Origin of the sequence: Streptomyces sp. NPDC090741 (genome assembly GCF_044769045.1) — a bacterium.
Classification (GTDB): domain Bacteria; phylum Actinomycetota; class Actinomycetes; order Streptomycetales; family Streptomycetaceae; genus Streptomyces.
Window position 1 is genome coordinate 112,371 of record NZ_JBIVXF010000013.1, and the last position, 56,235, is coordinate 168,605.

A 56,235-nucleotide genomic window follows, 5' to 3' on the forward strand; every position below is an offset into this window, starting at 1 on the left:
GCCCACCCCTCGCGCTGCGCGGTCATCGAGGACACCGCGACGGGCGTCGCCTCCGCCGAGGCCGCCGGCTGCCGGGTCGTGGCCGTGCCCTCCGTCGGCGTGATCGCGCCCGCGCCCGGCCGCACGATCGTCCGGTCGCTGGAGGACGTGGACCTTCCGTTCCTGCGCTCCCTCATCACTCCGATGAACTGATCGCATACGCTCAGTGCCGAACGGAATGGCGGTGTGACCGAGGTCCCACGGAAGGATCTTCCGTTCCATGGCCTGGAGGCTGAAATTCCATCCTTTCCGTGGCAGTTGTAGTGGGTGACCTTTGTCACCCGCCAAGCCCCCGACGGACCTGTCCGGGGGCTTGGAAACCTGCCCTTGTGTCCGGATTGATCAGCTCCTGACCGAATCTGCGATGACCAGCACATGGACAGGCAGTCCGCACCCATCACCGTGCGATTACGCCCCAAGTCCTGCCAGTTCAAGCCATCCCCTCCCAGACCACTAATGTCGACGCGGGCACTACGCCGCACCTCTGCTGTCCCGGACACACACCCATGTGCCGGAACCGCGTGGACCGATCGTCACAACACCGGCCCGATCGTTCCGCCCTGAACGGGCGACCGCCGCGAAGTGCCCTTTACGCCGCTTTGAGCAAGTGCCGGTCAAGGGAGTACTTCCAGCATGAACCGCAAGACCCTGGTGCTGACGGCCGCGGCCGGACTGCTCACCCCCACGCTCGCCGCCTGCGGCAGCACGAGTGGAGGCGCAGCGGGATCCGGAGTGATCGTCGTCGGAACCACCGACCGGTTCGAGGCGGCCGATTACGCTCCCGCACCGTTCGACCCGGCCTACGCGTACGACGCCGGCGCCTGGAACGTCCTGCGGCAGACCGTCCAGACGCTGATGCACACCCCCCGCGGCGGCGGCCAGCCCGTCCCCGAAGCGGCCTCCGACTGCCGCTTCACCGACACGGGCAACGAGAGCTACCGCTGCACCCTGCGCTCCGGCCTCAAGTTCGCGAGCGGCGAGCCCCTCACGGCCAAGGACGTCAAGTTCTCCATCGACCGCGTCCTCGCCATCAAGGACGAGAACGGCCCCTCCTCGCTGCTCTCCACCCTCGACACCGTCGAGGTGAAGTCCGCCGACGCCGTCGTCTTCCACCTGAAGACCCCGGACGCGACCTTCCCGTACAAGCTCTCCACCCCCGCCGCCGGCATCGTCAGCGAGAAGAACTACGACGCCAAGAAGCTCCGCGGGGGCTTCGCCGTCGACGGCTCCGGCCCGTACACGATGAAGGCCGAGGTCAAGGACAACCACCTCGTCCGGGCCGTCTTCAGCAAGAACCCGAACTACAAGGGCGACTTGAAGCTGCAGAACGACAAGGTCGAACTGCGCACCTTCGACGACTCCGCGGCCATGGGCAAGGCCCTCACCGCCGGATCCGTCCACATGGTCTCCCGCACCCTGTCGCCCGCCCAGATCGCCGAGTTCGCCGCCAAGCCGCCCAAGGGCGTCAAGCTGGTCCCGCTGCCCGGCCTGGAGATCCGCTACATCGGCTTCAACACCGACGCCCCGGCCGTCAAGGACAAGGCCGTACGCCAGGCCCTCGCCGCCGCCGTCGACCGCAACGCGATCATCGACAAGGTCTACGGCAAGTCCGCGCAGCCTCTGTACTCGCTGGTCCCCAGCTCCGTGCCCGGCCACGTCAACTCGTTCTTCAACAAGTACGGCGAGGCCAACACCGCGAAGGCCGCCGACCTGCTGAAGGCCGCCGGGGTCAAGACCCCGGTCAAGCTGACGCTGAACTACACCAAGGACCACTACGGCGACGGCACGGCCACCGAGTTCGAGACCCTCAAGAACCAGCTGAACTCCACCCAGCTGTTCGACGTCACCGTCCAGGGCTCCGACTGGTCCGACTTCCGGCCCGCGCAGAAGAAGGGCGACTACGCGGCCTACGGGCTCGGCTGGTTCCCCGACTACCCCGACGCCGACAACTTCCTCGCCCCGTTCCTGGAGCAGGACAACTTCCTGGGCACGCCGTACGCCAACGCAGCGGTGCGCACCAAGCTCATCCCCGAATCCCGGCGCGCCGTCGACCGCAACGTCGCCGTCCCCGCGATCACGGAGATGCAGGACATCGTCGCCGAGGACGTGCCCGTCCTGCCGCTGTGGCAGGGCAAGCAGTACGTCGCCGCACGCGACGGGATCACCGGAGTGGAGTGGTCGGTCAACGCCATCTCCGACCTCCAGCTGTGGGAACTCGGCCGGGGCGTCAGCGGCTGAGACCGGCAGTACGGCAGTACCGGCAGTACCGGCGGCGGGTGTCGCAGGCCGGCGCAACGAAACAGTTCGACTGACTGTGAAGGACGTTCGCGTGATGAAACGTAACCAATGGCTTGCGGCCCCGCTCGGCGCGGCCACCGCCGCCGCACTGCTCAGCGGTTGCGGTTCGACCGGCAGCCCCACCGCCGACGGCGGCGGCAAGGGCGTGGTCATGGGCATATCCGACCGGGTACGGTCCACCGACCCCGCCTCCGGCTACGACGCCGGATCCTGGCTGCTCTTCAACAACGTCTTCCAGTCCCTGCTGGCCTTCCCCAAGGGCGGCGGCACCACGCCGGAGCCCGACGCCGCGCAGAGCTGCAACTTCGAGGGCGGCGACAGCAAGCTCTACAAGTGCACCCTGCGCGCCGGCCTGAAGTTCAGCAACGGCCACCCGCTCACCTCCAAGGACGTCAAGTACTCCTTCGAGCGCACGCTGAAGATCAACGACGACAACGGCCCGGCCGTGATGCTCTCGTCGATCGCCGGCATCGACACCCCCGACGACAAGACCGTCGTCTTCCGCCTGAAGACCTCCGACGCGACCTTCCCCAGCAAGATCGCCTCGGGCGCGGGCTCCGTCGTCGACCACAGCGAGTACCCGGCGGACAAGCTGCGGACCGACAACAAGGCCGTCGGCTCCGGCGTCTACAAGCTCGACTCGTTCAACGACAAGAGCGCCGGCTTCTCCGTCAACGAGAACTACAGCGGCAAGGCCAAGGCGAAGAACACCGGCGTGACGCTCAAGTTCTTCAACGGGGACCAGGCCGGCCTGAAGAAGGTCCTGGAGGGCGGCGACGTCGACTTCGCCTTCCGCGGCCTCGCCGCCAAGGACATCGCCGCCCTGTCCTCCACCAAGACCGGGGACCACAACGTCGAGGTCGTCCAGGGCACCGGTGCCGAAGTCGAGCACCTCGTCTTCAACATGAACGACCCGGTCGCCGGCAAGCTCCCGATCCGCAAGGCCATCGCCTACCTCGTGGACCGCGAAGCGATCGTCAAGGAGGTCTACGACGGCACGACGACCTCCCTCTACTCGATCGTCCCGGCCGGCATCGCCTCCCACAACACCGCCTTCTTCGACCGCTACGGCGGCAGCCCGCAGCCGAAGAAGGCCGAGGCAGTCCTGCGCGCCGCCGGCATCAAGGACAAGGTGAAGATCACCCTGTACTCGACGACGACGCGCAACGGCCCCTCCACCGACCAGCAGTTCCAGCTCATCGCCAAGCAGCTCAACGAGAGCGGACTCTTCGAGGCCGACGTCAAGTCCGTCGAGTTCACGCAGTACGAGAAGGACATCCAGGACGGCAAGTACGGCGTGTACGTCAAGGGCTGGGTCCCCGACTACCCCGACGCCGACAGCTTCACCCAGCCGTTCTTCGGCCCGGACAACGTCGTGCACAACAACTACGACAACAAGGAGATCAGCGGGACGATCATCCCGTCGACCTCGGCCAAGTCCGACCGCACCGCGGCCAACACCGACTACAACCGCCTCCAGGACATCGTCGCCGACGAGATCCCGCTGCTCCCGCTCTGGCAGAGCAAGCAGTACGCCGTCACCCGCCAGAACGTGACCGGCCTGCAGTGGTCGCTGGACGCCTCCACCGTCTTCCGCTTCTGGGAGATCAGCAAGGGCTGACCCGACCCGGTACGGCGAAGGGGCCGGCAGCCGCACGATGCGGCTGCCGGCCCCTTCGGCCTGCTCAGGGCGTGCCCCGCGCGCTACTGCCCCGCGCGCCAATGCCCCGCGCGCTACTGCCCCGCGCCCGGCCGCACCAGACCGCTCTCGTACGCGTACACCGCCGCCTGGACCCGGTCGCGCAGTCCCAGCTTCGTCAGCACGTGCCCCACGTGCGTCTTCACCGTCGTCTCACTGACGAACAGGTCCGCCGCGATCTCCGCGTTCGACAGGCCGCGCGCCACCAGCTTCAGCACCTCGACCTCCCGCTCGGTCAGCGTGCCCAGCGTGTCCGGCACGCTCTCCTCGCCCGACGGCAGGTGCCCCGCGTACTTGTCCAGCAGCCGGCGCGTGATGCTCGGCGCCAGCATCGCCTCGCCGCCCGCCACCACCCGGATCGCCTGCACCAGCTCAACGGCCGGCGCGTCCTTCAACAGGAACCCGCTCGCCCCCGCCCGCAACGCCTCCACCACGTACTCGTCCAGATCGAACGTGGTCAGCACGAGCACCTTCGCCGGCCCGTCCCGGCCCGGACCCGTGATCTGCCGGGTCGCCTCCACCCCGTCCATCCGCGGCATCCGGATGTCCATCAGCACCACGTCGGGCTGCAGCGCCCGTACCTGGTCCAGCGCCTGCAGACCGTCCCCGGCCTCGCCGACGACCGCCAGGTCCTGTTCGGCCTCCAGGATCATCCGGAAACCGGTGCGCAGCAGCGGCTGGTCGTCGACCAGCAGGACACGGATCGCCACGGGGGGTACCTCGTATTCGTACGGCGGCATCGACGGACGCCGCCCATTCTGCCCTGATCCGCCGCTCAGGATTCCTCCGGGCGGCCCGCCCCGGGCCCGGCCCCCGCTCCCGGCTCGGCCCCGGGCCTCGGGATGACCACCAGCGGATACACCGGGGGAGTCCCGCCGAACTCCGGACACACCGCCCGGTGATCGCACCAGCCGCACAGCTTCGTCGGCCGCGGCCGCCACTCACCCGTCTCCGTCGCCTCCTTGATCGCCTCCCACAGCGCCAGCAGCTTGCGCTCCACCCGCTCCAGATCCGCGACCACCGGGTCGTACGTCAGCACGTCCCCACTGCCCAGGTACACCAGCTGCAGCCGCCGCGGCACGACCTGCTTGAGCCGCCACACCACCAGCGCGTAGAACTTCATCTGGAACAGCGCGCCCTCGGCGTACTCCGGCCGCGGCGCCTTGCCCGTCTTGTAGTCGACGATCCGCACCTCGCCCGACGGCGCCACGTCCACCCGGTCGATGATCCCGCGCAGCCGCAGCCCCGACTCCAGCTCCGTCTCCACGAAGAACTCCCGCTCCACCGGCTCCAGCCGCGTGGGGTCCTCCAACGTGAACCACCGCTCCACCAGCGCCTCGGCCTCCGTCAGCCAGCGCGCCAGCCCCGCCCCCTCATCACCCTCCGGGAACAGCTCCACCAGCTCCGGCTTCGACTCCAGCAGCCGGTCCCACTGCCCCGGGATCAGCGCCTTGGCCCGCGGCGCCGTCCGCTCCACCGCAGGGTGGTCGAAGAGCCGCTCCAGCACCGCGTGCACCAGCGTGCCCCGCGTCGCCGCCGCACTCGGCTTCTCCGGCAGCTTGTCGATCACCCGGAACCGGTACAGCAGCGGGCACTGCATGAAATCGCTCGCCCGCGAAGGGGAGAGCGAAGAAGGCGCCACAGCGCGCGGCGCTGCGTCGGCATCGGCTGCGCCAGGAACCGGACCGGGGCTCGTCGTCATGGACAAAACCCTACGACCCGCCACCGACAGCGCGCGCATACCATCGACGACGGGCCCCTCGCACTGCATGATCGGAGCATCACACCGCGCCACAGGACACCCCGCCCCGCATCCGACGTGCACCTGCACCACACTGAGAGCACCGCCGGCCGCAACCCGCCGGACAGCACCGAACGAAGGACAGCCGTGCCAGACACCGACGAAACCGGCGAGCGCGCAGACAAGCGCTCCGGACCGGGCGGCGGCATCCTCATGGGCCGCCCCTTCGGCGTGCCCGTCTACGTCTCGCCCAGCTGGTTCCTCGTCGCCGCCCTCATCACCTGGGTCTTCGGCGACCAGCTCGACCGCGTCCTGCCCGACCTCGGCCCCGCCCGCTACCTCGTCTCCCTCTTCTTCGCCGTCGCCTTCTACGCCTCGGTCCTCGTCCACGAACTCGCCCACACCGTCGCCGCACTGCGCTTCAAACTGCCCGTGCGCCGGATCCAGCTCCAGTTCTTCGGCGGCGTCTCCGAGATCGAGAAGGAGTCCGAGACCCCCGGCCGCGAATTCGTCCTCGCCTTCGTCGGCCCCCTCCTCTCGCTCCTCCTCGCCGGCGCCTTCTACCTCGGCATGGAACTCGTCGACCCGGCCAGCGTCCCCGGCGTGCTCCTCGCCGGCCTGATGATCTCCAACCTGCTCGTCGCCGCGTTCAACCTGCTCCCCGGCCTCCCGCTCGACGGCGGCCGCATGCTGCGCGCCGTCATCTGGGGCATCACCGGCAAACCCATGACCGGCACCGTCGCCGCCGCCTGGGTCGGCCGCGGCCTCGCCGTCGCCGTCCTCATCGGACTCCCGGTGCTCACCCACACCGGCATCCTCGGCACCGGCACGGGTGCCATCGAGTCGACCGGCATGAACACCGTCATGGACGCCCTGCTCGCCGCGATCCTCGCCGCCATCATCTGGACCGGCGCCGGCAACAGCCTGCGCATGGCCCGCCTGCGCGAACACCTCCCCGAACTGCGCGCCCGCACCCTCACCCGGCGCGCCGTCCCCGTCGAGAACGCCACCCCGCTCTCCGAGGCCCTGCGCCGCGCCAACGCCCACGGCGCCCGCGCCATCGTCGTCGTCGACGGCCACGGCGACCCCCTCTCCATCGTCCGCGAGAGCGCCATCGCCTCCGTCCCCGAACACCGCCGCCCCTGGGTCGCCGTCAGCACCCTCGCCCAGGAGCTCACCGACGGAATGAAGGTCTCCGCCGAACTCTCCGGCGAGGAACTCCTCGACCACCTCCGCGCCACCCCCGCCACCGAATACCTCGTACTCGAACCCGGCGGCGAGATCTACGGCGTCCTGTCCACCCTGGACGTCGAGAAGGCCTTCGTGAAGGCCATGGCGCGGCCCCAGTCCTGAAGCCAATACACTGGTCACATGTCCGAACCGACCGGTGCCGCCCGCCGACGCGGGCCCTTCGAGGTCGGGGACCAGGTTCAGCTCACCGACCCCAAGGGCCGCCACTACACGTTCACGCTCGAAGCCGGGAAGAATTTCCACACCCACAAGGGTTCCTTCCCGCACGACGAGCTGATCGGCTCCCCCGAAGGAAGCGTCGTCCGTACCACGGGCAACGTCGCCTACCTCGCGCTGCGTCCCCTGCTCCCCGACTATGTCCTGTCCATGCCCCGCGGCGCCGCCGTGGTCTACCCCAAGGACGCCGGCCAGATCCTGGCCTTCGCCGACATCTTCCCCGGCGCCCGCGTCGTGGAAGCGGGGGTGGGATCCGGCTCCCTGAGCAGCTTCCTGCTGCGCGCCATCGGCGACCAGGGCATGCTCCACAGCTACGAGCGCCGCGCGGACTTCGCCGAGATCGCCACCGCGAACGTCGAGCGCTACTTCGGCGGCTCGCACCCCGCGTGGCAGCTGACCGTCGGCGACCTCCAGGACAACCTGTCCGACACCGACGTCGACCGCGTCATCCTCGACATGCTCGCCCCCTGGGAGTGCCTGGAGGCCGTCTCCAAGGCGCTGGTCCCCGGCGGCATCCTGTGCTGCTACGTGGCCACCACCACCCAGCTCTCCAAGACGGTCGAGTCCATCCGCGAGATCGGCTGCTTCGCCGAGCCGCAGCCCTGGGAATCGATGATCCGCAACTGGCACGTCGAGGGCCTGGCCGTCCGCCCGGACCACCGGATGATCGGACACACCGGCTTCCTCGTCACCGCCCGCCGCCTCGCCGACGGGGTCGAGCCCCCGATGCGCCGCCGCCGTCCCGCCAAGGGCGCCTACGGCGAGGACTACGACGGCCCCGGCAGCGACCGCTCCGCCTAGACGGCGGCGAGGCCGCCCGGCCGACCCAACACCAAGGCGCTGTGGCGCAGTTCCCCGGACGAACCGGGAACTGCGCCACAGCGCCTTTTCGTTGTCCCACCAGGTGCCCCCCATACCGGCCCCAGCCGACACGGACCCGGCCGTTCCGCCCCGGTGTGAGGTGTGGCACGATGCTGGCTCCCCGTCACCCTTCGCACAGGAGACACCCCGCGTGCCGCACCGCCCCGCCGAGCTGACGCCGACACCGGAATTCCTGGGCCACGGCAGCGCCAGGCCCCTCCACTGGCTCGCCACGGCCACCGCCATGGCCGCCGTCATAGCCGCCGCGGGACTCCTCCAGCCGGACGCGGCCGCCACCGGCCACGCAGCTGCCTCCACGGCCCCCGCGAGCGGCCCGCAGGCCGCCGCCCCCGACCCGGCCGCGGTCACGTACCCGCTGGACTGCAAGGGCCTCCCGACGGCCGTCACGGCCACCGCCCAGGGCGACCTCGACGGAGACGGGCGCCCCGAGACCGTGGCCGCCGTACGCTGCGACGCCGGATCCGGCACCCCGCCCCACGCGATCTACGTACTCGCCCAGGACAAGACCCCCGGCGCGACGCCGAGGGTCGTGGCCACCTTGCTGGAGGCCGGTAAGAGGCAGACCGCCACCGAGCTCACCGTCCGCGACGGAGTCGTCACCGCCAGCCTCATCGGGTACTCCTCGCCCCAGGTGCCCCGCTACAGCCCCGACGTGAAACAGCTCGCCAAGTGGCGCTGGAGCGGCGGAAAATTCCGCCAGGAGCTGACGAACTCAGACGCCAGGAGTGTTTGAACCGTCACTGCGCGTCCGGACCGAATACCTCGACCCTGTCCGAAACGCGCCTTACGTGGATGCAGTCACCCGGGCACTCCTTCGCCGAGTCCACCACGTCCTGCAGCAGCGTCAGAGGAACCGGAGTCGTCGCCCCCGCCTCCACCAGAAGCTCGTCCCCAGGGCTCTTCACGTACGCCAGACCATCGATGTCCAGCTCGAACACCTCCGGCGCGTACTGCACACAGATCCCGTCACCGGTGCACAGGTCCTGGTCGATCCAGACCTCGAGCGGCTCGCCGGCCTGCCCGGCACCCCCCGTGGAAGCCTCCTGCTGCACGGTCATATCTCCTGCCGTTCCCTGCGCTCAGTGATCCGTTTCCGCCACGAGCCGCGGCAAGTCGCGCGAGCCCTGACGGGTGTTGAACACTTCGACCTTACAACCGGCCGCTTTCCGATGTTGATGGGTGGGTATTTCCTTGGCGTGAGGGAGTACGCAAGGGTGAAGATCGGACACACCTCTACCGTCTTTGTGATCTAGGGGTTTCAATCACCACCAGCCCAGGTAGGGTCAGGAAGCGTCCAGCTCCCCTTGGAGGAGGTGAGGACCGTGGCAGCCCACGACGACGACATCAACCGCGGCATCCGGCCGGGGCGAGGGTCTGAGGACCCCGCCGGCCAGGTTGCCTATCTCGAGCAGGAAATCGCCGTCCTGCGACGTAAGCTCGCCGACTCTCCGCGACACACGAGGATTCTCGAAGAGCGGATCGTCGAGCTCCAGACAAACCTGGCCGGCGTCTCCGCGCAAAACGAGCGACTGGCAAATACGCTCCGTGAGGCCCGCGACCAGATCATCGCCCTCAAGGAGGAAGTCGACCGGCTCGCACAGCCGCCGGCCGGTTTCGGAGTCTTCCTTCAGGCGAACGAAGACGGCACCGTCGACATCTTCACCGGCGGCCGAAAGCTCCGCGTGAACGTCAGCCCCAGCGTCGAACCGGAAGACCTCCGGCGCGGCCAGGAGGTCATGCTCAACGAGGCCCTCAACGTGGTCGAGGCCATGGAGTTCGAACGGGCCGGGGACATCGTCACCCTCAAGGAGATCCTCGAGGACGGCGAGCGCGCCCTGGTGGTCGGGCACACCGACGAGGAAAGGGTGGTGAGGCTCGCCGAGCCGCTCCTGGACATCACCATCCGCCCCGGCGACGCCCTCCTGCTCGAACCCCGCTCCGGCTACGTCTACGAGGTCGTCCCCAAGAGCGAGGTCGAGGACCTGGTCCTCGAAGAGGTCCCGGACATCGACTACGACAAGATCGGCGGCCTGGGCGACCAGATCGAGCTGATCCGCGACGCGGTCGAGCTCCCGTACCTCTACCCCGACCTCTTCAAGGAACACGAACTGCGGCCCCCGAAGGGCATCCTGCTCTACGGCCCTCCCGGCTGCGGCAAGACGCTCATCGCCAAGGCAGTGGCCAACTCCCTTGCCAAGAAGGTCGCCGAGGTGACCGGACAGGCCCAGGGCAAGTCCTACTTCCTGAACATCAAGGGCCCCGAACTCCTCAACAAGTACGTCGGCGAGACCGAGCGGCACATCCGCCTCGTCTTCCAGCGTGCCCGCGAGAAGGCCAGCGAGGGCACCCCCGTCATCGTCTTCTTCGACGAGATGGAATCCCTCTTCCGCACCCGCGGATCCGGAGTCAGCTCGGACGTCGAGAACACCATCGTCCCCCAGCTGCTCGCCGAGATCGACGGTGTGGAGGGCCTGGAGAACGTCATCGTGATCGGCGCCTCCAACCGCGAGGACATGATCGACCCGGCCATCCTGCGCCCCGGCCGGCTCGACGTGAAGATCAAGATCGAGCGCCCCGACGCCGAAGCCGCGAAGGACATCTTCGCCAAGTACCTCAAGGCCTCGCTGCCGCTCCACAGCGACGACCTCACCGAGCACTCCGGCTCGCCCGAGGTCGCCGTCCACAGCATGATCCAGACCGTCGTCGAGCAGATGTACGCCGAAACCGAGGAGAACCGCTTCCTCGAGGTCACGTACGCCAACGGCGACAAGGAAGTCCTGTACTTCAAGGACTTCAACTCCGGAGCCATGATCCAGAACATCGTGGACCGGGCCAAGAAGATGGCCATCAAGGCCTTCCTCGAACACAACCAGAAGGGCCTGCGCGTCTCCCACCTCCTCCAGGCTTGCGTGGACGAGTTCAAGGAGAACGAGGACCTGCCCAACACCACCAACCCGGACGACTGGGCCCGGATCTCCGGAAAGAAGGGCGAGCGGATCGTATTCATCCGCACCCTCGTCACCGGAAAGCAGGGCGCGGACACCGGACGCTCCATCGACACCGTGGCAAACACCGGTCAGTACCTCTGACCGAACAGGGCGGCTGCGGATGCCCCACCCGGGCACCCGCAGCCGACTGCTTTACCGACTGTCCTTTTCAGCCGGTGACGGGGTGAAGTCAATGACTGAAATGATCTCCCCACCAGCGCGGAGTGGTTCTAGGCTCTTCCGTACCGCCTCATCCGCAGTGCGGGGACGGGCACCGCACACGCACCGGAGCACCAGCGGTACTTGAGCGTCGCTCCCGAACGGGAGCGCCGCCGGGCAAGGAGGGCCGCATGACCGTACGGCGAGTAATGGGAATCGAGACGGAGTACGGGATCTCCGTCCCGGGGCACCCGAACGCCAATGCCATGCTCACCTCGTCCCAGATCGTCAACGCCTACGCGGCGGCGATGCACCGGGCGCGCCGCGCCCGCTGGGACTTCGAGGAGGAGAACCCGCTGCGGGACGCCCGCGGCTTCGACCTCGCCCGCGAGGCCGCCGACAACAGCCAGCTCACCGACGAGGACATCGGCCTCGCCAACGTCATCCTCACCAACGGCGCACGGCTCTACGTCGATCACGCGCACCCCGAGTACAGCTCCCCGGAGATCACCAACCCGCTCGACGCCGTCCTCTGGGACAAGGCCGGCGAGCGGATCATGGCCGAGGCCGCCGTACGGGCCGCCCAGCTCCCCGGCGCCCAGCCCATCCACCTCTACAAGAACAACACCGACAACAAGGGCGCCTCCTACGGCACGCACGAGAACTACCTGATGAAGCGGGAGACCCCCTTCTCGGAGATCGTGCGCCACCTGACGCCCTTCTTCGTCTCCCGCCAGGTCGTGACCGGCGCGGGGCGCGTGGGGATCGGCCAGGACGGCCGCGAGCACGGCTTCCAGATCAGCCAGCGCGCGGACTACTTCGAGGTCGAGGTCGGCCTGGAGACGACGCTCAAGCGGCCCATCATCAACACGCGCGACGAGCCGCACTCGGACGCCGAGAAGTACCGCCGGCTGCACGTGATCATCGGCGACGCCAACCTCTCCGAGATCTCCACGTACCTCAAGCTCGGCACCACAGCCCTCGTCCTCTCGATGATCGAGGACTCGTTCATCAACGTCGACCTGGCCGTGGACCAGCCCGTGCGGACCCTGCACCAGGTCTCCCACGACCCCGATCTGCGACACCTGATCACGCTGCGCAGCGGCCGCACGCTGACCGCCGTACAACTCCAGATGGAGTACTTCGAGCTGGCCAGGAAGTACGTGGACGAGCGTTTCGGCTCCGACGCGGACGAGCAGACCAAGGATGTGCTGGCCCGCTGGGAGGACGTGCTGGGCCGGCTGGAGAGCGACCCGATGAGCCTGTCGGGGGAGCTGGACTGGATCGCGAAGCGCGAGATCCTGGAGGGCTACCAGAGGCGGGACGGGCTCGGCTGGGACGCCGCCCGGCTCCACCTGGTGGACCTCCAGTACGCGGACGTACGGCCCGAGAAGGGCCTGTACAACCGGCTGGTGGCCCGCGGCAAGATGAAGCGGCTGGTGGAGGAGCCGGCGGTGGAGCGCGCGCAGGGCAAGCCTCCGGAGGACACCCGGGCGTACTTCCGGGGCCGGTGCCTGGAGCAGTACGCGGACGACGTGGCCGCGGCCTCGTGGGACTCGGTGATCTTCGACCTGCCGGGCCGCGACTCGCTCCAGCGGGTCCCGACGCTGGAACCCCTGCGGGGTACCCGCAAGCACGTGAAGGAGCTCCTGGACCGCTGCCGCACGGCGGAGGACCTGGTGCGGGTACTCAGCGGGAACTGAGGGCTGAAAAGTCCCCGGTCCGGGAATCATGAAGTCAGCCGCACGTTATGAAAGTGCGGGGACGAATGCCGGGCCCTCCTTGTAGGGTCCGACGTAGGGTCTGATCTTGAGAGATCCCGATCCCGGGGTCTCTCGACATGAGCGCGCGAACCGAGCGGGGTGAGGTAGACATGGCGACCAAGGACACCGGCGGCGGACAGCAGAAGGCGACTCGCTCGACCGAGGAGGTCGAGGAGGCGGCGGTCGAGGAATCGACCGACCTCAAGGAACGCCAGGAAAAGCTCTCCGACGACGTCGACTCCGTACTCGACGAAATCGATGATGTGCTCGAGGAGAACGCCGAGGATTTCGTGCGCTCCTTCGTGCAAAAAGGTGGCCAGTAAGCCCATTTAGCCTTCGAATCAAAGGCGGCGGGTTGGGTTGAGCGGGAGCGAGTGAAGCGGTGTGCCCGGTGCGGTGAATGGAAGCCACATCGGGAATTCGCTCCCAAGCGAACCAATCTGGACGGATTGCAGAGACACTGCCGGGAATGCGGCGCTGAGTCTCACCGGAAGCGCGAGGCGGCCATGGGCCGACAGCCCAGGCCGTCTGCCTCGGAGGGCCACAAGTACTGCCTTGGGTGCGGTGAGGACCGCACCCCGAGTGGCATCGCAACAGCTCGGCTCCCGACGGTCTCGCTACACGCTGCAAGGCGTGTTGTGCCATCGGGAACCGGGCGGGGCACCTGAAACGAGCCTATGGAATCACCGAGGCTGAGCGTGACGAGATGATCGCCATGCAGGGCGGCGTCTGCTGTATCTGCCTAACCGATCCGGCCGTGCATGTGGATCACTGCCACGAGACGGGTAGGGTCCGAGGCGTACTTTGTCTCAACTGCAACATGGGCCTCGGCCTGTTGAAGGAGAGCCCCGACCATATCCGTCGGGCCATCCAATACCTGGAGGGAACGCGTGGAAGCCAACACTCGTAGCACGGGGCGGCTGCCGGCAGCCTTCCTGACGCCGGGGTCCTCGTCCTTCATGGACTTCCTCGGGGCGCATTCGCCCGAGATGCTGCCGGGGAACCGGAAGCTGCCCGAGGGGGTCGTCGAGGCGCCGCACGGGACGACCATCGTGGCCGCCACCTTCCCCGGTGGGGTCGTGCTCGCCGGTGACCGGCGGGCGACCATGGGGAACATGATCGCGCAGCGGGACATCGAGAAGGTGTTCCCGGCCGACGAGTACTCCGCGGTGGGCATCGCCGGTACGGCCGGCCTGGCCGTGGAGATGGTCAAGCTGTTCCAGCTGGAGCTGGAGCACTTCGAGAAGGTGGAGGGGACGACCCTCTCCCTGGAGGGCAAGGCCAACCGGCTCTCCACCATGATCCGGAGCAATCTGGGCATGGCGATGCAGGGGCTGGCCGTCGTGCCTCTGTTCGCCGGGTACGACGAGGCCAAGGAGAAGGGCCGGATCTTCTCCTACGACGTGACCGGCGGCCGCTCCGAGGAGCACGGCTACGCCGCCACCGGGTCCGGTTCCATCTTCGCTCGCGGCTCCATGAAGAAGCTGTACCGCCCCGACCTGACGGAGGGGCAGGCCACCACCCTCGTCGTGCAGGCGCTGTACGACGCAGCCGACGACGATTCGGCGACCGGTGGCCCGGACCTGTACCGCCACATCTATCCGATCGTCACCGTCATCACGGACGAGGGATTCCGCAGGCTGACCGACGACGAGTCGCAGGAGCTCGCCCGTGCGGTCACCAACCGTCGGCTGGAGCAGCCCGACGGCCCGCGCGCCGCCCTGCTCTGACCATCCGTCGCCCCGTAGGAGCCCAGAAGAAAGGGACGGACAGCCGGTGTCGACTCCGTTCTATGTGTCACCCCAGCAGGCCATGGCCGACCGGGCGGAATACGCCCGGAAGGGCATCGCCCGCGGTCGCAGCCTTGTCGTGCTGCAGTACGCCGACGGCATCGTGTTCGTCGGCGAGAACCCGTCCCGCGCGCTGCACAAGTTCAGCGAGATCTACGACCGGATCGGCTTCGCGGCCGCCGGCAAGTACAACGAGTACGAGAACCTGCGGATCGGCGGCGTGCGCTACGCCGATCTGCGCGGATACACCTACGACCGTGACGATGTGACGGCCCGTGGGCTGGCGAACGTCTACGCGCAGACGCTCGGCACGATCTTCTCCAGTGCCGGTGAGAAGCCGTACGAGGTGGAGCTGGTCGTGGCCGAGGTCGGTGCGACGGCCGCGGGTGACCAGATCTACCGGCTGCCGCACGACGGTTCGATCGTGGACGAGCACGGCTCGGTCGCGGTGGGCGGGAACGCGGAGCAGATCAGTACGTTCCTGGATCAGCGTCACCGGGACGGGATGACCCTGTCCGAGGCGCTGAAGCTGGCGGTGCAGGCGCTCTCCAGCCAGGCGAACGGTGCGGACAAGACGATTCCGGCCGAGCGGCTGGAGGTCGCGGTGCTGGACCGGACGCGGGCCCAGCAGCGGAAGTTCAAGCGGATCCGGGGCCGGCAGCTGTCGCGGCTGCTGGAGGCGGATGTCACGGCGGCCGTGCAGGCCGATGCCGTGTCGAACGACGAGGCTCCCGAGGACGATTCCGAGGAGTAGATCGACGCGCGAGTGGCGCCCCCGGCCTTTTGGCCGGGGGCGTCTTCGTGTTTCAGGCGGGGGCGGGGCCCGTGGAGGCGCGGACGATCAGGTCGACCGGGATGTCGGGGGCGGTCCAGGGGGTGCCGTCCAGGACGGCGAGGAGGGCGGTCATGCCCTGTTCGCCGACGCGTTCGGCGGGGAGGTGGACGGTGGTGAGCTCGGGTTCGACGGCGGTGGCGAGGGCGAGGTCGTCGAAGCCGGTGACGGAGAGGTCCTCGGGGATGCGCAGGCCGAGGCGCCGGGCGGCCTTGCAGGTGCCGGCGGCGAGGATGTCGTCGTCGCAGACGACGGCGGTGGGCCGGCCCTCGGGGGCCGCGAGGGCCGCCTCCATGGCCGTACGGGCGTCGGTGACGGTGAGGGGGGCCCGTACGGTGCGCAGCTCGGCGTGGGGCGGCAGCTGGGTGGCCAGGGCTTCGGCGCGGACGTGGAAGGTCCAGGAGTCGACGGCGGAGGCGAGGTGGAGGATGCGGCGGTGGCCGAGTGCGAGGAGGTGTTCGGTGATCTGGCGCATGCCGTCGGCCATGGCGAGGTTGACGTGGGCGGCGGCGCGTCGGGCGGTGGGGTCGCTGTCGAGCATGACGAGGGGGAGTTCGGCGTCGCCGATGGCGTCGAGGGCGTGGGCGGCCATGGAGGAGGCGATGACTCCGTCGAGGGCGGCGCGGGCGGAGGCGAAGGGGTCGCGGGCGGGGCCGGTGCCGTCGGGGGAGGGGTAGAGGACGACGCCGAAGCCGTGTTCGGCGGCGATGCGGGCGGCGCCGGTGTAGACGCGGGCGAAGAACTCGTTGGTGAGGGCGGGGACGACGAGGAGGGCGGTGCGGGTGGAGCCGAGGCGGAGGTTGCGGGCGGCGAGGTTGGGGCGGTAGCCGAGGGTGGTGGCGGCTTCGCGGACGAGGCCGGCGGTGCGTTCGGAGACGCGGCCGCGCCATTTGTCGCCGAGGACGAGGGAGACGGTGGCTTGTGAGACTCCGGCGGCGGTGGCCACGTCGCGGCTGGTGGGTCTCGTCACACTCTGCTCCTGGTCGCGGTCGTTCGGGTGGACCCCTGTGGTGTGGCCATGGTACGTATGACGGGTCACGTTATACGTATTACCCCGGCTGGAGCCGGGCAGAAGGGGGCCGTCATGGCCGCGGGATACGCGGAGCTGCTCAGGACCCGGCACGCCGCGAGGCTGCTGGTGGGCACGCTCGTAGGCCGGCTGCCGAACGGCACCGGGCCGATCGCGATCGTGCTGTTCACCCGGGCCGAGGGCGGCAGCTACAGCCTGGCGGGCGCGCTGGCGGCCGTGTACGGGCTGGCCAACGCGGTGGGCCAGCCGCTGCTGGGGCGGGCCGTCGACCTGTTCGGGCAGCCGCGGGTGCAGCTGCCGGCCGCGGTGGTGTCCGCGCTGGGCATGGTGTGGCTGGCGGTGGCGGGTACCGGGGCGCCGGTGGCCGCTTACGGCGCCGTGGTGGTCGCGGGGCTCTTCACGCCGCCGCTGGAGGGCGGGCTGCGGGCGCTGTGGCCGGGTGTGCTCGGCGGCAAGGAGGAGCGGGTGCACGCCGCGTACGCGATGGACGCGGTGGCCCAAGAGGTCATGTTCACGGTCGGTCCGCTGCTGGTGACGCTGTGCGTGGCGCTGTGGGACCCGGCGGTCGCGCTGCTGGTGATCAATGCGATCGGTGTGCTCGGCGCGCTGTCCGTCGTGGTGTCGGAGCCTTCGCGTACGTGGCGTTCGGCGCCGCGCGAGGCGCACTGGCTGGGCGCGCTGCGCTCGCCGGGGCTGCTGGCGCTGCTGGGTTCGTTCTTCTTCGTGGGCACGGCGCTGGGTTCGATCACGGTGGCGGGCGTGGCGTACGCCGACGACCACGGGAACCGGGCGGTGTACGGCTGGCTGATGGCGGCGCTGGGTCTGGGCGCGCTGGTCGGCGGGGTGGCGTACGGCGCCCGGCAGTGGGCGGGCGCGCCGGAGCGGCGGCTGCGGCTGCTGGTGGCGTTGCTGGCGGTCTGCTACCTGCCGCTGATGCTGGTCCCGGGCCCGTTGCCGATGGCGGCGCTGGCGGGGCTGGCGGGTGTGTTCCTGGCGCCCGCGCTGGCTTGTGCGTTCATCGTCGTGGACCGGCACGCTCCGGCGGGGACGGTGACGGAGGCGTTCTCGTGGCTGGTGACGTTCTTCGGGGTGGGTGCGGCGATCGGTACGGCCGCGGCCGGCCCGGCGGTGGAACTGGGCGGTACGGCGAGCGGGTTCGGCGTGGCGAGCGTCGCCGGTGCGGCGGCGCTGCTGGTGCTGACGGCCACTCAGCGGATCCTGGCCGCTCCCGGCCGGACCCGGACGGTGGCGGGTTCGCCGTCGGGGTCCGCCGAGGGCGCCGACGGAGCCGCAGGCGGGGGTCCGTCGGGCGGTCCGGCGGAGCGGCTCGCAGGGAACTGATCGAAACGGCGTTCACGAACCCGGTTTCAGAACAGTGCGGAAGGCGTAATGTTCAGTCATGGACCGCCGCATTTTCGGGCTGGAGAACGAGTACGGCGTCACGTGCACGTTCAGGGGACAGCGCCGACTGTCTCCTGACGAAGTGGCGCGCTACCTCTTCCGCCGTGTTGTGTCATGGGGCCGCAGCAGCAATGTCTTCCTGCGGAACGGCGCCCGCCTGTACCTCGACGTGGGTTCGCATCCGGAATATGCAACTCCCGAATGCGACAACGTGACGGAACTCGTCACGCACGACAAGGCGGGCGAGCGCATTCTCGAAGGTCTGCTCGTCGATGCCGAACGCCGCCTGCACGAGGAGGGAATCGCGGGCGACGTCTATCTCTTCAAGAACAACACCGACTCGGCGGGCAACTCGTACGGCTGCCACGAGAACTATCTGGTGGCCCGGCACGGGGAATTCTCCCGCCTGGCGGACATCCTCATTCCGTTCCTCGTCACGCGCCAGCTGATCTGCGGCGCGGGCAAGGTGCTGCAGACCCCCCGGGGCGCGGTCTACTGCGTGAGCCAGCGGGCCGAGCACATCTGGGAGGGCGTCAGCTCCGCGACGACCCGGTCCCGGCCGATCATCAACACCCGGGACGAGCCGCACGCGGACGCCGAGCGCTACCGCCGCCTGCACGTGATCGTCGGGGACTCGAACATGTCCGAGACGACCATGCTGCTCAAGGTCGGGGCCACCGACCTGGTGCTGCGCATGATCGAGGCGGGCACGGTGATGCGGGACCTGACCCTGGAGAACCCGATCCGGGCGATCCGCGAGGTCAGCCACGACATCACGGGCCAGCGCAAGGTGCGCCTGGCGAGCGGTCGCGAGGCCTCGGCGCTGGAGATCCAGCGCGAGTACTACGACAAGGCCGTGGACTTCGCCGAGCGCCGGGGGATCCGTACCGGCACGGTGGACCAGGTGCTGGAGCTGTGGGGCCGCACCCTCGACGCGATCGACGCGGAGGACCTGGACCGGATCGGGACCGAGATCGACTGGGTCATGAAGTACCAGCTGATCGAGCGGTACCGGGCCAAGCACGGCATGACCATGTCGAACCCGCGCGTGGCCCAGATAGACCTCGCGTACCACGACATCCACCGCCGGCGCGGGCTGTACTACCTGCTGGAGCGCAAGGGGCAGGCGGCGCGGATCTGCAACGACCTCAAGATCTTCGAGGGCAAGTCGGTGCCCCCGCAGACCACGCGGGCGCGGCTGCGCGGGGATTTCATCCGCCGGGCGCAGGAGCAGCGGCGGGACTTCACGGTCGACTGGGTGCATCTCAAGCTGAACGACCAGGCGCAGCGGACCGTGCTGTGCAAGGACCCGTTCCGGTCGGTGGACGACCGGGTGGAGAAGCTGATCGCCGGGATGTGAGATCGCGCTGATCTCGCGCAGGGCCCCGTACGGATCTCGTACGGGGCCCTGCGCACGCCTTAGAGTGGCGTCGACCGCACCGCCGTCTGAGATCTGAGGAACACGTGCGCCGACTTGCCGGCCTGCTTGTCGTACCCCTTCTGCTGCTGTCGACAGCAGCCTGTGGCGACAGCGGCTCCGACTCCGCCGAGATGAAGAACGGGGCGCCCGCGATCACGAAGGGTGCCAAGTTCGGTGAGACCCCTACCCTGTCGAAGGGCAAGGGCGACCCGCCGAAGGAGCTGAAGGTGGTGACCGTCAGCGAGGGCAACGGCCCGGCGCTGAAGAAGGGCGATGTCGCCCAGGTCAACTACTACGGCCAGGTGTGGGACGGCAAGGAGCCGTTCGACCAGAGCTTCGGCAAGGGCAAGCCGTTCGAGGTGACCGTCGGTGCCGGAATGGTCATCAAGGGCTGGGACCAGGGTCTTGAGGGCAAGAAGGTCGGCAGCCGTCTGGAGCTGGTGATCCCGCCGGACCTGGGTTACGGCGACAAGGGTTCCGGCGACAAGATCAAGCCGAACGCCACGCTGGTCTTCGTCGTGGACATCGTCAAGGGCACCTCCGTCCCGGCCTCGGCCACGGGCAAGGAGGTCGCGCAGGACAACAAGGACCTGCCGAAGATCGGTACGAACACGGACGGCAAGGAAGTCTCCGTGACCGTTCCGAAGGACACCGCGCCGCCGGCGAAGCTGGTCTCGAACTACGTGCTGGAGGGCGACGGCGCGGCCGTCAAGGACACCGACAGCGTCGTGGTCAAGTTCAACGGCAAGACGTGGAAGGACGACAAGACCTTCGAAAGCACGTACGCCACGGACCAGACGGTGACCTGGCCGATGGACCAGCTCTCGGTCAAGGGTCTCAAGGAAGGTCTGACCGGCAAGAAGGTCGGCAGCCGCATCCTGCTGGTCATCCCGCCGGACCAGGGCTTCGGCGACAAGGAGACGGGCACCATCCCGGCCAACTCGACGCTGGTCTTCAGCCTCGACATCCTCGCCGTGATGTAAGACTGTCCGAGTTGACCTGATTCAGTTTTGAGGAGCAGTTCCGTGAGCAACCAGCTCGAGAAGCCCGAGATCGACTTCCCCGACTTCCCGGTCCCGGCCGACCTCGTCATCGAGGACATCTGGGAGGGCGACGGCGCCGAGGCCACGGCCGGCAACAAGGTCTCCGTCCACTACGTGGGCGTGGCCTATTCGACCGGCGAGGAGTTCGACGCCTCCTGGAACCGCGGCGCCCCGCTGCAGTTCATCCTGGGCATCGGCCAGGTCATCAAGGGCTGGGACCAGGGTGTCCAGGGCATGAAGGTCGGCGGCCGGCGCAAGCTCGTCATCCCCGCCCACCTCGCATACGGCGACCAGGGTGCCGGCGGCGCCATCAAGCCGGGCGAGACGCTGATCTTCGTCTGCGACCTGATGGGCGTCTGATTCGACGACCGCTGATCGGTAAAGGGGCCCCCGCCTGTCAGGCGGGGGCCCTCGCTTTTGCGGGGGCGCGCCGGGGCGGTACGGTCAACGGTCACGGACGTGTCGTGCGTGCCGTGGGTGCAACGTGTGGGCGGAGAAGGGCGGAAGGGCGTCGATGGCGATTGCCAAGGCCGAGCGGCTGATGAATCTGGCGCTGTGTCTGCTGGGGACCCGTCGGCCGCTGAGCAAGCGGGAGCTGCGCGGTTCCATCGAGGCGTACATGGAAGCCGGCAACGACGAGTCGTTCAACCGCATGTTCGAGCGGGACAAGGACGATCTGCGTGAACTCGGCCTGGTCATCGAGACGGTGGAGAACCTGGAGGGCGAGACCGGCTACCTCGCGCGCCGCGACAGCAACCGGCTGCCGCCCGTCTCCCTCGACGCCGAGGAGGCCGCCGCCCTGGGGCTCGCGGCCAAGGTCTGGCAGCAGGCCCGCCTCGCCGGAGCCGCCAGCGGCGCCCTGCAGAAGCTGCGCGCGGGCGGGATGCCGGAGGCGGGGGATCCGTACGAGGGCCAGCACAGCGCCATCGAGCCGCGCATCCCGGTCCACGAGGCGGCCTTCGAACCGCTGATGCTGGCCTGCCGCGACCGCCGGCCGGTGGTCTTCGACTACCGCAAGTCCACCGCCGCGCGCCCCGAGACCCGGCAGGTGGAGCCGTGGGCGCTGGAGTGCTGGCGCGGCCACTGGTACCTGGCCGGCTACGACCGCGACCGCGGGGCGGAGCGGGTGTTCAGGCTCTCCCGGATCACCGGCAAGGTCCGCTCCCGGGCGGCCAGGTACACCGCCGAGGTCCCGGACGTGGTCACCGTACGGGAGACCGTGGCGAGCTGGGCCGGGGAGAGCGCGGACCGCTCCGCGCTGATCCGGCTGCGGTCCGGGGCCGGGTATCCGCTGCGGGCCAAGGCCACCGCCGTGCGCGAGGGCGGGGACGGCTGGGACGAGCTGGAGATCCCGTACGGGCACGGGCTCGACGCCTGGCTGGTCGAGTTCGGGCCGGACGTGGTGGTCATGGCCCCGGCCGACCTGCGGGCCGACGTCGTGGACCGGCTGCGCGCCGTGGCCGCGGGCTGAGGCCGCCGGCGGACCGGACGGCCCGAGCCGCCCCGGCCGCCGCCCGATCCGCCGCACCGATCGCACCACCGCACCGTTCGCACGACGTGCCCTGAGGGGGAGACGTACCAGCATGGCTGCCAACGCCATCGACCAGACCCGCCGGATGCTGTCCTTGGTGACGTACCTGCGCGAGCGCCCCGGGGCGCACGTCGCCGACGTCGCCCGCGCCTTCGGGATCACCGAGGACGAGCTGATCTCGGACCTCGACGTGCTGCCCATGTGCGGGACCAGCTTCCGCGGCGGGGACCTGCTCGACATCGACACCGACGGGGAGCGCATCTGGTGGCGCAACCCCGACGCCTCGGGGGAGTCCACCGCGGAGCCGCTGCGCCTGGCCGCCGACGAGGCGACCGCGCTGCTGGTCGCCGCCCGCGCCGTGGCCACGCTGCCCGGGCTGCGCGAGAGCGACCGGGACGCGCTGCTGCGCGCCACCGCGAAGCTGGAGGCGGCCGCCGGCGAGGCGGCCGGGGCCAGCTCCCGGCTGTCGGTGACCTTCGAGGCGGAGGGCGGGGTCTTCGCGGACGTCGACCGGGCCATCGCGGAGCGCCGGCGGCTGTGGCTGCGCTACTACTCGCCGGCCCGGGACGAGCTGACCGAGCGCAAGGTCGACCCGATCCGGCTCTTCGCGGTGGGCCACACGTACATGGAGGGCTGGTGCCACCTCTCCGAGGCCCGGCGCACCTTCCGCCTCGACCGGGTCGCCGAGATCCGGCTGCTGGACGAGCGGGCCGAGCCGCCCGCCATCGAGCCGCGCGACCTGTCCGAGGGGCTCGTGCAGCCGGCCGCCGAGGACCCGGAGGTCGTGGTCGAGGTCGGGCCGGGCGGCCGCTGGGTCGCCGAGTACTACCCGCACGACAGCGCCGAGGAGCTGTCCGACGGCGGCCTGCGGATCACGCTGCGCAGCCCGGACCCGGCCTCGCTGCGCCGGCTGGCGCTGCGGCTGGGCCGCGAGGGCCGGATCGTGGCACCCGTGGAGCTGGCCGACAGCGCGCGGCAGGCGGCCCGGGAGGCGCTCGCCGGGTACGGGGAACAGGACTGAGCAGGGCGGGACACGTACACCGCAGAGGGCAGGGCAAGGGGAAGCGGCGGGCCGTGCGGTACGGGCCGTGCCGTACGGGAGCTGCGCCGTCCGCGAGCGGGCGGTCTGAGGGGAGCGCCGAGCGATGTCGCCAATGTCCGGGCCACGGGGTGTGCAGGCCGCCGCAGGGCCGCCGGTCTCCTTCAAAGCGGCCTGTTCCGACTGCTGGGCCCGCTTCGAGCTGGACGCGGGGGCGCTGCGACTGGTGATCGGCGGGAGCCGGCGCACCACGTTCTACTCGTTCACCTGTCCCGCGTGCGGGGCCTCCGTACGCAAGCCGGCCGGTGAGCGCATCGTGGAACTGCTGACCGGTGGCGGCGTGAGCACCCTGCGCAGCGTCTGAGGCGGCCGGTGGCCTAGGCTCGACCCATGCTGTGGCCGATGCTCGCAATCGCCCTGGGTTTCCTCGGGCTCGCCGTCCTCGCCGTCCTCGCGGTGCGCGTCTTCGTGGAGGTGCGGCGGCTGTCCGGCCAGGTCGAGCTGGCCAGCCGGCGGATCGCGGACGCCTCCGGGGACCTGGAGCGCGCGGCGGGCGATCTGGCGCGTGCGGGTGGCTCCGCCCGGCCGTAAACCGGTACAAAGCGCAGGATCGTGACGCGCAGGTCTCTGGAAAGTGCGGGTCGGGACCCGTACCGTCGGTCCCAGCCGCACGCAAGGCGGGATACCCCGGGGGATTGCCGGGCGTTAACCCCCGGGGGTTACGATCCTTGCCTGAGCGGTCACGGATCAAGGTCCGGGGCCGCGGACACCACAACCAGCCGTTCCGGTGAGAAGGAAGTCAGACATGATCGGCAATCTGAAGCCTCTTGAGATCCTCCTGATCATCGCCGTGGTCTTCCTGCTGTTCGGTGCCAAGAAGCTCCCCGACATGGCGCGCTCCCTCGGCAAGTCGGCCCGCATCCTCAAGAGCGAGGCCAAGGCCATGAAGGCGGAGAGCGCCGCGGAGGACAACGCCACCGCCGCGACCGTCGCCGACCAGGCCCCGCAGCAGGCCGCCGCCCCGCGCACCATCAAGGCCGCTCCCGGCGACGTGACCAGCTCGCGTCCGGTCAACGAGCCGAACCACACCACCCAGGGCTGATCGCCCGGCCGCCGGGCTGCCGGTCCGCGGCCGCGATCATGCCGGTCATCTGCAACGAGACAAGGGACGTGGGTTGCTCAAGTCTGCCCGCAAGCAGGAGAAGCAAGACAAGCAGGAGAAGGACGCCGAAGGGCGGATGCCTCTTGTCGAGCACCTGCGTGAGCTGAGAAACCGCCTGCTGAAGTCGGTCCTGGCGATCCTCGTGATCACTGTGGTGGCGGCCTTCTACTACAAGAACCTCATCGACTTCATGCTGAAGCCGATGCTGGACTCCGTCGGCTGCACGAACGGCGTGGTCTCACAGCGCAACGGCCGGCCCTGCGCCGACATGACCGTGAACGGCCTCATCGCCCCGTTCTCGATCGCCCTCAAGGTCTCGCTCACCGCCGGTGTGGTGCTCTCGGCGCCGGTGTGGCTCTACCAGCTCTGGGCCTTCGTCGCCCCCGGCCTGCACAACCACGAGAAGCGCTACGCGACGGGCTTCGTCGCCGTCGGCGCTCCGCTGTTCGGCGCCGGTGCGGTGCTCGCGTACAAGCTCCTGCCGAAGACCGCGCAGATCCTCCTCGAATTCACCCCCGAGAACGCGCGCAACCTGCTCCCGGTCGACGACTACCTCGACCTGGTCACGCGCATGGTCGTCGTCTTCGGCCTCGCGTTCGAGCTGCCGCTGCTGCTGATCCTCCTGAACTTCACCGGGGTCCTCACCGCGAAGCGGCTGGCGAGCTGGTGGCGGGCCATGGTGCTGGGCATCACGATCTTCGCCGCGTTCGCCACGCCCACCGGTGACCCGCTGACCATGATGTCGCTGGCCGCGCCGATCATCGCCCTCTACTTCATCGCCCTCGGGATCTGCCTGGTCAACGACCGCAGGCGGCGTCGCGGCAACCCCGACGCGCTGCTCGACGACGACGAGGCGTCCGAGCTGGACCTGACGCCCGCGCCGATCGGTGAGATGGAGCCCGTCCAGGCCCCGGCCGCCCTGCCCGAGCAGGCCGACGGCGGCCGCAGGCAGATCAACGGTTACGACGACGCGACCTGACAGGTACATTCCGGGGGTGAGCGCTGAGATCACCCTCCTCGTCAATCCCACCGCGGGACGCGGCCGGGGCGCGCACGCCGCGCAGCCGGCCGCTTCCGCGCTCCGGGCCGCCGGGTTCTCCGTACGGACGGTCCTCGGCGCCGACGCCGAGGACGCGCTGGCCCGGCTGCGCACCGCCGTCCGGGAGGGCACGGGAGCGGTGATCGCCGTGGGCGGCGACGGCGTGGTCTCGCTGGCCCTGCAGGCGCTGGCCGGGACGCTGGTACCGCTCGGGGTGGTCGCCGTGGGGACCGGGAACGACTTCGCGCGGGCCATGGGGCTGCCCGTACGGGAGCCCGCGCAGGCGGGGCGGCTGGCCGCCGAGGCGCTCAAGGAGGGCCGGATCCGCGAGATCGACCTCGGGCGGGTGGCGGGGACCCCGGACCAGCGGGAGACCTGGTACGGGACCGTGCTGTGCTCCGGCTTCGATTCGCGGGTCAACGACCGCGGCAACCGGATGCGGCTCCCGGCCGGCCGGTTCAAGTACGACCTGGCGATCCTCGCCGAGCTGGCCGCCTTCCGGCCGTTCCCGTACCGGATCACCCTCGACGACGGCCCGGTGATCGAGACCGAGGCCACGCTGGTGGCCGTCGGCAACGGGACCTCGTACGGCGGCGGCATGCGCATCTGCGCGGACGCCGTCCCGGACGACGGGCTCTTCGACGTCGTGGTCGTGGGCGACTGCAGCCGGGCCACCCTGCTCACGGTCTTTCCGCAGGTCTACAAGGGGACGCACCTCGGTCACCCGAAGGTGACCGTCCACCGGGCCGCGAAGATCACGCTGGAGGCCGCCGGGATCACCGCCTACGCGGACGGCGAGCCGCTGGGGGCGCTGCCGGTGACCGCCGACTGCGTGCCGGGGGCCCTGCGGCTGCTGTCGTAACGCCGTCCCGGCGGCGGCCCGGCGGTCCGTATAAATGATCGCGACTGTTGTCAGGGGCGGCGGGTAGGCTCGACAGCAAGATGACCGAAGAACTCTCACCCGCCGAGCGGTACGCCGCTGCCCGGATCCGCGCCGCCGAAGAGGCCTCTGCCCTGGCCCCCTTCCGCGAGATGTACGAATTCGACCTGGACGCGTACCAGGTCGACGCCTGCAAGGCACTGGAGGCCGGCAAGGGCGTCCTCGTGGCCGCCCCGACCGGCTCGGGCAAGACGATCGTCGGCGAGTTCGCCGTGCACCTCGCCCTCGGCCAGGGCCGCAAGTGCTTCTACACGACGCCCATCAAGGCCCTGTCGAACCAGAAGTACGCCGACCTCGTCAAGCGCTACGGCGCCGACAAGGTGGGCCTGCTGACCGGTGACAACAGCGTCAACTCCGAGGCGCCCGTGGTCGTGATGACCACCGAGGTGCTCCGCAACATGCTGTACGCGGGCTCGCAGTCGCTGCGCGGCCTCGGCTACGTCGTGATGGACGAGGTGCACTACCTCTCCGACCGGTTCCGCGGAGCCGTCTGGGAGGAAGTGATCATCCACCTCCCCGAGTCGGTCACGCTGGTGTCCCTGTCGGCCACGGTGTCCAACGCCGAGGAGTTCGGCGACTGGCTCGACACCGTGCGCGGCGACACCGAGGTGATCGTCTCCGAGGAGCGGCCCGTCCCGCTGTGGCAGCACGTCATGGCCGGCCGCCGGATCTACGACCTCTTCGAGGAGGAGTCCGACCACGGAGGCCGCGGCTCCGCGCGCCGCGAGGTCAACCCCGATCTGCTGCGCATGGCGCGCGAGGAGAACACCCGCACGTACAGCCCGAAGGACCGGCGGCGCGGCAAGATGGTCCGCGAGGCCGACCGCGAGCGCGAGCGGCGCTCCCGCGGCCGGATCTGGACCCCGAGCCGCCCCGAGGTCATCGCCCGCCTCGACGGCGACGGGCTGCTGCCCGCCATCAACTTCATCTTCAGCCGGGCCGGCTGCGAGGCCGCCGTCCAGCAGTGCCTGTTCGCGGGCCTGCGGCTCAACGACGACACGGCCCGCCTCAAGGTCCGCGAGATCGTCGAGGAGCGGACCGCCTCCATCCCCACCGAGGACCTGCACGTCCTGGGGTACTACGAGTGGCTCGAAGGCCTGGAACGGGGCATCGCCGCGCACCACGCCGGCATGCTGCCCACCTTCAAGGAGGTCGTGGAGGAGCTGTTCGTCCGCGGCCTGGTCAAGGCCGTCTTCGCCACCGAGACCCTGGCGCTGGGCATCAACATGCCCGCGCGCACGGTGATCCTGGAGAAGCTGGTCAAGTGGAACGGCGAGCAGCACGCCGACATCACCCCCGGCGAGTACACGCAGCTCACCGGCCGGGCCGGGCGGCGCGGCATCGACGTCGAGGGCCACGCCGTGGTGCTGTGGCAGCGGGGCATGGACCCGGCGGGGCTCGCCGGGCTCGCCGGCACCCGTACGTATCCGCTGCGCTCCAGCTTCAAGCCGTCGTACAACATGGCCGTGAACCTGGTCCAGCAGTTCGGGCGGCACCGCTCGCGCGAGCTGCTGGAGACCTCGTTCGCGCAGTTCCAGGCCGACCGCTCGGTCGTCGGGATCTCCCGGCAGGTGCAGCGCAACGAGGAGGGCCTGGAGGGCTACCGGGAGGGCATGACCTGCCACCTCGGGAACTTCGAGGAGTACGCGCAGCTGCGCCGCGACCTCAAGGACCGCGAGACGGACCTGGCCAAGCAGGGCGCGACCCAGCGGCGGGTGCAGGCGGCCAGTTCGCTGGAGAAGCTCAAGCCGGGCGACATCATCCACGTGCCGACCGGCAAGTTCGCCGGGCTCGCGCTGGTCCTGGACCCGGGCGTGCCGGCCGGGCGGGTCAACGGGCACCGGGGGTACGAGTACGCCGAGGGCCCGCGGCCGCTGGTGCTGACGGCGGAGCGGCAGGTCAAGCGGCTCGCAGCGATCGACTTCCCGGTCCCGGTCGAGGCCATCGAGCGGATGCGGATCCCCAAGACGTTCAACGCGCGCTCGCCGCAGTCCCGTCGGGACCTGGCGTCCCAACTGCGGGCCAAGGCCGGGCACATCGCGCCGGAGCGGCGCGGGCACGGCCGGGCCGCGGCGGCCGACGACCGCGAGATCGCGCGGCTGCGCGCCGAGCTGCGGGCGCACCCCTGCCACGGCTGCGACGAGCGCGAGGACCACGCCCGCTGGGCCGAGCGCTACCACCGCCTCAAGCGGGACACCCAGCAGCTGGAGCGGCGCATCGAGGGCCGGACGAACACGATCGCCCGCACCTTCGACCGGATCCACGCGCTGCTCACCGAGCTGGACTACCTGCGCGAGGACGAGGTCACCGTGAACGGCAAGCGGCTCGCCCGGCTGTACGGGGAGCTCGACCTGCTGGCGTCGGAGTGCCTGCGCGAGGGCGTCTGGGAGGGGCTGTCCCCGGCGGAACTGGCCGCCTGCGTCTCGGCGTTGGTGTTCGAGGCGCGGCAGTCCGACGACGCGGTGGCGCCGAAGGTGCCGGGCGGTGCGGCGAAGGCGGCGCTGGGCGAGATGGTCCGGATCTGGGGCCGGCTCGACGCGCTGGAGGAGGAGCACCGCATCAACCAGGCGGAGGGCGTGGGCCAGCGCGAGCCGGACCTGGGCTTCGCGTGGGCGGCCTACCAGTGGGCCTCCGACAAGGGCCTGGACGAGGTGCTGCGGGAGGCGGAGATGCCGGCCGGCGACTTCGTGCGCTGGTGCAAGCAGGTCATCGACGTGCTGGGGCAGATCGCGGCGGCGGCTCCCTCGGCGTCCGGTGACAGCGGGAGCACGGTGGCCCGCAACGCCCGCAAGGCCGTCGACGCGCTGCTGCGCGGGGTGGTGGCCTACAGCTCGGTCGGCTAGCCGGCTTCACCGGCTAGTCGCTTTCGGGGCCCTCGGGACCTCGCCAGCCGGCGAGGTCCTGCCAGGCCCGAAGGCTCAGGCCGCTCTCGAAGCGGCGCGGGATGCCGGTGACCGGGTCGGTGAAGGACACCGTACGGGCCAGGAGCTGGAGCGGCCTGCGGTAGTCGTCCGGGGCCGGGTCGGTGACCTCCGGGTACACCGGGTCGCCGAGGATCGGCAGGCCGAGACCGTTCATGTGCACCCGCAGCTGGTGGGTGCGCCCGGTGTGCGGGGTCAGCCGGTAGCGGCCCAGCTCCCCCTTGGTGGCGAGGAGTTCGACCAGGGTTTCGGCGTTCGGCTCCGCGCCCGGGATCTCGGCCGCCGCCATGATCCCGCGGGTCTTCTCGATGTGGCTGCGGACCGTGCGCGGGAGGGTGAGCGCCGGGTCGTGGCCGGCGAGGGCCTCGTACTGTTTGACGACCCGCCGCTCCTGGAACAGCAGCTGGTACGCGCCGCGGTCCTCGGGGCGGATGCTGAACATCACCAGTCCGGCGGTCAGCCGGTCCAGCCGGTGCGCCGGGCTGAGCTCGGGCAGGTCGAGCTCGGTGCGCAGCCGGGCCAGGGCGGTCTGCGTGATGTGGCTGCCGCGCGGGGTGGTGGCCAGGAAGTGCGGCTTGTCCACGACCAGCAGGTGCGCGTCCCGGTGGACGACGCGGATCGGGAACGGCACCACGGGCTCCGGCTCCATGTCCCGGTGGAACCACAGGTAGGCGCCCGGCTCGTACGGGTCCTGCGGACTCAGGACCCGCCCGCCGGGGCCGAACACCCGCCCGGCGCGCAGCAGGTGCGCGATGGACTCGGCGCCGCGGGTGCCGGCGTACCGCTCGGCGAGGTAGCCGCCGAGGTCGGGCCAGCGCCCGGCGGGGTCGGCGGGCAGCCGCAGCCGGACCGGGTCGATGCCGGCGACCTGGGGGAGGGGCGAGGGGGGTGCCTGGGCTCTGCGTCTCATCGGGTCCAGGCTATGCGGCTACTGCTTGGTGAAGGTGCCCAGGTGGGTGGCGTCCAGGTACTCGATGCGGACCGTGCCGTCCTTGAAGGTCACCCCGGTGCGGCCGACGGCGTTCTCGCCGGCGGTCACGTAGCTGAAGGTGTCCCCGTCGTAGTGGGTGAGCGGGAAGCGCATCGGCTTCGGGCCGAGGGAGAGGGTGAGACCGCCGTCGCCGCTGGCGTTCGCCGTCACGGTCAGCTTCCCGTAGTAGGGGCTGACGTAGGTCCCGGTGTACGCGCTGTCGGCGCGGGCCGGCTTCGCGCCCGCGGGCGGGTGCGCGTAGTCGGTGGTGGAGCGGCCGGTGTCGTCGGCCTGGGCGTACAGCCGGGCGAAGAGGGGGAGCCACTCGGTGGTCGGCCCGCCGTGCTCGGCGGTGTCGAAGAAGTCCTCGGCTATGGCGTCGGCGACGCCGACCGGGGCGCCGTTGGTCAGGACGACGATGCCGAGCCGCTCCAGGGGCAGCATCGTGACGTTGGTGTTGGCGCCGAGGTCGAAGGCCCCGGAGTGGCTGAGGCGCAGCCGGCCCGCGTCGTCGTAGGACACGTTCCAGCCGAGCCCGTAGAAGCCGGTGTGGTCCAGCGGCGGGGTCGGCGCCTGCGACAGGATCTGCGGCAGGTGCGTGGTCGCGAGGGTGCCGGCGGGGACGATCCGCTTCCCGTCGAGGGTGCCGCCGGCCAGCTGGAGCCGCAGCCAGCGGGCCATGTCGGTGGCGGTGGAGCTCACGCCGCCGGCCGGGGCCTGGGCGTCCGGGTCGCGTACGAAGCGGGGCGACCAGGTGCCGTCAGGGTTCTTGACGTGGGTGGCTGCGTGGTCGGGGGCGTTGACGAAGGCGGAGAACTCGGTACTGGTGTGCGTCATGCCGGCGGGCTTGAAGAGGGTGTCCTCGGCGAGCTTCTGCCAGCTCGTGCCGTGCTGCCGGGCGACGGCCTCGGCGGCCGCGGTGAGGCCGAAGTTGGTGTAGGCGTAGCTCGCGCGGAAGGGGGAGAGGGGCTCCATGCGGAGGTGGTCGAGGATGTACGCCTGGTCGTAGCCGAGGTCTTCGAGGAGGTCCCCGGCGTGGTCGGGGAGGCCGCTGCGGTGCGAGAAGAGGTCGGCGGTGGTGACGTGATCGGTGACCCAGGGGTCCTTCAGCGCGAAGCCGGGGAGTTCGCTGCGGCGGTCCCAGTCGGCGGGGTTCTTGAGGGTGCCGGCCACCACCGTGGAGGAGATCGGCTTCGACAGGGAGGCGATCTGGAAGACGGTGTCGGGGCCGATCCTGCCGTCCTGGTCGGTGCGCCGGACGCCGAAGCCCTTGAGGTAGACGACCTTGTCGTCGTGGACGACGGCGACGGCGGCTCCGGGGACTTTGGTGGTGCGCAGGGCGTCGGTGACGAATCCGGTGAGGCGCGCGAGCGCGGCGTCCACTTCCGCGTCAGTGATCTGGGGCTTGGGCGCGGGCGGCGGGCTCGGCGCCGCGTGCGCGCCGGCCACCGCCGTTGCCGCGAGGACAGCGGCGGCTCCGGCTGCACCGAACATGCGGAGCGTACGCATGCCGACATTGTCACGCCGAACGGGTGACCCTGCCGCTCGGAGCGGCGGGAGGGCATCCCCCGGCGGGTCGGGAACTGCGGTCAGGCCGCGGATTCCTGTTCGGCCATGACCCGGGCGTTCCAGTCGCGCTTGATCGCCCGCCAGCCCTCGTCCGTCTCGCCGAGGCGCCAGTAGCCGGAGATCGACAGGCGCCCCTTGGGGACGCCTCGCTCCAGGCGCAGGTGGCGGCGGAGGTCCTTCACGAAGCCGGCCTCGCCGTGGACGAAGGCGTGCACGTCGCGGGAGGGGAACTCCAGGGCCCTGACCGCCTCGACGAGCATCTCGCCGACCGGGCGGGAGCCGCGGTGCAGCCAGACCGGGACGATGCCGTCCGGGGTGGCGATCTTCTGCTCGTCGTCCGGGCCCTCGACCTCCACGAGCGCGCGCACCCGCGCGCCCACCGGCATGCGCTCCATCGCGGCGGCGATCGCCGGCAGCGCGCTCTCGTCGCCCACCAGCAGGTGCCAGTCGGCCGCCGGGTCCGGCGCGTACGCGCCGCCGGGGCCGAGGAAGCGGACGAGTTCACCCGGCTGGACGCGGGCCGCCCAGGGGCCGGCCAGCCCCTCGTCGCCGTGGACGACGAAGTCGAGCGTCAGCTCCAGGTGCACCGGGTCCCAGGCGCGGACCGTGTACGCCCGCTGGCGCGGCCAGGCCTCCCGCGCGTGATCGGCGCGGATCCGGTCCAGGTCCCACGGCGAGGGGTAGGTGACGCCTTCGGGGGCGAACAGGAGCTTGATGTAATGGTCCGCGAACTCGCCCGCACTGAATCGGACCAGTCCGGCACCGCCCAGCACCACGCGCACCATGTGCGGCGTGAGCCGCTCTGTGCGCACGACCACTGCGGTGCCGATCTTGCGGGCGCGTCCTTCTGCCACGGCGTCTCCCCTTGCTCCCCTGAAACTTAGGATTACCTAAGTTAGCACCTCAAGGGCGCAGCGCGCTGCTGAGGCGCGATACCGCTCCGCCCAAACCCCACCGGCGCGCCAGCGCGTCGACGAGTTCCGGCTGCGCGGGCACCGCGGGCAGCGCCGGGTCGAACTCCGGAAGGGGTACGTCCGAGGCCACCCGGACCACCTTCGGAGCCACCGCCAGATACGGCCGCGACTCATCCAGCCGCTTGCGCTGCGTGGGCGTCAGCTTGGACTTCGGGTCGTCGATCGCCGCGATGATCCCGGCCAGCGAGCCGTACGCGTCCAGCAGCTTCGCCGCCGTCTTCTCGCCGACCCCCGGGACCCCCGGCAGCCCGTCGCTCGGGTCACCGCGCAGCAGCGCCAGGTCCGCGTACCCCGCACCGTCCACCCCGTACTTCCCGCGCAGCCACGCCTCGTCCGTCACCTGGAGCGTGCCGACCCCCTTCAGGGGGTACAGCACGCGCCGCTGCCGGGCGTCGTCGACCAGCTGGTACAGGTCCCGGTCGCCGGTGACGATGTCCACCGGGCCCGTGGCGCGCGCCGTGAGCGTGCCGATCACGTCGTCGGCCTCGTACCCGGCGACCCCCACCCGGGCGATCCCGAACGCGTCCAGCGCCGCCTCGATGATCGGCACCTGCGGGGACAGCGTGTCGGGGGTCTCCTCCACGTCCGGACCGGTCTCGGTCTCCTCGGCGACCCGGTGCGCCTTGTACGAGGGGATCAGCTCCACCCGCCAGTGCGGCCGCCAGTCGGCGTCCATGCACGCCACCAGATCGTCGGGGCGGTGGTCCTGCACGAGGCGCCCGATGAAGTCGAGCAGCCCGCGCACCGCGTTGACGGGGGTGCCGTCCGGGGCCTTCACGGAGTCCGGCACGCCGAAGTACGCGCGGAAGTAGAGGGAGGCGGTGTCCAGCAGCATCAGGCGTCGAGTCGTCGTCACGGTGACGATGATGCCGCACCCCGCCCGCGGCCGACGGTTACGCCCAGGGGCACGGAAGGTGGCCGCAAGAGCGCTCGAAAACGGCACGGGAGTTTCACCCGGGGCGTACCCTGGTCGGCTCTTGCACGCGAAACCGGGGGCGGTTGCTGCGTAAGGTGCTTACAGCACACCGATGTGAGACGGACGCCGACGTACGCCGACGGACCAGACAAGGGGAGGGCAGCCCCGCCATGGACGACAGGGACGGCTCGGACGACAAGGAACGGGACAAGGACGCCAAGGAACCGCTCCGGGTGGGCGTGGCCGTGCGCAAGCGCCGCCGGGCACTGCACCTCACCCTCGCCGCCGTATCGGCGCGCAGCGGCCTGTCGGTGCCCTTCCTGAGCCAGATAGAGAACGAGCGGGCACGGCCCAGCATGCGGTCCCTGGAGAGGGTCGCGGACGCGCTGGAGACCACGGCCGTCGAGCTGCTGGCCGCCTCCGACACCGCGCGCACGGTCGATCTCGTACGGGCCGGGGACGACTCCGGGCTCACCCCGGTCCCGGGCGTGCGCCCCCTCGTACGCGGACACCACCAGCTGCACGCTCTGGAGTTCACCGGGGACCAGGACGCCGGGCGCGAGTACCAGCACCGCAACGACGAGCTGATGTACGTGGTCTCGGGCGCCTGCCAGGTGGAGGCCGAGGGACGGGCGTACCGGCTGGAGAGCGGGGACGCGCTGTTCCTGTCCGGCGGCGTACGGCACCGCTGGCGGGCCGTCTCCGAGGACACCAGGCTCCTGGTCGTGGCGGTGGGCGAGCACATCCACGCGACCTCCGAGCCGCCCTCGCCCGGGCAGTGAGCCGCAGCCGGACGCGGGTCGTCTCGCTCGTGCCCTCGCTGACCGAGGCGGTGGCGGTCAGCGCTCCCGGGCTGCTCGTCGGGGTGACCGACTGGTGCACGCATCCCGCGGACCTCGCCGAACGGGGCGCGGTGCGCATCGGGGGGACGAAGAACCCCGACGTGGAGCGGATCACGGCGCTGCGCCCGGACCTGGTGATCGCCAACGAGGAGGAGAACCGGGCCCCGGACCTGGCGGCGCTGCGCGCGGCCGGGGTGGAGGTGCTGGTCACCGAGGTACGGGAGCTGCCGCAGGCGCTGACCGAGCTGGACCGGGTGCTGGTGGGGGCCCTGGGGCTGTCGAGGCCGCAGTGGCTTGACGAGGCCGAGGCGGCCTGGGCGCGGGTGGCCCCGGCCGGCCCGCGGCGGGCGTTCGTACCGGTGTGGCGGCGGCCGTGGATGGTGCTCGGCCGGGACACCTTCGCGGGCGATCTGCTGGCGCGCCTGGGCGTGCACAACGTCTACGCCGGGCACGCCGAGCGGTATCCGCGGGTGCCGGTGGAGGAGCTGGCCGCCGCCGACTGCGATCTGGTGGTGCTCCCCGACGAGCCGTACCGCTTCACGCGCGAGGACGGCCCGGAAGCCTTCCCGGACCGCCCCTCCGCGCTGGTCAGCGGCCGCCACCTCACCTGGTACGGGCCCTCGCTGGCCGAGGCCCCGGCGGTACTGGCGGCGGCCCTGCGCGCGGCCCGCTAGCGGGGCAGCAGCGCGCCGGTGAGCAGGCCGCGCAGGGTGTGGGCGGCGGCGAGCAGCCAGGCGGTCAGCAGGGCCAGGAACAGGGCGGCGGCGAGCCAGGCGAACGCGGTCAGGCCGGTGTGGCGGGCCAGACCGGCGGCGCCCGTGACGCAGGTGCCGACGGGGAAGGTCAGCGCCCACCAGGTCATCGCGAACCCCATGCCGTTACGCGCGGCCCGGACCAGCATCGCGGCCGCGAGGGCCAGCCACAGCAGGGCGAAGCCCATCACGGGCACTCCGTAGACCACCGCGAAGGCGCCGAGCGCGCCGGCGTAGGAGGCGCCGATCGCCTCGGGGGCCACGTCGGCGAGCTGGTTGACCGCGGTGGTGGACTGGCCGAGGGGGCCCAGGACCAGGAACAGGGTCGGGGTCAGCAGCAGGGGCAGGGGACCGCCCACGATCAGCCGGCCGAAGATCAGGGGCAGCATCAGCAGGGTGGCCAGCAGGCTGATGCCGAACATGGCGTAGCAGGCCAGCAGCAGCGCCTCGCGGGGCTGTCCGGCGGGCAGGTGGGGTATCAGCAGGGGGCCCAGGGCGGCGGAGACCATCGGGGCGACCAGGGGCAGCAGCCATACGGGGGTGGCCTGCGCGGCCTCGACCTTGTGCCGGACCACCATCAGGTAAGGCACCGCCACGGCCATGAGCAGGCCGATCGCGGTACCGGCGGTGAAGAGCACGGTGTCGACGGCGACGGCGGCGGGCACGCCGATAAGGTCCTTGCCGACGATCAGGGTGCCGCCGCCGACGGCCAGCAGGGCCATCGCGAGACATCCGTAGAAGGGGGCCACGGCGGGGTCGAGGAGGTGGGCGCGGGCCTGGTCGCGGTGGTGGAGCCAGTGGCCGGCGCGGGCGGTGAGCAGGAGGGCGAGGGCCGCCGCGGACAGCGCCCAGACGATCTGGCAGGCCACGCGCTGACCGGGCACCTGGTACGGGAGGGTCGCGCCGGCGTTGGCGACGATCGCCGTGCCCATGACGGACGCGTACCAGTTGGGGCCGAGGTGACGGAGCGCCGGGAAGGCCTTGTGGGCTTCGGGGCTCCGGGAGGTGTGGGCGCGGGGTCGCACGAGGGTGGTGGCCATGGACCCAGCCTCCTGGCGGGGCTCTGTCGACGGCAGGGGCCATCTCTCTATAAGGCCATAAACTGACTTTATGGGTAACGAGGAGTGGGTTCCGCTGGCACACCGGGTACCGGACCTGGGGGCGCTGGAGCTGCTGCTCGCGGTCGCCCGGGTCGGCAGCCTGAGCGGCGCGGCCAGGCGCATGGGCATCACCCAGCCCGCCGCGAGCAGCCGGATCCGGGCGATGGAGACGCGGCTGGGCGTGGCGCTGGTGGACCGCTCGCCGCGGGGGTCGACCCTGACGGCGGAGGGGGCGCTGGTCACGGACTGGGCGCGGCGCGTGGTGGAGGCGGCGGAGGCGTTCGACGCCGGGGCGCAGGCGCTGCGCGGGCGGCGGGACTCGCGGCTGCGGGTGGCCGCCAGCATGACCATCGCGGAGTACCTGCTGCCGGGGTGGCTGATCGCGCTGCGCGGGCAGCGGCCGGGGACGGCGGTGTCGCTGCACGCGGGGAACTCCGCGGTGGTCGCGGAGCGGGTGCTGACCCATGAGGCGGACCTGGGGTTCGTGGAGGGGCTGTCGGTGCCGGAGGGGCTGGACTCGGCGGTGATCGCGCAGGACCGGCTGGTGGTGGCGGTGGCTCCGGGGCACGCGTGGGCGCGGCGCTCGCGGGGGGTGGCGGCGCAGGAGCTGGCGGCGACGCCGCTGATCCTGCGGGAGTGGGGCTCGGGGACCCGGCAGGTGCTGGACGCCGCGCTGGCGGAGAGCGGCGGGCTGGCGGAGCCGCTGCTGGAGCTGGCGTCGACGACGGCGGTGAAGGCGGCGGCGCTGAGCGGGGCCGGGCCGTGCGTGCTGTCGGAGCTGGCGCTGGGGGAGGAGCTGGCGGCCCGGCGGCTGGTCGAGGTCCCGGTGACGGGGGCGGCGCTGGGGCGGGCCCTGCGGGCGGTGTGGCCCGTGGGGGCCAGGCCGGCGGGCCCGGCCCGCGACCTGCTGTCGCTGACCCGGGCCCGCCCCTGACCTGCGGCCGGTGGCCCGGCCCCCGTTCCCGCTCCTCGGGTCCTGCTCCTCGGCCCGATCGGCCTGACGGTCGGGCCTGTCGGCCTCCGTCAGGCCGGGACCGCCGCGCTGAGGGAGGCCGCTTCGACCAGCGCGGACATCACGCGGGTGTCCTTGTCGCGTTCCGGGTGCCATTGGACGCCGAGGACCCAGTGCGCCGGGCCGGGGAGTTCGATGGCCTCCACCGTGCCGTCGACCGCGTGGGCCGAGGCGATCAGGCCCTCGCCCAGGCGGTCGACGGCCTGGTGGTGGTAGGTCGGCACCTCCGCCTCCTCCGGGACCAGCGCCGCGTACCGCGTCCCCTCGACCGGGCGGACCGGGTGCCAGGACATGACGCCCGGGGCGACGGCGTGGCCGTCGATGTGCTGGATCAGTGTGCCGCCCAGGGCCACGTTCAGCGCCTGCATGCCCCGGCAGATGCCCAGCACCGGCAGGCCCGCCGCCAAGGCCGCCTCGATCAGGGAGAGTTCCCACTCGTCCCGCTTCGTGGCGGGAGCGCCCGTACGCGGGTGCCGCTCGGCCCCGTAGCGGACCGGGTCCACGTCGGGGCCGCCCGCGACGACCAGGCCGTCCAGCCGGCTCAGCACCTCCGCCGCCGAACCGGGTTCGTCCGGCGGGAGCAGCACGGCCGCGCCGCCCGCCGCCTGGACGAGTTCGTAGTACCCGGTGGGTACGAGGGACGTGGGGACGTCCCACGCCCCGTAGCGGGTGGATTCCTCCACGTAGGTCGTGATGCCGATGAGCGGCCTGGGCACGGTTGCCACCTCCAGGGGTTGGGGAACAGCGGTCAGTCCCGGGTGAGTTCGGACTCGGCCTGCGCCAGCGCCGCGAACTCCTCCTCCGGTGCGGAGGCCACGAGGTGGTGCCGACTGTAGAACGCGAAATAGGCGAGGGCGACGGCGTACACACCGAGGGCGATGAACGCCGCGTCCTTGTCCACGAGGAAGGTGGCGACGAGCGCCGAGAGGGCGAGGACGAAGGCCACCGAGGAGGTGGCGATGCCGCCGGGCGTGCGGTACGGGCGCTCCAGGCCCGGCTCCCGCCTGCGGAGCACGATGTGGGAGAGGGCCATCAGCGCGTACGAGATGGTCGCGCCGAACACCGCGATGTTGAGCATGCGCGGGCCGTTGCCGGTGGCCGCGGCGAGTGCGAAACCGATCGCGCCGGGGATGAGCAGGCCGAGGTACGGGGCCTTGCGCTTCGAGGTGAGGGAGAGGAAACGCGGCAGGTAGCCGGCCCGGGAGAGGGCGAAGAGCTGGCGGGAGCCGGCGTAGATGAGGGAGAAGAAGGAGGCCACGAGGCCCGCGAGACCGGCGTAGTTGACGAAGGTCTTCAGCCAGGAGAGGCCGGGGTCCCCTTCGAGGGCGACGACCAGCGGGTTCCCTGCGTCCTTGATGGCGTCGGCGCCGCGGGCGCCGGTCGAGGCCAGGAAGGTGAGCAGGGCGAGCAGGACGAGGATGCCCATGGAGATCGACAGGGCCCGGGGCATGGAACGCACCGGGTCCTTGGCCTCCTCGGCGGCCAGCGGTACGCCCTCGACGCCCAGGAAGAACCACATTCCGAAGGGGAAGGCGGCCCAGATGCCGAGCACGCCCAGCGGCAGCCAGGAGCTCGATCCGGCGGCGCTGGTGTCCACGGCGATGTTGTCGAGGTTCGAGGGATCGAACTCGGTGAAGGCGCCGAGCGCGAAGACGATCAGCGCGAGCACGGCGACCGCGGTGACGACGAGGGAGAAGCGCAGGGCCTCGCCGACGCCCCACAGGTGGATGCCGATGAAGACGGCGAAGCAGGCGAGGTAGACCGGCCAGCCGGAGGTGAGGCCGAAGAGGTTCAGGGATTCGACGTAGTCGCCGATGAAGATGGCGATCGCGGCCGGGGCCAGGATGTACTCGATCAGGATCGCGGTGCCGGTGAGGAAGCCGCCCCAGGTGCCGAGCGCCCGGCGGGCGAAGCCGTAGCCGCCGCCGGCCGTCGGCAGGATCGCGGACAGTTCCGCGAGGGAGAAGACGAGACAGGCGTACATCGCGCCCATCAGGACGGTGGCGATGGCGAGCCCGCCGAAGCCGCCCTGGGCGAGGCCGACGTTCCAGCCGGAGAAGTCGCCGGAGACGACGTACGCGACGCCGAGGCCGGTCAGCAGCAGCCAGCCGGCGCTGCCGCGGCGCAGCGTGCGCCGCTCCAGGTAGCCGTCGGAGGTGTCGCCGCCCTCGGGGGACGTGGTGGGTTCGGGTACGGCTGCGAGCCGTGCCTCGGTGTCGTCGGCCATGTGCGCTCCTGCCTAGGGCAATGGTTGTGGGGCGTACCTTTGCCGTAGCGGAGTGGAGTGCGCAAGACCCCTGCGTTAAACAGGGGTTACGAAAACCTCTCGGGCCGCTCCCGCCGCGTCCGTTCTAGGCGAGGAATCCGCGCAGCAGGGCCGCCGTTCCGCAGCAGTGTTCGCGCATCACCTCGCGCGCCGCGTCCGGGTGGCGCTCCAGCACCGACTCCACGAGCGCGCTGTGCTGCTGCTGGGAGTGCTCCAGGTTCCGCACCAGCAGCGGGATGCAGTCCAGCAGGTCGTTCACCGTGGCCCGCACGGCGGCGTACTGGGCCGTGAGGGTGGCCGATCCGGCGAGCTCGCACAGGGTGAGGTGGAAGAGGGTGTCCTGGCGCCGGTAGTCGGCCAGTGGCGCGTCATGGGTGGCGGCCAGGGCGCCGAGCAGCCGCTCGGAGCCCTCCTCGGTGAGCCCCTGGGAGGCGCACAGTCCGGCCGCGCCCACCTCCAGGACCTCGCGGAACCGCAGGACGTCCTCGATGTCCACGCCCACCACGCGCCGGCGCAGCTCGTCCTCGGTGCCGCCGACCGGGGTGTCGGGGCGGGGGAGCACAAACGTTCCGCCGTACCGCCCGCGCCGGGCCTCCACCAGACCCTGGTCCTGGAGCACCTTCAGCACCTCGCGCAGGGTGACCCGGCTGATCCCCATCCGCTCCGCCAGCTCCCGTTCGGGCGGCAGCCGTTCGCCGCCCGGCACCAGACCCAGCCGGACCACCTGGAGGATCTGCTCCAGGGCCTCCTCGAAACCGTTGCCCGCCCGCACCTGGCGCAGTACCGGATTCAGCCGCGCGATCGCGCCGCCTTCGCTCGCCGTGTCGGTCATCTCGGCTCCTCCCCTTCCCAAGCAATGGTTCTATTCAATACCTTAGGGCTTCTCGGCTCACCGAAGGAGAGATTCCAGTGGTAGACCGCAAGCCGCCGCTCGCGCCCGAGGAGCTTCGCGCTCTCGTGGCGAGCGGCGAAATCGACACCGTGGTCCTGGCCTTCCCCGACATGCAGGGGCGGCTCCAGGGCAAGCGGTTCGCCGCACAGTTCTTCCTCGACGAGGTCCTCGCCCACGGCACCGAGGGCTGCAACTACCTCCTCGCCGTCGACACGGACATGAACACCGTCGACGGATACGAGATGTCCTCCTGGGACCGCGGCTACGGGGACTTCGCCATGCACCCCGACCTCGCGACCCTGCGCCGGATCCCCTGGAACCCGGGCAGCGCCTTCCTCCTCGCCGACCTCGCCTGGAACGACGGCTCGCCCGTGGTCGCCGCGCCCCGGCAGATCCTGCGCCGCCAGCTGGAGCGCCTCGCCGGGCTCGGGTACACGGCCATGGTCGGCACCGAGCTGGAGTTCATGGTCTTCCAGGACACGTACGAGCAGGCCTGGAACGCGGGCTACCGCGGGCTGACCCCGGCCAACCAGTACAACATCGACTACTCGGTCCTCGGGACCGGCCGCATCGAGCCCCTGCTGCGCCGGATCCGCAACGAGATGCAGGCCGCGGGCCTGATCGTCGAGTCCGCGAAGGGGGAGTGCAACCTCGGCCAGCACGAGATCGCCTTCCGCTACGACGAGGCGCTGACCACCTGCGACCAGCACGCCGTCTACAAGACGGGCGCCAAGGAGATCGCCTCCCAGGAAGGCGTCTCGCTCACCTTCATGGCCAAGTTCGACGAGCGCGAGGGCAACTCCTGTCATATCCACCTCTCGCTGGGCGACGCCGACGGGCACAACGCGATGGCCGGCGACGGCCCGGGCGGAATGTCACCGGTGATGCGACACTTCCTGGCCGGCCAGCTGGCCGCGCTGCGCGACTTCTCCCTTCTCTACGCCCCGAACATCAACTCGTACAAGCGTTTCCGGCCGGGATCCTTCGCGCCGACCGCCGTCGCGTGGGGCGTGGACAACCGGACCTGCGCGCTCCGCGTCGTCGGCCACGGCCGCTCCATGCGCTTCGAGAACCGCCTCCCGGGCGGGGACGTGAACCCGTACCTCGCCGTCGCCGGCCTGGTCGCGGCCGGGCTGTACGGCATCGAGCACCGCCTCGAACTGCCCGAGGCCTGCGCGGGCAACGCGTACACCGCCGACTTCGCGCACGTGCCCACCACCTTGCGCGAGGCCGCGGAGCTCTGGGAGAACAGCGAGATCGCCAAGGCCGCGTTCGGGCCCGAAGTGGTGGCCCACTACCGCAACATGGCCCGCGTGGAACTGGACGCGTACGACTCCGCCGTCACCGACTGGGAACTGCGTCGCTCCTTCGAACGCCTGTAGTCACCTGATAGCCCAGTCGCCGTCAACTCTGCCCCCGAACCTCTGTGAGGCAACACGTGTCCGATGTGCTGGCCCCCGACAAATTGACAGTGTTGAATCCGGCCACCGAGGAAATCGTCGCCATCGTCCCGGCCGCCACACGGGACGATGTCGACGCCGCCGTCGCGCGGGCCGCCGCGGCCCAGCGCGGCTGGGCGGCGGCCGCCCCCGCCGACCGGGCCCGGCTGCTGCGCCGCTTCGCCACCGTCGTCGACGGGCACATCGAGGAACTGGCCCAGCTGGAGGTCCGCGAGGCCGGGCACACCATCGGCAACGCCCGCTGGGAAGCCGGCAACGTCCGCGACCTGCTCGAATACGCGGCCGGGGGAGTGGAACGGCTCTCCGGCCGGCAGATCCCCGTAGCCGGCGGCATCGACGTCACCTTCCTCGAACCCCTCGGCGTCATCGGCGTGATCGCCCCGTGGAACTTCCCGATGCCGATCGCCGCCTGGGGCCTCGCCCCGGCCCTGGCCGCCGGCAACGCCGTCCTCCTCAAGCCCGCCGAGACCACCCCGCTCACCGCGCTGCGCCTGGCCGAACTCGCCCTCGAAGCAGGGATCCCCGAGCACCTCTTCCAGGTGCTCCCCGGCCGCGGGACCGTCGCCGGGGACGCGCTCGTCGAGCACCCGGGCGTCGCGAAGATCGTTTTCACCGGATCCACCCCGGTCGGCAAGCAGATCATGGCCAAGTGCGCCGACCGGGTGAAGCGGGTCACCCTCGAACTCGGCGGCAAGAGCCCCAACATCGTCTTCGCCGACGCGGACCTGGAGGCCGCGGCGGCGGCGGCTCCCATGGCCTTCCTCGACAACACCGGCCAGGACTGCTGCGCCCGTACGCGCATCCTCGTCCAGCGCTCCGCCTACGACCGGTTCCTGGAGCTGCTCGCCCCCGGCATCGAAGGCGTCGTGGTCGGCGACCCCGCCGACGAGAAGACCCAGATGGGGCCGCTGATCTCCCGCGTGCAACTGGAGCGCGTACGGTCGTACGTCACCGACGACCTCACCGCGATCCGCGGCACCGCCCCCGAGGGCCCCGGCTTCTGGTACCCGCCGACCCTCGTCACGGACGTCGCCCCCACCGCGCCCGTGGCGGCGGCGGAAGTCTTTGGCCCCGTCGCCGTCGTCCTCCCCTTCGAGGACGAGGAGGACGCCGTACGCCTGGCCAACGCGACCGAGTACGGGCTCTCCGGCTCCCTCTGGACCCGCGACATCGGCCGCGCGCTGCGCGTATCGCGCGCCGTCGCCGCGGGCAACCTGTCCGTCAACTCCCACAGCAGCGTCCGCTACTGGACCCCCTTCGGCGGCTACAAGCAGTCCGGACTCGGCCGCGAGCTCGGACCCGACGCCCTGACCGCATTCACCGAGACCAAGAACGTCTTCATCAGCACGGAGGCCTGAGCCCATCATGACCACTTCTGACACCGAGATCGTCTGCCGCCGCCTGGTCGGCCGCACCGCCGTCATCACCGGAGCCGGCAGCGGCATCGGCCTCGCCACCGCCCGCCGGCTGGCCTCCGAGGGCGCCGACGTGGTCTGCGCCGACATCGACGAGACGGCCGGCAAGGCCGCGGCCGAGGAGGTCGGCGGCCTGTTCGTGAAGGTCGACGTCACCAGCCCGGAAGAGGTCGAGGCCCTCTTCAAGACGGCCTTCGACACCTACGGCTCCGTCGACATCGCCTTCAACAACGCGGGCATCTCGCCCCCGGACGACGACTCGATCCTCACCACCGGCCTGGAGGCCTGGAAGCGGGTCCAGGACGTCAACCTCACCTCCGTCTACCTGTGCTGCAAGGCCGCCCTGCCGTACATGCAGCGCCAGGGCCGCGGCTCCATCATCAACACCGCGTCCTTCGTGGCCATCATGGGCGCCGCCACCTCGCAGATCTCGTACACCGCCTCCAAGGGCGGCGTGCTCGCCATGTCGCGCGAGCTCGGCGTGCAGTTCGCCCGCGAGGGCATCCGCGTCAACGCCCTGTGCCCGGGGCCGGTCAACACCCCGCTGCTGCAGGAGCTGTTCGCCAAGGACCCGGAGCGGGCGGCCCGCCGCCTGGTGCACATCCCGCTGGGCCGGTTCGCGGAGCCCACCGAGATCGCGGCCGCCGTCGCCTTCCTCGCGAGCGACGACTCCTCGTTCATCAATGCCACCGACTTCCTGGTCGACGGCGGCATCTCGGGCGCGTACGTGACGCCCCTGTAGGACGGCCCACGGGCGGGCGCCCCCAGCGTTCACCCGTACTCCATCCCCCCGACAGCCGGGCGTCGCACGACGCCCGGCTGTCGTGTCCTACCGTCCGAGATGATCTTCGTGAGAAAGAGGAGTGTTCACCTCAGTGACCCCACGCAGCACCGTACGACGGCTCCAGGCCGTCGGCGCCGCCGTCGCGATCGCCGCCGGCACCCTCGTCGCCACAGCGCCCGCCGCCCAGGCGGCCCACTGCACCGCCCCGCGGCTCGCGGCCGGCTGGTACGGGGACAACCAGGCCCGGCTCCAGCAGCTGATCGACGCGTACGGGAAGTGCAACCCGTACCGGCCGAACCGGACCAAGCCCGTCGCCGTCTTCGACTGGGACAACACCGTCGTCAAGAACGACGTGGGCGATGCCCAGATGTACTGGCTGCTGCGGAACGGCAAGATCCGCCAGCCCGCCGCCGGGGACTGGACCACCACCAGCCGCTACCTCACACCGGCCGCCGCCCGAGCGCTCGCCGACGCCTGCGGCGCCCTCGCCCGCCCCGGCGCCCCGCTGCCCACCGGCACGCCCGGGGGCGCGGGCTGCGCCGACGAACTCGCCGCCGTCTACGGCACCGCCGCGACCCGCTCCGGCGCCGCCGCCTTCGCCGGCTGGGACCACCGCACCATCGAGCCCGCGTACGCCTGGCTGCCCCAGCTGACGCAGGGCTGGACCGCCCGCGAGGTCCGCGGCTTCGCGGCCGCCGCCCGGGCCGAGAACCTGGCCGCGCCCGTCGGCGCCACGCAGCAGGTCGGCACCGCCGCCGTCACCGGCTGGGTCCGCTACTACGACCAGCAGAAGGACCTCATCGGCGGCCTGCAGAAGGCCGGCTTCGACGTCTGGATCAGCTCGGCCTCGCCGCAGCCGGTCGTCGAGGTCTGGGCCAAGGGCGTCGGCGTCGCCGCGGACCACGTCATCGGCATCCGCAACACGACCACGTCCGGCGGGAAGTTCACCGCGCACCTGCAGGGCTGCGGCTCGGTGAAGGACGGCGCCGACACGATGATCACGTACATCGACGGCAAGCGCTGCTGGATCAACAAGGAGGTCTTCGGCGTGCGCGGCGCGGCCGCCGAGAAGGTACAGCCGGCCGCCCGCCGCCAGGTGTTCGCCGCGGGCGACTCCGACACCGACGTCTCGTTCCTGCGGGACGCGACCGCGCTGCGGCTCGTGGTGAACCGGAACAAGAACGAGCTGATGTGCCGCGCGTACGACGACAGCGACGGCAAGTGGATCGTGAACCCGATGTTCATCGAGCCGAAGAAGCAGAAGACCACCCCCTACCCGTGCTCGACCACGGGCTACGTCGACCACGACGGCACGGCGGGCCCCGTCCGCCGGGGCGACACGAGCGTCATCCCCGACCAGACGGACAGCGTGTACCGGGCCGGCTAGAGGAAGGTGCGGCCCTCGCCCCGGTAGGTCGGGACGGTGGCCGTCACCCGGTCGCCCTCGATGAGGTGCAACGCGTCGAAGCGCTCGCACAGTTCGCCCGCCTTGGCGTGGCGGAACCAGACCCGGTCGCCGATCAGCAGATCGTCGGCCGGGCTGCCGAGCAGCGGTGTCTGCACCTCGCCGGCCCCCTCCTGGGGGTCGTAGCGCAGCCCCTGCGGGAGGTACGGGACCGGGAGCCGGTCCGCCCCGGCCGCGCCGGAGGCGGGGTATCCGCCGCCGAGGACGGTGACCACGCCGACGCCGGGCCGGCGGACCACCGGCTGGGCGAAGAGCGCCGCCGGGAGGCCGCGGAAGGACGTGTAGTTGTCGAACAGCCGCGGTACGTAGAGCCCCGAGCCGGCCGCGATCTCCGTGACCGCGTCCTCGGCGGCGGTCTGCTGGACGCTGCCAGTGCCCCCGCCGTTGACGAACTCCAGGTCCGGGACGACCGCGCGGACGGCCCGTACGGCCTCGGCGCGACGGGCCGCGAGCTCCTTGCGGGCGGCGGCCTGCATGAGCCGGATGGCGCGGGAGCGCAAGGGGCGCCCGGCGATGGAGTCTCCGACGCCGGCGACGTGGCCCTCGTAGCCCATGATCCCGACGACGCGGAAGCCGGGACGGGCGGAGACGGTACGGGCGAGGTCGGCGAGCCGGGAGGGCTCGCGGAGCGGCGAACGGCGGGCGCCGACCCGGACCTTGCCGCCGAGGAGCTGGAGGGCGGTGTCGAGTTCGAGGCAGACGCGGATCTCCTGCGTTCCGCCGTCGCGGGAACCGTCGATCAGCTCCAGCTGGGCGGGGTCGTCGACCATGACGGTGACGGCCGCGGCCAGCTTGGGGTCGCCGGCGAGCTCGGCGAAGCCGGTGCGGTCGGCGGACGGATAGGCGAGGAGCACGTCCTCGAAACCCGAGCGGGCCAGCCAGATCGACTCGGCGAGGGTGTACGACATGATGCCGGCGAACCCGGGCCGGGCGAGGACCCGTTCGAGGAGCGTGCGGCAGCGGACGGACTTGCTGGCGACACGGATCGGCTTGCCGGCCGCGCGGCGGACGAGGTCGTCGGCGTTGGCGTCGAACGCGGCGAGATCGACGATGGCCAGGGGCGCGTCGAGGTGCGCGGTGGCCCGGTCGTAACGGGCCCTGTCTCCACTGGCGGGAAGATTCATGGGCGGCAGCCTGCCAGATGGTTCTACCGGTGGGTAGGGGTGTGCGGCCCGGGCCGCGCGGCCGTACCCCGCACCGGGGCGCGGGCCTTCCGGGCACACCCTCGCCGGGACCGGGTCCGGGCCCGCGGCCGGGGCGGTACGGGCGCGTAGAGTACGGGGTGGCAGCCGGACGGAACGGGGGGCGGTGCCGCCGGATGAGTGCGTCTACACCGCAGACCGCGGTCCTGGCCGAGCCCGTGGCCGAATCCGGACCGGGGCGGCGCGGGGCCGGGCGAGGCGTGGCCGTCGTGGTGTGCGCCGTGCTCGGGGTCGGGCTCGTCGGCGGAGCCGGGGTCAGCGGATGGGTCGAACAGCGCGACGCCCATCAACCCTTGGCCGCCGGCGCCGCCTACCGCAAGGCCGGATCGATCTGGCGCGCGGCCCCCGTGGACAGCCTGTTCCCGCCCGTCCTCGACGGTGCCGACGCCGGGCCCGGAGGGGCCGACCGGACCTGGACCCGCGTCGCGCTCGCGCCCGACTCCGACTGCGCACCCGCGCTCACCGCCGACTGGCAGGCGGCCCTCGCCGCCACCGGCTGCACCCGGGTCCTGCGCGCCACGTACACCGACTCCACCCGCAGCTCCCTCGTCACCGTCGGCATGGTCTTCACCCCGGCCGACGCGGCGGGGATGGAGACGCTGCGGGGACGCCTCCCGGCCCCGCCCGGCTACGGCTTCGCCGACAGTCAGCGCGCCGCCTGGACCGCGGCCGTGGTTCCACAGGCCCCCGTCGTCGTCTACACCGTCTCCGCCTTCACCGACGGCCGCACGCTCGACGCCCCCCGCCCCGCCGGGGACATGATGCGCAAGGACGCCACCGGAGCCGTCGCCCAAGCCGGCCTCGGCCACGAGGCCAAGGCCGTCGCCGACCGGATGGAGCGCACCGTACGCACCCTGGCCGGGCCCCCCGCTCCCTCGGGCACCCGCCGGTGAGCCGGGGCAGGGCCGGTGCCGTCCTCGTGCTCGCGGTGCTGCTCGTCGGTGCCGGCGCGGCGCCGGCCGGGGCCGACGGCATCCGGGACCGGCAGTGGGGGCTCACCGCGTTGCGGGCCGAGGAGGCCTGGGGGACCACCCAGGGCGCCGGGGTCACCGTCGCCGTCCTCGACACCGGGGTCGACGCCACCCACCCCGACCTGGCCGGCGGGGTCCTCGACGGGGCCGATCTGATCGGGATGGGCGCAGGGCGCGGCGACCGCGCCTGGGCCCGGCACGGCACCGCCATGGCCGGGATCATCGCCGGGCACGGCCACGGCGGCCACCGACGCCAGGGCGTACTCGGCATCGCACCGCAGGCCAAGATCCTCCCCGTTCGCGTGATCCTGGAAGAGGGCGACCCGGGTCGGGCCAAGGCCCGCGAGAGCAAGGGCGGCGCGCTCGCCGAGGGCATCCGCTGGGCCGCCGACCACGGCGCGAACGTGATCAACCTCTCCCTCGGCGACGACAGTGACTCCGCCCACCACGAGGCCGCCGAGGACGAGGCCGTCCAGTACGCCCTCGCCAAGGGCGTCGTCGTCGTCGCCTCCGCGGGCAACGGCGGCCGGCAGGGCGATCACGCGTCCTACCCGGCCGCCTACCCCGGGGTCATCGCCGTCACCGCCGTCGACCGCGGCGGCAAGAAGGCCGCCTTCTCCACCAGTAACTGGTACGCCACCGTCAGCGCCCCCGGCGTCGACGTCGTCATCGCCGACCCCGACCGCTCCTACTACGAGGGCTGGGGCACCAGCGCCGCCTCGGCCTTCGTCTCCGGCGCCGTGGCCCTCGTCAAGGCCGCCCACCCGGACCTGTCCCCGGCACAGATCAAGAGGCTGCTGGAGGACACCGCCTCGGACGCCCCGTCCGGCGGCCGCGACGACTCCCGCGGCCACGGACTCGTGGACCCCGTCGCCGCCCTCCAGGCCGCCGACGCGCTGCGCGCCGAGCCGCCGCTCCCCGCGCCCGTCGCGGCCGGGCAGCCGTACTTCGGCCCCGGCCCCGAGCCGGCCGCGGCCGCCGGGAGCGGCGCCCGCCTCGGGGCCCCGGCCGCCGCGGCCGCCGGGCTGGTCCTGCTCGTCCTGGCCGCCGTACTGGCCCGGCGCCCGCGAGGCGCCCGGCGGGACCGGGACCGGGGACCGGGATAGGGTCGGGTAACTGTGGCGAACAAAAACATTCCCGACCCCGGCTTCTCCGACGACGACGGCTCCGCCGACCCCCGGCTGAGCGCGGCCCTGGCCGCCTGGTCCGCGGACCGGGCGCAGGAGCCGCAGGTGCTGGCAGCCCTCAAGGGCGCCCGGCTGCTGGTCCCGGTCGTCGCCGTGCTCGGCGAGGTCGAGACCGACCCGGAGACCGGCCTGAAGCGCGAGAAGACCAGCGACATGGCCGTCCCGACCCTGCGGGCGGGGGACCGGCGGGCACTGCCCGCGTTCACCTCGATCGCCTCGCTGGCCCTGTGGGACCCGGCCGCCCGCCCGGTCGCCGTACCGCTGCACCAGGCCCTGGCCGCCGCGGCGCACGAGAAGGCCGACACCGTGGTCCTGGACCTGGCCGGCCCCGTCACCTACCAGCTCACCGGCCCCGCGCTGCTCGCGCTGGCCGAGGGCCGCACCGACGCCGGCCCGCTGGCCGACCCCGCGGTACGGGAGGCCGTACGGGCCGCCGTGTCCGCGGAGCCGGCCGTGCTCCGCGCCCACCTCGGGACGGGCGGGGCGGACGCCGACGGCACGCTCGCGATCGTGCTGGCCCCGGGGGCGCAGGGGGTGCAGGACCACGCCGCGGCCCGCCGCGTCGCCGAGGCCCTGGCCGCCGACGAGACCCTGCGGGCCCGCCTCGTGCACGGACTGGACCTGGCCCTGCTCCCGCAGGAGGCCCCGGCCCCGTCCGGCGAGCCGCTCTTCATCCGCTGAGCCGCGACGTACGGGACGCGGCGTACGAGATGTGACACGCAAGAAGGGCCGGGGCATCGCCCCGGCCCTTCTTGCGTGAGGTGCGGGCGGCTCAGCCGAAGACCGGGCCCGTGAACTTCTCGCCCGGACCCTGGCCCGGCTCGTCGGGCACGATCGAGGCCTCGCGGAAGGCGAGCTGGAGCGACTTCAGGCCGTCGCGCAGCGGGGCCGCGTGGAAGGAGCTGATCTCCGTGGCGCTCGCCGTGACCAGGCCGGCCAGGGCGGTGATCAGCTTGCGGGCCTCGTCGAGGTCCTTGTGCTCGGAGTCCGGCTTGTCCAGGCCCAGGTTGACCGCCGCGGCGCTCAGCAGGTGCACGGCCACCGTGGTGATCACCTCGACGGCGGGCACGTCCGCGATGTCGCGGGTCATGGCGTCGTAGTCGGGAGCGTCCGGCGTGCTGCCGGCCTCGGTGGCGGGGGTGGGGGTCGCGTCAGTCATGCCTCACACGATAAGCCGGGCCGCGCACGCCGCCGACCGGGCCCCGGACCGGCCCGGGGCGGACGCCGCCGGGTGAGCGGACCCGGCGCGGAATGCTATATTGGGCTGACGACCGGCCGGAGACGCATGTCCCCGGCCCACAAGTGGAGGCTCCGTTCTCCCACCCGACCACCCTCCGGGGCGGCGGGTCACCGGTCAGGTGGCATCCATCGTTCCGTACGGACGATGGAAAGCTGCCCGAGTCTGCGCCCCGCGATCGCACGCGGCGGTGCTCCGGTTGTATTGGAGCCCCTGCCTGTGCCCGGCGGGGCATTTTTCATGTTCCGCCGCGGTTGGTCTGACGACATCAGACGTCAGCGGCTGTCTGCCAGGCAGCCGTGTGGTGCTACCGAGGAGGATCCATCAGCACCGAGCCCCGCATCAACGACCGGATTCGCGTTCCCGAGGTACGACTCGTCGGTCCCAGCGGTGAGCAGGTCGGCATCGTGCCGCTTGCCAAGGCCCTTGAGCTGGCGCAGGAGTACGACCTCGACCTGGTCGAGGTCGCGGCGTCCGCACGCCCGCCGGTCTGCAAGCTCATGGACTACGGCAAGTTCAAGTACGAGTCGGCCATGAAGGCCCGTGAGGCGCGCAAGAACCAGGCGCACACGGTCATCAAGGAAATGAAGCTCCGGCCGAAGATCGACCCGCACGACTATGACACCAAGAAGGGTCACGTCGTTCGGTTCCTCAAGCAGGGCGACAAGGTCAAGATCACGATCATGTTCCGTGGTCGCGAGCAGTCCCGGCCGGAACTCGGCTACCGACTGCTGCAGCGTCTCGCTTCGGACGTCGAGGACCTCGGGTTCATCGAGTCGAACCCGAAGCAGGACGGCCGCAACATGATCATGGTCCTCGGTCCGCACAAGAAGAAGACCGAGGCGATGGCCGAAGCCCGCGAGGCGCAGGCCGCCCGCAAGGCCGAGCGCCAGGGTGTCGCCGCCGACGAGGCTCCTTCCGAGGAAGCCCTCGTCGAGGAGGGCACCGAGGTCGCCGAGGCCGAGGCTGAGATCGAGGCCGACGTCACCGAGGCCGAGGCTGAGACCGAGGCCGACGTCACCGAGGCCGACGTCACCGAGGCCGACGTCACCGAGGCCGCCTCTCCCGAGGCACCGGCCGAGGCCTGATTCCGAGGCAGCCCGTCTCGGATCACCGACACAACATGACGCTCCCGGGCGCCGGTCCTTAGCCGGACCGGCGGGGGCGCCACCGACGAGGAGATAACGGCGCTATGCCGAAGAACAAGACGCACAGCGGTACCAAGAAGCGCTTCAAGATCACCGGCTCCGGCAAGGTGCTCCGTGAGCGTGCCGGTAAGCGCCACCTGCTCGAGCACAAGTCGTCCCGTGTGACCCGCCGCCTCACCGGCACCGCGGAGATGGCCCCCGGCGACGCCGCGAAGATCAAGAAGCTTCTCGGCAAGTGACGCCCCTCCGCTCCCCCTGTCGGGAGCGGACGGCGTCGAGACCGGGACCCCATCGAATTCGGGTCGTGTGAAGACACCCACGGCCCCGCTACAAGGAGTTAAAAAGTGGCACGCGTCAAGCGGGCAGTAAACGCCCACAAGAAGCGCCGGGCGATCCTCGAGGCGGCCTCCGGCTACCGCGGTCAGCGTTCGCGCCTGTACCGCAAGGCCAAGGAGCAGGTCACCCACTCGCTGGTCTACAACTTCAACGACCGCAAGAAGCGCAAGGGCGACTTCCGTCAGCTGTGGATCCAGCGCATCAACGCCGCTGCCCGCCAGAACGGCATGACGTACAACCGCCTCATCCAGGGTCTGAAGGCCGCCAACATCGAGGTGGACCGCAAGATCCTCGCGGAGCTGGCCGTCAACGACGCCAACGCTTTCGCCGCGCTCGTCGAGGTCGCGCAGAAGGCGCTTCCGGCCGACGTGAACGCCCCGAAGGTCGCTGCCTGAGCGGCAGGCCCTCGAAGGCTGCAGTAACTTGCCCGGACCCGCAGGCCTCGCGCCTGCGGGTCCGGTGCGTTGATCACCGAGTTCGACTGAGTTCCACCTGTTGTACGTACGGAAGCGAGCCGACCGCCATGGGCACCCCCGCCGAGCTGATCTCCCCCCGATCCCCGCGGGTGGCCGCCGCCAGGCGACTGGCGCGGCGCAGCTTCCGCACCAAGGAGCGCCGGTTCATCGCCGAGGGCCCGCAGGCCGTCCGCGAGGCCGTCGAGCACCGCGGCGCGGGCGGCGCGTCGACCCTGATCGAGCTGTTCGCGACCGTCGAGGCCGCCGAGCGCTACACCGGGATCATCGAGGCCGCGCTGGCCGCCGGCGCGCGCGTCCACTACGCCTCCGACGAGGTGCTCGCCGAGGTCTCGCAGACCGTCACCCCGCAGGGGATCGTCGGCGTCTGCCACTTCCTCGACTCGCCCTTCGAGGAGATCCTCAAGGCCGAGCCCAAGCTGGTCGCCGTCCTCGCCCACGTCCGCGACCCCGGGAACGCCGGCACGGTGCTGCGCTGCGCCGACGCCGCCGGCGCGGACGCGGTCGTGCTGACCGACGCCTCCGTGGACCTGTACAACCCGAAGTCCGTACGGGCCTCCGTGGGCTCCCTCTTCCACCTGCCGGTGGCGGTCGGCGTCCCCGTGGAGCAGGCCGTCGAGGGGCTCCGGGCGGCCGGCGTGCGGATCCTGGCCGCCGACGGGGCCGGCGAGGACGACCTGGACGCCGAGCTCGACGCGGGCACCATGGGCACCCCCTCGGCCTGGGTCTTCGGCAACGAGGCGTGGGGCCTGCCCGAGGAGACCCGGGCGCTCGCCGACGCCGTCGTACGCGTACCGATCCACGGCAAGGCCGAGAGCCTGAACCTCGCCACGGCCGCCGCGGTGTGCCTCTACGCGTCCGCGCGTGCACAGCGGGCTCCCGGAGGGTGCCGCTCCGTGACCCCCAGCTAGTAATGTGGCGGCCCGGGGGGCCCACTGCGCTACTCGGAGATGTGGGGTACGGGGACATGACCGTCGGTACGAACAGCTCGCCAGGGGCCGTGACGGCGTCCGGGACGCCGTCCCTGGCGGCCGTGCCCGCTCAGGGCACGAGCCGCGCTGCTCCGGCCGCACCCGAGCCGTGCGAACCCCGCGAACCCGGCGAAACGTGTGATCCGGCTGACATCCCGGAGTTCGCGGCGCTCGGGATCGACCCGGACGACCTCCCCGACGGGCTCGTCGTAGCCGACGACACCGGCCGGGTGATCTGCTTCAACTCCGCCGCCGCCCGGATCACCGCGCTGGCCCCCGGCGAGGCGCTCGGCGTACGCATCGACCGGGCGCTGCCGCTGGAGGACCTCGACGGCCGCCGCTGGTGGACGCTGACCGATCCCTACGGGGGCCTCGCGACCCGGCGCGGCCAGCCCGAGCGCAACCTCCTGCTGCCCGGCGGCCGCGAGGTGCTCGTCTCCGCCCGGTACGTGCGCACCCACCCCACCGGCCCGCTGCGCCGCCTCGTCGTCACCCTGCGCGGCACCGAGGCCCGCCGCCGCACCGAGCGCAGCCACGCCGAGCTGATCGCCACCGTTGCGCACGAGCTGCGCTCGCCGCTGACGTCCGTCAAGGGGTTCACCGCGACCCTGCTCGCCAAGTGGGAGCGGTTCACCGACGACCAGAAGCGGCTGATGCTGGAGACCGTCGACGCCGACGCGAACCGCGTCACCCGCCTCATCGCCGAGCTCCTCGACATCTCCCGCATCGACTCCGGCCGCCTGGAGGTGCGCCGCCAGCCGGTGGACATCGCCACCGCCGTGGGCCGCCACGTCCAGGCGCTCACCGCGAACGGCCAGGCGCCCGACCGGTTCCTCGTACGGGTCAGCTGCTCGCTCCCCGATCTGTGGGCCGATCCGGACAAGATCGACCAGATTCTCGGCAACCTCCTCGAAAATGCGGTGCGGCACGGCGAGGGAACGGTCACCATCGACGTATCGCCGACCAGCCTGACGAACGCCGCGGGCAAGACCGAGAAGGGCACCGCCGTCACCGTGACCGATGAGGGCCCCGGGATCCCCGAGGAGTCGATGGGCCGCGTCTTCACCCGTTTCTGGCGGGGCAGCAAGCGCGGCGGCACCGGCCTGGGCCTGTACATCGTCAAGGGCATCGTCGAGGCCCACGGCGGCACCATCGCGGTCGGCCGCGGCCCCGGCGGCGGCGCAGAGTTCCGATTTATCCTGCCCGTGGGGGCGCCGGCCTACCTCACGCAGTAACCCTGCGGAGCGTCTCGCCAGGCGGCCCACGGGCTCCTTCACCCCCAGCGACCTTTAGACTCGTCCTTTGGCACCTTTGTGTCCTTGTGCCGAGCGCGTCGAGCGTGTCGCGCGGGGGACCCACCAGCCAGCCATCGGAAGTACGGGAAGAGATGTCGGCACCGAACAAGTCGTACGACCCTGTCGAGGTCGAGGCACTGAAACCGGAAGAGATCGAGCGCATGCGGGACGAGGCGCTCGCCGCCTTCGCGACCGCCGGCGACCTCGACGCGTTGCGTGAGGCGAAGACCGCGCACATGGGCGACCGCTCGCCCCTGGCGCTCGCCAACCGCGAGATCGGCGCACTGCCCCCCCAGGCCAAGGCCGCGGCGGGCAAGCTCGTGGGCCAGGCCCGCGGCGCCGTGAACAAGGCCTTCGGGGCCCGCACGGTCGAGCTCGAAGCGGAGCGCGACGAGCGGGTGCTGGTCGAGGAGGCGGTGGACGTCACGCTGCCCTACGACCGCGTCCCCGCCGGTGCCCGGCACCCCCTGACCACGCTGATGGACCGCATCGCGGACATCTTCACGGCCATGGGCTACGAGGTGGCCGAGGGCCCCGAGGTCGAGGCGGAGTGGTTCAACTTCGACGCCCTCAACTTCACGCCCGACCACCCGGCGCGCCAGATGCAGGACACGTTCTTCGTCCAGGGCCCCAAGGGCACCGAGGGCGACGAGTCCGGCGTCGTGCTGCGCACCCACACCTCCCCGGTGCAGGCGCGCTCGCTGCTCGACCGGGAGCCGCCCGTGTACGTGGTGTGCCCGGGCCGGGTGTTCCGCACCGACGAGCTCGACGCCACGCACACCCCGGTCTTCCACCAGGTCGAGCTGCTCGCCGTGGACGAGGGCCTGACGATGGCCGACCTCAAGGGCACTCTGGACCACATGGTCCAGGCGCTCTTCGGCAAGGACATGACCACCCGGCTGCGCCCGAACTTCTTCCCGTTCACGGAGCCGTCCGCCGAGATGGACATGCAGTGCTACGTGTGCCGCGGCGAGTCGGTGGGCAACCCCGACCGCCCGTGCCGCACCTGCTCCAGCGAGGGCTGGATCGAGCTCGGCGGCTGCGGAATGGTCAACCCCAAGGTGCTCATCGCCTGCGGTGTGGACCCCGAGAAGTACAGCGGGTTCGCCTTCGGGTTCGGCATCGAGCGGATGCTGATGTTCCGCCACAACGTCGAAGACATGCGAGACATGGTCGAGGGTGACGTCCGGTTCACCCGGCCGTTCGGGATGGAGATCTGATGCGGGTCCCGCTTTCTTGGCTGCGGGAGTACGTCGACCTGCCTGCGGGCGAGACCGGTCGTGACGTACAGGCCAAGCTCGTAGACGCCGGCCTCGAGGTCGAGAGGGTCGAACAGCTCGGCGCCGGCCTCAAGGGCCCGCTGGTCGTCGGCCAGGTGCTGACCATCGAGGAGCTCGAGGGCTTCCGCAAGCCGATCCGTTTCTGCACGGTCGACGTCGGCCAGGCCAACGGCACCGGCGAGCCGCAGGAGATCGTCTGCGGCGCCCGGAACTTCTCCGTCGGCGACAAGGTCGTCGTGGTCCTGCCCGGCGCGGTGCTGCCCGGCGACTTCGCGATCGCCTCGCGCAAGACGTACGGCCGCACCTCGCACGGCATGATCTGCTCCGGCGACGAGCTGGGCATGGGCGACGACGGCACGCACGGGATCATCGTGCTGCCGCCCGAGCACGAGGTCGGCACCGACGCGATCGAGCTGCTCCAGCTCGTCGACGAGGTCCTCGACATCGCCGTCACCCCGGACCGCGGCTACTGCCTGTCCATGCGCGGCGTGGCCCGTGAGACCGCCACCGGGTACGGCCTGCCGCTGCGCGACCC

At 71.3% G+C, this 56,235-nt stretch carries 55 protein-coding genes (2 of these 55 running past the window's edge); 41 read left to right on the plus strand and 14 right to left on the minus strand.

The window, feature by feature from the left end; all coding sequences use genetic code 11:
- The 3 genes from ACIQU4_RS30410 to ACIQU4_RS30420 all read left to right on the plus strand — a co-directional run.
- Positions 1-192, plus strand: the 3' portion of a protein-coding gene (locus tag ACIQU4_RS30410; protein WP_403737378.1) for an HAD family hydrolase. The gene continues 510 nt to the left of window position 1, outside the view; 192 of the gene's 702 nt are visible here — the last part of the coding sequence; the start codon falls outside the window, past its left edge; its stop codon occupies positions 190-192.
- A gap of 480 nt (positions 193-672) precedes the next feature.
- Positions 673-2,277 (plus strand): ABC transporter substrate-binding protein, encoded by a 1,605-nt coding sequence (locus ACIQU4_RS30415; protein ID WP_403737380.1) that lies wholly within the window; start codon positions 673-675, stop codon positions 2,275-2,277.
- 94 nt (positions 2,278-2,371) lie between these two features.
- Entirely contained in the window at positions 2,372-3,958 is a 1,587-nt protein-coding gene (locus ACIQU4_RS30420; RefSeq protein WP_403737383.1) for an ABC transporter substrate-binding protein, read from the plus strand.
- Between the two features lie 113 nt (positions 3,959-4,071).
- Here ACIQU4_RS30420 and ACIQU4_RS30425 read toward each other — a convergent pair whose 3' ends face one another.
- Together ACIQU4_RS30425 and ACIQU4_RS30430 are read right to left on the minus strand one after the other, a co-directional pair.
- Positions 4,072-4,746: a response regulator transcription factor gene (locus tag ACIQU4_RS30425; protein WP_054226139.1), complete on the minus strand. Its 675-nt coding sequence runs from the start codon at positions 4,744-4,746 to the stop codon at positions 4,072-4,074.
- Between the two features lie 65 nt (positions 4,747-4,811).
- Positions 4,812-5,738 carry a RecB family exonuclease gene (locus ACIQU4_RS30430; RefSeq protein ID WP_403737385.1) on the minus strand — a complete coding sequence of 309 codons (927 nt, stop codon included), beginning with the start codon at positions 5,736-5,738 and terminating at the stop codon, positions 4,812-4,814.
- A 186-nt stretch (positions 5,739-5,924) separates the two neighbouring features.
- On the opposite strand from ACIQU4_RS30430, the gene ACIQU4_RS30435 reads away from it, so the two are divergent.
- From ACIQU4_RS30435 to ACIQU4_RS30445, 3 genes are all read left to right on the plus strand, one after another.
- Positions 5,925-7,130, plus strand: a complete 1,206-nt coding sequence (locus ACIQU4_RS30435) for a site-2 protease family protein (protein WP_403737387.1) — start codon at positions 5,925-5,927, stop codon at positions 7,128-7,130.
- A gap of 18 nt (positions 7,131-7,148) precedes the next feature.
- The gene (locus tag ACIQU4_RS30440) at positions 7,149-8,045 is read left to right on the plus strand and encodes a tRNA (adenine-N1)-methyltransferase (RefSeq protein ID WP_403737390.1); all 897 of its coding nucleotides are present in this window, start codon (positions 7,149-7,151) and stop codon (positions 8,043-8,045) included.
- Between the two features lie 211 nt (positions 8,046-8,256).
- Positions 8,257-8,859, plus strand: coding sequence for a hypothetical protein (locus tag ACIQU4_RS30445; RefSeq protein WP_403737393.1), 603 nt, complete (start codon positions 8,257-8,259; stop codon positions 8,857-8,859).
- Positions 8,860-8,863: 4 nt separating this feature from the next.
- Here ACIQU4_RS30445 and ACIQU4_RS30450 read toward each other — a convergent pair whose 3' ends face one another.
- Positions 8,864-9,184, minus strand: coding sequence for a ferredoxin (locus tag ACIQU4_RS30450; RefSeq protein ID WP_403737395.1), 321 nt, complete (start codon positions 9,182-9,184; stop codon positions 8,864-8,866).
- A gap of 264 nt (positions 9,185-9,448) precedes the next feature.
- Here ACIQU4_RS30450 and arc point away from each other — a divergent pair, with 264 nt between their 5' ends.
- The 6 genes from arc to prcA all read left to right on the plus strand — a co-directional run bounded on the left by arc (position 9,449) and on the right by prcA (position 15,579).
- Positions 9,449-11,215 carry a proteasome ATPase gene (arc, locus tag ACIQU4_RS30455; protein WP_403737397.1) on the plus strand — a complete coding sequence of 589 codons (1,767 nt, stop codon included), beginning with the start codon at positions 9,449-9,451 and terminating at the stop codon, positions 11,213-11,215.
- 248 nt (positions 11,216-11,463) lie between these two features.
- A complete protein-coding gene (gene dop / locus ACIQU4_RS30460; RefSeq protein WP_403737400.1) occupies positions 11,464-12,975 on the plus strand; it encodes a depupylase/deamidase Dop in 1,512 nt (503 codons plus the stop codon).
- A 170-nt stretch (positions 12,976-13,145) separates the two neighbouring features.
- Positions 13,146-13,358, plus strand: coding sequence for a ubiquitin-like protein Pup (locus tag ACIQU4_RS30465; RefSeq protein ID WP_030016348.1), 213 nt, complete (start codon positions 13,146-13,148; stop codon positions 13,356-13,358).
- Between the two features lie 392 nt (positions 13,359-13,750).
- Positions 13,751-13,945: an endonuclease VII domain-containing protein gene (locus tag ACIQU4_RS30470; RefSeq protein WP_403737676.1), complete on the plus strand. Its 195-nt coding sequence runs from the start codon at positions 13,751-13,753 to the stop codon at positions 13,943-13,945.
- Positions 13,926-14,765, plus strand: a complete 840-nt coding sequence (prcB, locus tag ACIQU4_RS30475) for a proteasome subunit beta (RefSeq protein ID WP_403737403.1) — start codon at positions 13,926-13,928, stop codon at positions 14,763-14,765. The genes ACIQU4_RS30470 and prcB overlap by 20 nt, the downstream gene beginning before the upstream one ends.
- Before the next feature lie 46 nt (positions 14,766-14,811).
- Positions 14,812-15,579, plus strand: a complete 768-nt coding sequence (gene prcA, locus ACIQU4_RS30480) for a proteasome subunit alpha (protein ID WP_385588426.1) — start codon at positions 14,812-14,814, stop codon at positions 15,577-15,579.
- 52 nt (positions 15,580-15,631) lie between these two features.
- Here the strand turns inward: prcA and ACIQU4_RS30485 are convergent, their stop codons facing one another.
- Positions 15,632-16,627, minus strand: a complete 996-nt coding sequence (locus tag ACIQU4_RS30485; protein ID WP_403737407.1) for a LacI family DNA-binding transcriptional regulator — start codon at positions 16,625-16,627, stop codon at positions 15,632-15,634.
- A gap of 114 nt (positions 16,628-16,741) precedes the next feature.
- Here ACIQU4_RS30485 and ACIQU4_RS30490 point away from each other — a divergent pair, with 114 nt between their 5' ends.
- The 12 genes from ACIQU4_RS30490 to ACIQU4_RS30545 all read left to right on the plus strand — a co-directional run bounded on the left by ACIQU4_RS30490 (position 16,742) and on the right by ACIQU4_RS30545 (position 29,105).
- Positions 16,742-18,028, plus strand: coding sequence for an MFS transporter (locus ACIQU4_RS30490; protein WP_403737410.1), 1,287 nt, complete (start codon positions 16,742-16,744; stop codon positions 18,026-18,028).
- A 58-nt stretch (positions 18,029-18,086) separates the two neighbouring features.
- Positions 18,087-19,448, plus strand: a complete 1,362-nt coding sequence (gene pafA / locus ACIQU4_RS30495) for a Pup--protein ligase (RefSeq protein WP_030157196.1) — start codon at positions 18,087-18,089, stop codon at positions 19,446-19,448.
- A 104-nt stretch (positions 19,449-19,552) separates the two neighbouring features.
- Positions 19,553-20,491: an FKBP-type peptidyl-prolyl cis-trans isomerase gene (locus ACIQU4_RS30500; protein WP_403737415.1), complete on the plus strand. Its 939-nt coding sequence runs from the start codon at positions 19,553-19,555 to the stop codon at positions 20,489-20,491.
- Positions 20,492-20,533: 42 nt separating this feature from the next.
- Positions 20,534-20,911 (plus strand): FKBP-type peptidyl-prolyl cis-trans isomerase, encoded by a 378-nt coding sequence (locus tag ACIQU4_RS30505; RefSeq protein WP_403737418.1) that lies wholly within the window; start codon positions 20,534-20,536, stop codon positions 20,909-20,911.
- A 154-nt stretch (positions 20,912-21,065) separates the two neighbouring features.
- On the plus strand, positions 21,066-22,022 hold the full coding sequence (locus tag ACIQU4_RS30510; RefSeq protein WP_403737421.1) for a helix-turn-helix transcriptional regulator: 957 nt from the start codon (positions 21,066-21,068) through the stop codon (positions 22,020-22,022).
- A gap of 112 nt (positions 22,023-22,134) precedes the next feature.
- Entirely contained in the window at positions 22,135-23,103 is a 969-nt protein-coding gene (locus ACIQU4_RS30515) for a helix-turn-helix transcriptional regulator (RefSeq protein WP_403737423.1), read from the plus strand.
- A gap of 133 nt (positions 23,104-23,236) precedes the next feature.
- Positions 23,237-23,485: a hypothetical protein gene (locus ACIQU4_RS30520; RefSeq protein WP_403737426.1), complete on the plus strand. Its 249-nt coding sequence runs from the start codon at positions 23,237-23,239 to the stop codon at positions 23,483-23,485.
- Between the two features lie 26 nt (positions 23,486-23,511).
- Complete coding sequence (locus tag ACIQU4_RS30525; protein WP_030157206.1) at positions 23,512-23,712, plus strand: hypothetical protein; 201 nt, start codon at positions 23,512-23,514, stop codon at positions 23,710-23,712.
- A gap of 214 nt (positions 23,713-23,926) precedes the next feature.
- Positions 23,927-24,223 carry a Sec-independent protein translocase subunit TatA gene (gene tatA, locus ACIQU4_RS30530; protein WP_403737429.1) on the plus strand — a complete coding sequence of 99 codons (297 nt, stop codon included), beginning with the start codon at positions 23,927-23,929 and terminating at the stop codon, positions 24,221-24,223.
- A gap of 73 nt (positions 24,224-24,296) precedes the next feature.
- Entirely contained in the window at positions 24,297-25,262 is a 966-nt protein-coding gene (gene tatC, locus ACIQU4_RS30535) for a twin-arginine translocase subunit TatC (protein WP_403737432.1), read from the plus strand.
- 16 nt (positions 25,263-25,278) lie between these two features.
- Positions 25,279-26,184, plus strand: coding sequence for a diacylglycerol kinase (locus ACIQU4_RS30540; RefSeq protein WP_403737435.1), 906 nt, complete (start codon positions 25,279-25,281; stop codon positions 26,182-26,184).
- Positions 26,185-26,264: 80 nt separating this feature from the next.
- Positions 26,265-29,105, plus strand: coding sequence for a DEAD/DEAH box helicase (locus ACIQU4_RS30545; protein ID WP_403737438.1), 2,841 nt, complete (start codon positions 26,265-26,267; stop codon positions 29,103-29,105).
- 13 nt (positions 29,106-29,118) lie between these two features.
- Here the strand turns inward: ACIQU4_RS30545 and ACIQU4_RS30550 are convergent, their stop codons facing one another.
- The 4 genes from ACIQU4_RS30550 to ACIQU4_RS30565 form a co-directional block, all read right to left on the minus strand.
- The gene (locus tag ACIQU4_RS30550) at positions 29,119-30,093 is read right to left on the minus strand and encodes an RluA family pseudouridine synthase (protein ID WP_403737441.1); all 975 of its coding nucleotides are present in this window, start codon (positions 30,091-30,093) and stop codon (positions 29,119-29,121) included.
- 18 nt (positions 30,094-30,111) lie between these two features.
- Entirely contained in the window at positions 30,112-31,662 is a 1,551-nt protein-coding gene (locus ACIQU4_RS30555) for a serine hydrolase (RefSeq protein WP_403737443.1), read from the minus strand.
- A gap of 80 nt (positions 31,663-31,742) precedes the next feature.
- Entirely contained in the window at positions 31,743-32,576 is an 834-nt protein-coding gene (locus tag ACIQU4_RS30560; RefSeq protein ID WP_403737446.1) for a siderophore-interacting protein, read from the minus strand.
- Between the two features lie 49 nt (positions 32,577-32,625).
- Entirely contained in the window at positions 32,626-33,531 is a 906-nt protein-coding gene (locus ACIQU4_RS30565; protein ID WP_387286633.1) for a 5'-3' exonuclease H3TH domain-containing protein, read from the minus strand.
- Positions 33,532-33,782: 251 nt separating this feature from the next.
- Between ACIQU4_RS30565 and ACIQU4_RS30570 the strand changes: the two genes are divergently transcribed.
- Positions 33,783-34,394 (plus strand): helix-turn-helix domain-containing protein, encoded by a 612-nt coding sequence (locus ACIQU4_RS30570; protein WP_048476971.1) that lies wholly within the window; start codon positions 33,783-33,785, stop codon positions 34,392-34,394.
- Positions 34,391-35,128, plus strand: coding sequence for a helical backbone metal receptor (locus tag ACIQU4_RS30575; protein WP_403737449.1), 738 nt, complete (start codon positions 34,391-34,393; stop codon positions 35,126-35,128). The genes ACIQU4_RS30570 and ACIQU4_RS30575 overlap by 4 nt, the downstream gene beginning before the upstream one ends.
- Here the strand turns inward: ACIQU4_RS30575 and ACIQU4_RS30580 are convergent.
- Positions 35,125-36,246, minus strand: a complete 1,122-nt coding sequence (locus ACIQU4_RS30580) for a TDT family transporter (protein WP_403737452.1) — start codon at positions 36,244-36,246, stop codon at positions 35,125-35,127. The genes ACIQU4_RS30575 and ACIQU4_RS30580 overlap by 4 nt on opposite strands.
- A 70-nt stretch (positions 36,247-36,316) precedes the next feature.
- On the opposite strand from ACIQU4_RS30580, the gene ACIQU4_RS30585 reads away from it, so the two are divergent.
- A complete protein-coding gene (locus ACIQU4_RS30585) occupies positions 36,317-37,240 on the plus strand; it encodes a LysR family transcriptional regulator (RefSeq protein ID WP_403737454.1) in 924 nt (307 codons plus the stop codon).
- An 89-nt stretch (positions 37,241-37,329) separates the two neighbouring features.
- On the opposite strand, the gene ACIQU4_RS30590 is transcribed toward ACIQU4_RS30585, so the two are convergent.
- The 3 genes from ACIQU4_RS30590 to ACIQU4_RS30600 form a co-directional block, all read right to left on the minus strand.
- A complete protein-coding gene (locus ACIQU4_RS30590; protein WP_403737457.1) occupies positions 37,330-38,034 on the minus strand; it encodes a gamma-glutamyl-gamma-aminobutyrate hydrolase family protein in 705 nt (234 codons plus the stop codon).
- Between the two features lie 32 nt (positions 38,035-38,066).
- A complete protein-coding gene (gene eat, locus ACIQU4_RS30595; protein WP_403737460.1) occupies positions 38,067-39,545 on the minus strand; it encodes an ethanolamine permease in 1,479 nt (492 codons plus the stop codon).
- Between the two features lie 124 nt (positions 39,546-39,669).
- Positions 39,670-40,416, minus strand: coding sequence for a FadR/GntR family transcriptional regulator (locus tag ACIQU4_RS30600; RefSeq protein WP_053688763.1), 747 nt, complete (start codon positions 40,414-40,416; stop codon positions 39,670-39,672).
- Positions 40,417-40,493: 77 nt separating this feature from the next.
- On the opposite strand from ACIQU4_RS30600, the gene ACIQU4_RS30605 reads away from it, so the two are divergent.
- The 4 genes from ACIQU4_RS30605 to ACIQU4_RS30620 all read left to right on the plus strand — a co-directional run bounded on the left by ACIQU4_RS30605 (position 40,494) and on the right by ACIQU4_RS30620 (position 45,522).
- Positions 40,494-41,858, plus strand: a complete 1,365-nt coding sequence (locus ACIQU4_RS30605) for a glutamine synthetase family protein (protein WP_385588376.1) — start codon at positions 40,494-40,496, stop codon at positions 41,856-41,858.
- A 56-nt stretch (positions 41,859-41,914) separates the two neighbouring features.
- A complete protein-coding gene (locus ACIQU4_RS30610) occupies positions 41,915-43,294 on the plus strand; it encodes an aldehyde dehydrogenase family protein (RefSeq protein ID WP_403737464.1) in 1,380 nt (459 codons plus the stop codon).
- 7 nt (positions 43,295-43,301) lie between these two features.
- Positions 43,302-44,093, plus strand: a complete 792-nt coding sequence (locus ACIQU4_RS30615) for a 3-oxoacyl-ACP reductase (RefSeq protein WP_327131398.1) — start codon at positions 43,302-43,304, stop codon at positions 44,091-44,093.
- A gap of 133 nt (positions 44,094-44,226) precedes the next feature.
- Positions 44,227-45,522, plus strand: a complete 1,296-nt coding sequence (locus ACIQU4_RS30620) for a haloacid dehalogenase-like hydrolase (protein ID WP_403737467.1) — start codon at positions 44,227-44,229, stop codon at positions 45,520-45,522.
- Here ACIQU4_RS30620 and ACIQU4_RS30625 read toward each other — a convergent pair.
- Positions 45,519-46,724 (minus strand): amino acid deaminase/aldolase, encoded by a 1,206-nt coding sequence (locus tag ACIQU4_RS30625; protein WP_403737469.1) that lies wholly within the window; start codon positions 46,722-46,724, stop codon positions 45,519-45,521. The two genes, ACIQU4_RS30620 and ACIQU4_RS30625, sit on opposite strands and share 4 nt — an antisense overlap.
- 194 nt (positions 46,725-46,918) lie before the next feature.
- Here ACIQU4_RS30625 and ACIQU4_RS30630 point away from each other — a divergent pair, with 194 nt between their 5' ends.
- Genes ACIQU4_RS30630 through ACIQU4_RS30640 form a run of 3 tightly spaced genes read left to right on the plus strand, consistent with a single transcriptional unit; the run spans position 46,919 to position 49,641 of the window.
- On the plus strand, positions 46,919-47,695 hold the full coding sequence (locus ACIQU4_RS30630; RefSeq protein WP_403737471.1) for a hypothetical protein: 777 nt from the start codon (positions 46,919-46,921) through the stop codon (positions 47,693-47,695).
- On the plus strand, positions 47,692-48,879 hold the full coding sequence (gene mycP, locus ACIQU4_RS30635) for a type VII secretion-associated serine protease mycosin (RefSeq protein ID WP_403737473.1): 1,188 nt from the start codon (positions 47,692-47,694) through the stop codon (positions 48,877-48,879). Before ACIQU4_RS30630 ends, mycP begins: the two co-directional genes overlap by 4 nt.
- A 12-nt stretch (positions 48,880-48,891) precedes the next feature.
- A complete protein-coding gene (locus ACIQU4_RS30640; protein WP_403737476.1) occupies positions 48,892-49,641 on the plus strand; it encodes an SseB family protein in 750 nt (249 codons plus the stop codon).
- 91 nt (positions 49,642-49,732) lie between these two features.
- Here ACIQU4_RS30640 and ACIQU4_RS30645 read toward each other — a convergent pair whose 3' ends face one another.
- Positions 49,733-50,119 (minus strand): DUF1844 domain-containing protein, encoded by a 387-nt coding sequence (locus ACIQU4_RS30645; RefSeq protein ID WP_053688768.1) that lies wholly within the window; start codon positions 50,117-50,119, stop codon positions 49,733-49,735.
- Between the two features lie 377 nt (positions 50,120-50,496).
- Between ACIQU4_RS30645 and infC the strand changes: the two genes are divergently transcribed.
- The 7 genes from infC to pheT all read left to right on the plus strand — a co-directional run.
- On the plus strand, positions 50,497-51,285 hold the full coding sequence (gene infC, locus ACIQU4_RS30650; RefSeq protein ID WP_403737479.1) for a translation initiation factor IF-3: 789 nt from the start codon (positions 50,497-50,499) through the stop codon (positions 51,283-51,285).
- 104 nt (positions 51,286-51,389) lie between these two features.
- Entirely contained in the window at positions 51,390-51,584 is a 195-nt protein-coding gene (rpmI, locus tag ACIQU4_RS30655) for a 50S ribosomal protein L35 (protein WP_030157249.1), read from the plus strand.
- Positions 51,585-51,689: 105 nt separating this feature from the next.
- A complete protein-coding gene (rplT, locus tag ACIQU4_RS30660; RefSeq protein WP_030157251.1) occupies positions 51,690-52,076 on the plus strand; it encodes a 50S ribosomal protein L20 in 387 nt (128 codons plus the stop codon).
- Positions 52,077-52,204: 128 nt separating this feature from the next.
- A complete protein-coding gene (locus ACIQU4_RS30665; RefSeq protein WP_403737484.1) occupies positions 52,205-53,065 on the plus strand; it encodes a TrmH family RNA methyltransferase in 861 nt (286 codons plus the stop codon).
- 56 nt (positions 53,066-53,121) lie between these two features.
- A complete protein-coding gene (locus ACIQU4_RS30670; protein ID WP_403737487.1) occupies positions 53,122-54,360 on the plus strand; it encodes an ATP-binding protein in 1,239 nt (412 codons plus the stop codon).
- Between the two features lie 152 nt (positions 54,361-54,512).
- A complete protein-coding gene (gene pheS / locus ACIQU4_RS30675) occupies positions 54,513-55,640 on the plus strand; it encodes a phenylalanine--tRNA ligase subunit alpha (RefSeq protein ID WP_403737490.1) in 1,128 nt (375 codons plus the stop codon).
- Positions 55,640-56,235 carry the 5' portion of a phenylalanine--tRNA ligase subunit beta gene (pheT, locus tag ACIQU4_RS30680; protein WP_403737492.1) on the plus strand. Its footprint extends 1,933 nt past the window's final position, so only the first 596 of its 2,529 coding nucleotides appear in the window; its start codon is at positions 55,640-55,642; the stop codon falls past the right edge of the window. Before pheS ends, pheT begins: the two co-directional genes overlap by 1 nt.

What these genes read in the sequence shown, in the direction of transcription:
- ACIQU4_RS30415 (WP_403737380.1), top strand. Translation starts at nt 673, where the DNA reads ATGAACCGCAAGACCCTGGTGCTGACGGCCGCGGCCGGACTGCTCACC.
- ACIQU4_RS30420 (WP_403737383.1), top strand. Translation starts at nt 2,372, where the DNA reads ATGAAACGTAACCAATGGCTTGCGGCCCCGCTCGGCGCGGCCACCGCC.
- ACIQU4_RS30430 (WP_403737385.1), bottom strand. Translation starts at nt 5,738, where the DNA reads ATGACGACGAGCCCCGGTCCGGTTCCTGGCGCAGCCGATGCCGACGCA.
- ACIQU4_RS30440 (WP_403737390.1), top strand. Translation starts at nt 7,149, where the DNA reads ATGTCCGAACCGACCGGTGCCGCCCGCCGACGCGGGCCCTTCGAGGTC.
- ACIQU4_RS30450 (WP_403737395.1), bottom strand. Translation starts at nt 9,184, where the DNA reads ATGACCGTGCAGCAGGAGGCTTCCACGGGGGGTGCCGGGCAGGCCGGC.
- dop (WP_403737400.1), top strand. Translation starts at nt 11,464, where the DNA reads ATGACCGTACGGCGAGTAATGGGAATCGAGACGGAGTACGGGATCTCC.
- ACIQU4_RS30465 (WP_030016348.1), top strand. Translation starts at nt 13,146, where the DNA reads ATGGCGACCAAGGACACCGGCGGCGGACAGCAGAAGGCGACTCGCTCG.
- ACIQU4_RS30470 (WP_403737676.1), top strand. Translation starts at nt 13,751, where the DNA reads ATGCAGGGCGGCGTCTGCTGTATCTGCCTAACCGATCCGGCCGTGCAT.
- ACIQU4_RS30490 (WP_403737410.1), top strand. Translation starts at nt 16,742, where the DNA reads ATGGCCGCGGGATACGCGGAGCTGCTCAGGACCCGGCACGCCGCGAGG.
- pafA (WP_030157196.1), top strand. Translation starts at nt 18,087, where the DNA reads ATGGACCGCCGCATTTTCGGGCTGGAGAACGAGTACGGCGTCACGTGC.
- ACIQU4_RS30510 (WP_403737421.1), top strand. Translation starts at nt 21,066, where the DNA reads ATGGCGATTGCCAAGGCCGAGCGGCTGATGAATCTGGCGCTGTGTCTG.
- ACIQU4_RS30515 (WP_403737423.1), top strand. Translation starts at nt 22,135, where the DNA reads ATGGCTGCCAACGCCATCGACCAGACCCGCCGGATGCTGTCCTTGGTG.
- ACIQU4_RS30520 (WP_403737426.1), top strand. Translation starts at nt 23,237, where the DNA reads ATGTCCGGGCCACGGGGTGTGCAGGCCGCCGCAGGGCCGCCGGTCTCC.
- ACIQU4_RS30525 (WP_030157206.1), top strand. Translation starts at nt 23,512, where the DNA reads ATGCTGTGGCCGATGCTCGCAATCGCCCTGGGTTTCCTCGGGCTCGCC.
- tatA (WP_403737429.1), top strand. Translation starts at nt 23,927, where the DNA reads ATGATCGGCAATCTGAAGCCTCTTGAGATCCTCCTGATCATCGCCGTG.
- ACIQU4_RS30545 (WP_403737438.1), top strand. Translation starts at nt 26,265, where the DNA reads ATGACCGAAGAACTCTCACCCGCCGAGCGGTACGCCGCTGCCCGGATC.
- ACIQU4_RS30550 (WP_403737441.1), bottom strand. Translation starts at nt 30,093, where the DNA reads ATGAGACGCAGAGCCCAGGCACCCCCCTCGCCCCTCCCCCAGGTCGCC.
- ACIQU4_RS30555 (WP_403737443.1), bottom strand. Translation starts at nt 31,662, where the DNA reads ATGCGTACGCTCCGCATGTTCGGTGCAGCCGGAGCCGCCGCTGTCCTC.
- ACIQU4_RS30565 (WP_387286633.1), bottom strand. Translation starts at nt 33,531, where the DNA reads ATGCTGCTGGACACCGCCTCCCTCTACTTCCGCGCGTACTTCGGCGTG.
- ACIQU4_RS30570 (WP_048476971.1), top strand. Translation starts at nt 33,783, where the DNA reads ATGGACGACAGGGACGGCTCGGACGACAAGGAACGGGACAAGGACGCC.
- ACIQU4_RS30580 (WP_403737452.1), bottom strand. Translation starts at nt 36,246, where the DNA reads ATGGCCACCACCCTCGTGCGACCCCGCGCCCACACCTCCCGGAGCCCC.
- ACIQU4_RS30585 (WP_403737454.1), top strand. Translation starts at nt 36,317, where the DNA reads ATGGGTAACGAGGAGTGGGTTCCGCTGGCACACCGGGTACCGGACCTG.
- eat (WP_403737460.1), bottom strand. Translation starts at nt 39,545, where the DNA reads ATGGCCGACGACACCGAGGCACGGCTCGCAGCCGTACCCGAACCCACC.
- ACIQU4_RS30600 (WP_053688763.1), bottom strand. Translation starts at nt 40,416, where the DNA reads ATGACCGACACGGCGAGCGAAGGCGGCGCGATCGCGCGGCTGAATCCG.
- ACIQU4_RS30615 (WP_327131398.1), top strand. Translation starts at nt 43,302, where the DNA reads ATGACCACTTCTGACACCGAGATCGTCTGCCGCCGCCTGGTCGGCCGC.
- ACIQU4_RS30625 (WP_403737469.1), bottom strand. Translation starts at nt 46,724, where the DNA reads ATGAATCTTCCCGCCAGTGGAGACAGGGCCCGTTACGACCGGGCCACC.
- ACIQU4_RS30630 (WP_403737471.1), top strand. Translation starts at nt 46,919, where the DNA reads ATGAGTGCGTCTACACCGCAGACCGCGGTCCTGGCCGAGCCCGTGGCC.
- ACIQU4_RS30645 (WP_053688768.1), bottom strand. Translation starts at nt 50,119, where the DNA reads ATGACTGACGCGACCCCCACCCCCGCCACCGAGGCCGGCAGCACGCCG.
- rpmI (WP_030157249.1), top strand. Translation starts at nt 51,390, where the DNA reads ATGCCGAAGAACAAGACGCACAGCGGTACCAAGAAGCGCTTCAAGATC.
- ACIQU4_RS30665 (WP_403737484.1), top strand. Translation starts at nt 52,205, where the DNA reads ATGGGCACCCCCGCCGAGCTGATCTCCCCCCGATCCCCGCGGGTGGCC.
- ACIQU4_RS30670 (WP_403737487.1), top strand. Translation starts at nt 53,122, where the DNA reads ATGACCGTCGGTACGAACAGCTCGCCAGGGGCCGTGACGGCGTCCGGG.
- pheS (WP_403737490.1), top strand. Translation starts at nt 54,513, where the DNA reads ATGTCGGCACCGAACAAGTCGTACGACCCTGTCGAGGTCGAGGCACTG.